Annotated in this window: 54 protein-coding genes and 1 tRNA gene (2 of these 55 running past the window's edge); 43 read left to right on the top strand and 12 right to left on the bottom strand. The window is 58.8% G+C overall.

Translation table 11 applies throughout. The features are described 5' to 3' along the window. Positions 1–110: the 3' end of a nucleotidyltransferase family protein gene (locus tag J0F90_RS20570; RefSeq protein ID WP_033639398.1), read on the top strand. The gene continues 475 nt to the left of window position 1, outside the view; only the last 110 of its 585 coding nucleotides appear in the window; its start codon lies beyond the left edge, outside the window; the stop codon is at positions 108–110. A gap of 8 nt (positions 111–118) precedes the next feature. Continuing rightward, on the top strand, positions 119–1,171 hold the full coding sequence (locus J0F90_RS20575; protein ID WP_033639397.1) for an XdhC family protein: 1,053 nt from the start codon (positions 119–121) through the stop codon (positions 1,169–1,171). Here the strand turns inward: J0F90_RS20575 and J0F90_RS20580 are convergent. Together J0F90_RS20580 and fumA are read right to left on the bottom strand one after the other, a co-directional pair. Further along, a complete protein-coding gene (locus J0F90_RS20580) occupies positions 1,095–1,961 on the bottom strand; it encodes a helix-turn-helix domain-containing protein (protein WP_033639396.1) in 867 nt (288 codons plus the stop codon). The genes J0F90_RS20575 and J0F90_RS20580 overlap by 77 nt on opposite strands. A gap of 150 nt (positions 1,962–2,111) precedes the next feature. Further along, a complete protein-coding gene (gene fumA / locus J0F90_RS20585; RefSeq protein WP_033639395.1) occupies positions 2,112–3,758 on the bottom strand; it encodes a class I fumarate hydratase FumA in 1,647 nt (548 codons plus the stop codon). Positions 3,759–4,107: 349 nt separating this feature from the next. Here fumA and J0F90_RS20590 point away from each other — a divergent pair, with 349 nt between their 5' ends. From J0F90_RS20590 to ruvX, 6 genes are all read left to right on the top strand, one after another. Continuing rightward, positions 4,108–4,620 carry a SprT family zinc-dependent metalloprotease gene (locus tag J0F90_RS20590; RefSeq protein ID WP_033639394.1) on the top strand — a complete coding sequence of 171 codons (513 nt, stop codon included), beginning with the start codon at positions 4,108–4,110 and terminating at the stop codon, positions 4,618–4,620. 101 nt (positions 4,621–4,721) lie between these two features. Then, positions 4,722–5,417, top strand: a complete 696-nt coding sequence (endA, locus tag J0F90_RS20595; RefSeq protein WP_015379043.1) for a deoxyribonuclease I — start codon at positions 4,722–4,724, stop codon at positions 5,415–5,417. A 69-nt stretch (positions 5,418–5,486) separates the two neighbouring features. Next, a complete protein-coding gene (gene rsmE / locus J0F90_RS20600) occupies positions 5,487–6,218 on the top strand; it encodes a 16S rRNA (uracil(1498)-N(3))-methyltransferase (RefSeq protein ID WP_004937458.1) in 732 nt (243 codons plus the stop codon). Between the two features lie 10 nt (positions 6,219–6,228). Then, positions 6,229–7,179, top strand: a complete 951-nt coding sequence (gene gshB, locus J0F90_RS20605) for a glutathione synthase (RefSeq protein WP_016930084.1) — start codon at positions 6,229–6,231, stop codon at positions 7,177–7,179. Between the two features lie 145 nt (positions 7,180–7,324). Further along, the gene (locus J0F90_RS20610; protein WP_033635940.1) at positions 7,325–7,888 is read left to right on the top strand and encodes a YqgE/AlgH family protein; all 564 of its coding nucleotides are present in this window, start codon (positions 7,325–7,327) and stop codon (positions 7,886–7,888) included. Further along, entirely contained in the window at positions 7,888–8,310 is a 423-nt protein-coding gene (ruvX, locus tag J0F90_RS20615; RefSeq protein WP_015379046.1) for a Holliday junction resolvase RuvX, read from the top strand. The genes J0F90_RS20610 and ruvX overlap by 1 nt, the downstream gene beginning before the upstream one ends. Here ruvX and J0F90_RS20620 read toward each other — a convergent pair. Further along, positions 8,307–9,329 (bottom strand): type IV pilus twitching motility protein PilT, encoded by a 1,023-nt coding sequence (locus J0F90_RS20620; protein ID WP_033639393.1) that lies wholly within the window; start codon positions 9,327–9,329, stop codon positions 8,307–8,309. The two genes, ruvX and J0F90_RS20620, sit on opposite strands and share 4 nt — an antisense overlap. Before the next feature lie 20 nt (positions 9,330–9,349). Here J0F90_RS20620 and J0F90_RS20625 point away from each other — a divergent pair, with 20 nt between their 5' ends. The 6 genes from J0F90_RS20625 to hemW are packed head-to-tail and all read left to right on the top strand — an operon-like array spanning position 9,350 to position 13,518. Beyond that, positions 9,350–10,057: a YggS family pyridoxal phosphate-dependent enzyme gene (locus J0F90_RS20625; RefSeq protein WP_033639392.1), complete on the top strand. Its 708-nt coding sequence runs from the start codon at positions 9,350–9,352 to the stop codon at positions 10,055–10,057. Positions 10,058–10,076: 19 nt separating this feature from the next. After that, the gene (gene proC / locus J0F90_RS20630) at positions 10,077–10,898 is read left to right on the top strand and encodes a pyrroline-5-carboxylate reductase (protein ID WP_033639391.1); all 822 of its coding nucleotides are present in this window, start codon (positions 10,077–10,079) and stop codon (positions 10,896–10,898) included. 31 nt (positions 10,899–10,929) lie between these two features. Further along, on the top strand, positions 10,930–11,484 hold the full coding sequence (locus J0F90_RS20635) for a YggT family protein (protein WP_004937436.1): 555 nt from the start codon (positions 10,930–10,932) through the stop codon (positions 11,482–11,484). Beyond that, entirely contained in the window at positions 11,481–11,771 is a 291-nt protein-coding gene (yggU, locus tag J0F90_RS20640; protein WP_004948014.1) for a DUF167 family protein YggU, read from the top strand. The genes J0F90_RS20635 and yggU overlap by 4 nt, the downstream gene beginning before the upstream one ends. Positions 11,772–11,789: 18 nt before the next feature. Beyond that, positions 11,790–12,383, top strand: a complete 594-nt coding sequence (locus J0F90_RS20645; protein ID WP_004937429.1) for an XTP/dITP diphosphatase — start codon at positions 11,790–11,792, stop codon at positions 12,381–12,383. Then, a complete protein-coding gene (gene hemW, locus J0F90_RS20650; protein ID WP_033639390.1) occupies positions 12,376–13,518 on the top strand; it encodes a radical SAM family heme chaperone HemW in 1,143 nt (380 codons plus the stop codon). Before J0F90_RS20645 ends, hemW begins: the two co-directional genes overlap by 8 nt. Before the next feature lie 36 nt (positions 13,519–13,554). On the opposite strand, the gene J0F90_RS20655 is transcribed toward hemW, so the two are convergent. The 5 genes from J0F90_RS20655 to trmB all read right to left on the bottom strand — a co-directional run bounded on the left by J0F90_RS20655 (position 13,555) and on the right by trmB (position 16,907). Further along, on the bottom strand, positions 13,555–13,989 hold the full coding sequence (locus J0F90_RS20655; protein ID WP_016930094.1) for a DUF29 domain-containing protein: 435 nt from the start codon (positions 13,987–13,989) through the stop codon (positions 13,555–13,557). 100 nt (positions 13,990–14,089) lie between these two features. Then, entirely contained in the window at positions 14,090–14,812 is a 723-nt protein-coding gene (locus J0F90_RS20660; RefSeq protein WP_033639389.1) for a YggN family protein, read from the bottom strand. A 30-nt stretch (positions 14,813–14,842) separates the two neighbouring features. Then, complete coding sequence (glsB, locus tag J0F90_RS20665; protein WP_004937414.1) at positions 14,843–15,766, bottom strand: glutaminase B; 924 nt, start codon at positions 15,764–15,766, stop codon at positions 14,843–14,845. Positions 15,767–15,861: 95 nt separating this feature from the next. Next, the gene (locus J0F90_RS20670) at positions 15,862–16,188 is read right to left on the bottom strand and encodes a YggL family protein (protein WP_004937412.1); all 327 of its coding nucleotides are present in this window, start codon (positions 16,186–16,188) and stop codon (positions 15,862–15,864) included. Beyond that, positions 16,188–16,907 carry a tRNA (guanosine(46)-N7)-methyltransferase TrmB gene (trmB, locus tag J0F90_RS20675; RefSeq protein ID WP_016930097.1) on the bottom strand — a complete coding sequence of 240 codons (720 nt, stop codon included), beginning with the start codon at positions 16,905–16,907 and terminating at the stop codon, positions 16,188–16,190. Before trmB ends, J0F90_RS20670 begins: the two co-directional genes overlap by 1 nt. A gap of 177 nt (positions 16,908–17,084) precedes the next feature. On the opposite strand from trmB, the gene mutY reads away from it, so the two are divergent. From mutY to mltC, 3 genes are all read left to right on the top strand, one after another. After that, entirely contained in the window at positions 17,085–18,185 is a 1,101-nt protein-coding gene (gene mutY / locus J0F90_RS20680; protein ID WP_227944618.1) for an A/G-specific adenine glycosylase, read from the top strand. Next, on the top strand, positions 18,182–18,454 hold the full coding sequence (locus tag J0F90_RS20685; protein ID WP_004937404.1) for an oxidative damage protection protein: 273 nt from the start codon (positions 18,182–18,184) through the stop codon (positions 18,452–18,454). The genes mutY and J0F90_RS20685 overlap by 4 nt, the downstream gene beginning before the upstream one ends. 63 nt (positions 18,455–18,517) lie before the next feature. After that, on the top strand, positions 18,518–19,594 hold the full coding sequence (mltC, locus tag J0F90_RS20690) for a membrane-bound lytic murein transglycosylase MltC (RefSeq protein ID WP_004937402.1): 1,077 nt from the start codon (positions 18,518–18,520) through the stop codon (positions 19,592–19,594). Between the two features lie 48 nt (positions 19,595–19,642). Here mltC and speF read toward each other — a convergent pair whose 3' ends face one another. After that, complete coding sequence (gene speF, locus J0F90_RS20695; RefSeq protein ID WP_033641355.1) at positions 19,643–21,808, bottom strand: ornithine decarboxylase SpeF; 2,166 nt, start codon at positions 21,806–21,808, stop codon at positions 19,643–19,645. 705 nt (positions 21,809–22,513) lie between these two features. Between speF and J0F90_RS20700 the strand changes: the two genes are divergently transcribed. The 16 genes from J0F90_RS20700 to J0F90_RS20775 all read left to right on the top strand — a co-directional run bounded on the left by J0F90_RS20700 (position 22,514) and on the right by J0F90_RS20775 (position 41,506). Next, a tRNA-Phe gene (locus tag J0F90_RS20700) sits at positions 22,514–22,589 on the top strand. A gap of 779 nt (positions 22,590–23,368) precedes the next feature. Beyond that, positions 23,369–23,851, top strand: coding sequence for an Hcp family type VI secretion system effector (locus J0F90_RS20705; RefSeq protein ID WP_004937362.1), 483 nt, complete (start codon positions 23,369–23,371; stop codon positions 23,849–23,851). A 47-nt stretch (positions 23,852–23,898) separates the two neighbouring features. After that, entirely contained in the window at positions 23,899–24,381 is a 483-nt protein-coding gene (locus tag J0F90_RS20710; protein WP_025304261.1) for an Hcp family type VI secretion system effector, read from the top strand. Between the two features lie 36 nt (positions 24,382–24,417). Next, positions 24,418–25,563, top strand: a complete 1,146-nt coding sequence (locus J0F90_RS24755; RefSeq protein ID WP_227944619.1) for a hypothetical protein — start codon at positions 24,418–24,420, stop codon at positions 25,561–25,563. A 643-nt stretch (positions 25,564–26,206) separates the two neighbouring features. Continuing rightward, positions 26,207–27,502, top strand: coding sequence for a lysine N(6)-hydroxylase/L-ornithine N(5)-oxygenase family protein (locus J0F90_RS20720; protein WP_033639387.1), 1,296 nt, complete (start codon positions 26,207–26,209; stop codon positions 27,500–27,502). 50 nt (positions 27,503–27,552) lie between these two features. Continuing rightward, the gene (locus J0F90_RS20725; protein ID WP_016930105.1) at positions 27,553–28,437 is read left to right on the top strand and encodes an ATP-grasp fold amidoligase family protein; all 885 of its coding nucleotides are present in this window, start codon (positions 27,553–27,555) and stop codon (positions 28,435–28,437) included. 640 nt (positions 28,438–29,077) lie between these two features. Further along, a complete protein-coding gene (locus J0F90_RS20730) occupies positions 29,078–29,992 on the top strand; it encodes an alpha/beta hydrolase (protein WP_033639386.1) in 915 nt (304 codons plus the stop codon). Positions 29,993–30,419: 427 nt separating this feature from the next. Next, positions 30,420–30,830, top strand: coding sequence for a GNAT family N-acetyltransferase (locus J0F90_RS20735; RefSeq protein ID WP_016930107.1), 411 nt, complete (start codon positions 30,420–30,422; stop codon positions 30,828–30,830). Between the two features lie 27 nt (positions 30,831–30,857). Continuing rightward, on the top strand, positions 30,858–31,547 hold the full coding sequence (locus J0F90_RS20740; RefSeq protein ID WP_004937346.1) for a helix-turn-helix transcriptional regulator: 690 nt from the start codon (positions 30,858–30,860) through the stop codon (positions 31,545–31,547). Between the two features lie 20 nt (positions 31,548–31,567). Beyond that, positions 31,568–32,869 (top strand): cytosine permease, encoded by a 1,302-nt coding sequence (locus tag J0F90_RS20745; protein WP_028127599.1) that lies wholly within the window; start codon positions 31,568–31,570, stop codon positions 32,867–32,869. Positions 32,870–33,400: 531 nt separating this feature from the next. Continuing rightward, positions 33,401–34,015 carry a helix-turn-helix domain-containing protein gene (locus J0F90_RS20750; protein WP_004937341.1) on the top strand — a complete coding sequence of 205 codons (615 nt, stop codon included), beginning with the start codon at positions 33,401–33,403 and terminating at the stop codon, positions 34,013–34,015. Beyond that, complete coding sequence (locus tag J0F90_RS20755; protein WP_004937338.1) at positions 34,016–34,912, top strand: queuosine precursor transporter; 897 nt, start codon at positions 34,016–34,018, stop codon at positions 34,910–34,912. Then, positions 34,890–35,729, top strand: a complete 840-nt coding sequence (gene queF, locus J0F90_RS20760; RefSeq protein ID WP_028127598.1) for an NADPH-dependent 7-cyano-7-deazaguanine reductase QueF — start codon at positions 34,890–34,892, stop codon at positions 35,727–35,729. The genes J0F90_RS20755 and queF overlap by 23 nt, the downstream gene beginning before the upstream one ends. Positions 35,730–35,852: 123 nt before the next feature. Then, positions 35,853–38,000: a phosphocholine-specific phospholipase C gene (locus J0F90_RS20765; protein WP_033639385.1), complete on the top strand. Its 2,148-nt coding sequence runs from the start codon at positions 35,853–35,855 to the stop codon at positions 37,998–38,000. 85 nt (positions 38,001–38,085) lie between these two features. Further along, positions 38,086–39,222 carry an ABC transporter substrate-binding protein gene (locus J0F90_RS20770; RefSeq protein WP_033639384.1) on the top strand — a complete coding sequence of 379 codons (1,137 nt, stop codon included), beginning with the start codon at positions 38,086–38,088 and terminating at the stop codon, positions 39,220–39,222. 160 nt (positions 39,223–39,382) lie between these two features. Then, positions 39,383–41,506 carry a TonB-dependent receptor family protein gene (locus J0F90_RS20775; RefSeq protein WP_033639383.1) on the top strand — a complete coding sequence of 708 codons (2,124 nt, stop codon included), beginning with the start codon at positions 39,383–39,385 and terminating at the stop codon, positions 41,504–41,506. A gap of 27 nt (positions 41,507–41,533) precedes the next feature. Here the strand turns inward: J0F90_RS20775 and J0F90_RS20780 are convergent, their stop codons facing one another. After that, positions 41,534–42,430: a LysR family transcriptional regulator gene (locus tag J0F90_RS20780; RefSeq protein WP_015379061.1), complete on the bottom strand. Its 897-nt coding sequence runs from the start codon at positions 42,428–42,430 to the stop codon at positions 41,534–41,536. Positions 42,431–42,702: 272 nt separating this feature from the next. On the opposite strand from J0F90_RS20780, the gene J0F90_RS20785 reads away from it, so the two are divergent. The 8 genes from J0F90_RS20785 to J0F90_RS20820 all read left to right on the top strand — a co-directional run bounded on the left by J0F90_RS20785 (position 42,703) and on the right by J0F90_RS20820 (position 53,711). Next, the gene (locus tag J0F90_RS20785; protein ID WP_016930115.1) at positions 42,703–44,019 is read left to right on the top strand and encodes a M20 family metallo-hydrolase; all 1,317 of its coding nucleotides are present in this window, start codon (positions 42,703–42,705) and stop codon (positions 44,017–44,019) included. After that, entirely contained in the window at positions 44,016–45,467 is a 1,452-nt protein-coding gene (locus tag J0F90_RS20790; protein WP_033639381.1) for a M20 family metallopeptidase, read from the top strand. The genes J0F90_RS20785 and J0F90_RS20790 overlap by 4 nt, the downstream gene beginning before the upstream one ends. Before the next feature lie 100 nt (positions 45,468–45,567). Further along, positions 45,568–47,094, top strand: coding sequence for a p-aminobenzoyl-glutamate transporter (abgT, locus tag J0F90_RS20795; RefSeq protein WP_028127596.1), 1,527 nt, complete (start codon positions 45,568–45,570; stop codon positions 47,092–47,094). A gap of 178 nt (positions 47,095–47,272) precedes the next feature. Then, complete coding sequence (locus J0F90_RS20800) at positions 47,273–48,199, top strand: aminoimidazole riboside kinase (RefSeq protein WP_033639380.1); 927 nt, start codon at positions 47,273–47,275, stop codon at positions 48,197–48,199. A gap of 194 nt (positions 48,200–48,393) precedes the next feature. Next, positions 48,394–49,803 carry a carbohydrate porin gene (locus J0F90_RS20805; RefSeq protein ID WP_033641354.1) on the top strand — a complete coding sequence of 470 codons (1,410 nt, stop codon included), beginning with the start codon at positions 48,394–48,396 and terminating at the stop codon, positions 49,801–49,803. Between the two features lie 63 nt (positions 49,804–49,866). Beyond that, complete coding sequence (locus tag J0F90_RS20810; protein WP_033639379.1) at positions 49,867–51,237, top strand: sucrose-specific PTS transporter subunit IIBC; 1,371 nt, start codon at positions 49,867–49,869, stop codon at positions 51,235–51,237. After that, on the top strand, positions 51,237–52,646 hold the full coding sequence (locus tag J0F90_RS20815; protein ID WP_033641353.1) for a sucrose-6-phosphate hydrolase: 1,410 nt from the start codon (positions 51,237–51,239) through the stop codon (positions 52,644–52,646). Before J0F90_RS20810 ends, J0F90_RS20815 begins: the two co-directional genes overlap by 1 nt. A 21-nt stretch (positions 52,647–52,667) precedes the next feature. Continuing rightward, entirely contained in the window at positions 52,668–53,711 is a 1,044-nt protein-coding gene (locus J0F90_RS20820) for a LacI family DNA-binding transcriptional regulator (protein ID WP_016930122.1), read from the top strand. A 55-nt stretch (positions 53,712–53,766) separates the two neighbouring features. Here the strand turns inward: J0F90_RS20820 and exbD are convergent, their stop codons facing one another. Next, on the bottom strand, positions 53,767–54,189 hold the full coding sequence (exbD, locus tag J0F90_RS20825) for a TonB system transport protein ExbD (protein WP_004937307.1): 423 nt from the start codon (positions 54,187–54,189) through the stop codon (positions 53,767–53,769). Positions 54,190–54,192: 3 nt separating this feature from the next. Beyond that, the gene (gene exbB / locus J0F90_RS20830; RefSeq protein WP_072270933.1) at positions 54,193–55,173 is read right to left on the bottom strand and encodes a tol-pal system-associated acyl-CoA thioesterase; all 981 of its coding nucleotides are present in this window, start codon (positions 55,171–55,173) and stop codon (positions 54,193–54,195) included. Between the two features lie 431 nt (positions 55,174–55,604). Between exbB and metC the strand changes: the two genes are divergently transcribed. Further along, on the top strand, positions 55,605–56,801 hold the full coding sequence (gene metC, locus J0F90_RS20835) for a cystathionine beta-lyase (RefSeq protein ID WP_033639378.1): 1,197 nt from the start codon (positions 55,605–55,607) through the stop codon (positions 56,799–56,801). A 145-nt stretch (positions 56,802–56,946) separates the two neighbouring features. Continuing rightward, on the top strand, positions 56,947–57,127 hold the 5' portion of the coding sequence (locus J0F90_RS20840) for a DedA family protein (protein WP_004937300.1). The gene runs 482 nt beyond the window's last position; only the first 181 of its 663 coding nucleotides appear in the window; its start codon is at positions 56,947–56,949; its stop codon lies off the right edge, out of view.

Here is a 57,127-nt window from a genome sequence, read left to right on the forward strand (position 1 = left end):
ATGGCGCGCGTGAACTGCTGCAAGGCGCAGCGGTGCACCTGCTGCCGCTTGAACACCCCGGCGTCGTGCGGGATATTGATCTTCCATCGCAACTCCCGGCCAGCGAGTAAATTCACCTATGCAACATCTTGATGTCACCGTGGTCAGCCAGGCGATAAGCTGGCTGCAACAACAGCCGGTCTGGTTATGCACCGTGCTCAGCACCTATGGCTCTTCGCCGCGGTCGCCGGGCGCGTTGATGGCCGCGACCCGCGACGGCCGCTACAGCGGCTCATTGTCGGGCGGGTGCGTGGAGGAAGACTTTCTGCGGCGCGTGGCCGCCGGGGAGTATCAGGCGGCCAGCCAGGTGATCCGCTACGGCGAAGGCGGCATGACGCCCAATGTGGCGCTGCCGTGCGGCGGCGTGCTGGACGTGCTGATCGAGTATCTGCCGGCGGGAGAAGCCAGCGTCGCTTACCTGCAGCGCATCGCCGGCGCGCTGGAAGGGCATCATGCGTTGCTCAAACGCCTGACGTTGCCCAACGCCTGCCATAGCCTTGAGCAGAGCCATTTCACCAGCGCCACTCAGGTTGAACGCCGGCTCGAACAGATTACCCTGCATATCGCGGCCGCGCCGCGCCTGCTGATCGCCGGGCTGTCCAGCGTGGCGCTGTACTGCGCCGATTTCGCCGTAGCGCTGGGGTTTGAGGTGCTGGTGTGCGAGAACCGCCCGGAGGCGCTGGATAACTTCGCCGCCGAGTTAAAACCGGGCGTGACGCTGCTGCGCCAGTTTCCGGCCAAGTTCATTGAGGACGGCGGTTGCCACGCCAATACCGCCGTCGTGGCGCTGACCCACGATCCGCGTATGGACGATCTGACGCTGATGGAAGCGATCCACACCCCGGCGTTTTACATCGGCGCCATGGGCTCGCTCAGAAACAGCGCGCGGCGGCGCCAGCGGTTGCAGCAGATCGCCGAATTCACGCCGCAGGAGTTGGAACGCATTCACGCGCCGATCGGCCTGCCGCTCGGCAGCAAAACCCCGGCGGAGATCGCCCTGGCGGTGATGGCGGCGATCGTGCAGCAAAAAAACCGGCGGCCGGCCGCCGACGGGATCAGTGCAGCGGCACCACCGGCACCAGATGTTGCAGCTCCAGATGCAGCTCCTCTTTCCCGCTCAGCGAATAGCTGAACACCGTCATGTCCGGCCCGTCGCCGCGGGCCAGCCCCATTTCGGGCAGCACCTGCGTGTAGATTTGAATGATGTGGTCATTGAGCGCCACCGGCTTGCCGGAATAGCGAAAACGGCAAAACTCGCCGTGGACCTCCGGCAGCGGCTCCAGCGCCACGCCTTCACGCAGCGGATAGTCCGCCGTCACGCCCAGGGTATAGTCGACCCTGACCCGCTCGCCGTCCGGCACCAGTTGGGTAAACGAATAGGTCTGCGCCGGACGCTCGCCCAACAAGGCGTAGAACTGCGCCCGCAGCGCGCTGCGCTGCGGCAAATGCGACTTGTCCAACTTTTCGATATCCAGGTGATAAGCGTACTGTTTGCCCTGAAAGGCGTATTGCCCTCTGGCGATGCTGACGCGTTCGACCTGAATATCGCCGGGCTGGCTGGCCGCCAGCGAACGCACCAGATTGCTGAAGTCCTGTTTGCGGGCATGACGATAAACGCTAGGCGATTCGGCGAAATGTTTCTTGAAACAGCGCGAGAATGTCTGCTGATTATCGAATTGATATTCAACCGAAATATCGAGGATGCTCTTCTGCGTGAAACGCAAGGCGAAGGCGGCGATGTAGAGGCGGCGAGCGCGGATATACGAGGCTAACGATAATCCGGTCTGCTTCTTGAACATGCGCTGCAGGTACCATTTCGTATAGCCTGACTTGGCGGAAACGATATCCAACGACAGCGGATTGGTCAGGTTATCTTCAATCCAGACCAGTAACTCCCTGATGTGACTTTCCTGCGTGCCCATGTGCTTGCCGAACCTTATGTTGCCGATATTCCATTAGTCGAATTTTAGTGCTATTCGCGTAGGGTATACAGGTTAAAACTCGACGTCCAGCAAGCTACAGGACTTTACACAATCCCCTCCACCGCCCGCGGGCGGTGGAGGGGGCAGCGATTATTTCAGACAGCTGGAGCACTGCCCGGCCTGGATCTTCTGGAAGAAGTCATTGCCTTTGTCATCCACCAGGATAAACGCCGGGAAATCTTCCACTTCAATTTTCCAGATCGCTTCCATGCCCAGCTCAGGGTACTCCACGCACTCCAGGCTCTTGATGCTCTGCTGCGCCAGCACCGCCGCCGGGCCGCCGATGCTGCCGAGGTAGAAGCCGCCGTGCTTGTGGCAGGCATCCGTCACCTGCTGGCTGCGGTTGCCTTTCGCCAGCATGATCATGCTGCCGCCGTGAGATTGCAGCAGATCGACGTAGGAATCCATACGTCCGGCGGTGGTCGGCCCCAAGGAACCGGACGCGTAGCCTTCCGGCGTTTTGGCCGGGCCGGCGTAGTAAATCGGGTGATCCTTGACGTACTGCGGCAGGCCTTCACCGCGATCCAGACGCTCTTTCAGCTTGGCGTGCGCGATATCGCGGCCGACGATGATGGTGCCGCTCAGCGACAGGCGGGTGGAAACCGGATACTGCGACAACTGTTTGAGGATCTCGGCCATCGGGCGGTTGAGATCGACCTTGATCGCTTCGCCCTCCCCGGCCTGGCGCAGCTCCTGAGGAATGAATTTACCCGGATTGTGCTCCAGTTTTTCCAGCCAGATGCCGTCGCGGTTGATCTTGCCTTTGATGTTGCGGTCCGCCGAGCAGGAGACGCCCATGCCGACCGGGCAGGAGGCGCCGTGGCGCGGCAGGCGCACCACGCGGATATCGTGCGCGAAGTATTTGCCGCCGAACTGCGCGCCCAGCCCCAGGTTTTGCGCTTCTTGCAGCAATTCCGCTTCAAGTTCCAGATCGCGGAACGCCTGGCCATGCTCGTTGCCTTCGGTCGGCAGGCCATCGTAATACTTGGTCGAGGCCAGCTTGACAGTTTTCAGCGTCGCTTCCGCCGAAGTGCCGCCGATGACGAACGCCACGTGGTACGGCGGGCAAGCCGCGGTGCCCAACGTGCGCATCTTTTCGACCAGGTAGTTTTTCAGTTTGCCCGGCGACAGCAGCGCCTTGGTTTCCTGGTACAGATAGGTTTTGTTGGCGGAGCCGCCGCCCTTGGCGATGCACAGGAATTTGTACTCTTCGCCGTCCACGCTGTAGAGATCGATCTGCGCCGGCAGGTTGCTGCCGGTATTGACCTCTTTATACATATCCAGCGCGGCGTTTTGCGAATAGCGCAGGTTCTCTTCGATGTAGGTGTTGTAGACCCCGCGCGACAGCGCTTCTTCATCGCCGCCGCCGGTCCAGACGCGCTGGCCCTTTTTGCCGACGATGATCGCCGTGCCGGTGTCCTGGCAGGTCGGTAAAATACCCTTGGCGGCGATTTCTGAGTTACGCAGAAATTGCAGCGCAACGTACTTGTCGTTTTCGCTGGCGTCCGGATCGTCGAGGATATCGGCCACCTGCTGTTGGTGCGCCGGGCGCAGCATGAACGAGGCGTCGTGGAACGCATGCTGGGCAAGCAGGGTTAACGCTTCAGGGGCAACTTTCAGAATTTCCTGGCCTTCAAATTCGCTCACGGAAACGTGGTCGCGGCTCAGCAGATAATATTCGGTATCGTCTTTCTTCAGCGGGAACGGATCTTGATAGTGGAACGGTTTATTCGACATTGATCTCTCACTTGCAACATCAGCTGCGTTAAATTCACACTTGCGGCGCACGGCTCGGCGCCTTGTCAAAAAACTGCCTCCACCTTACGTATTTTTAATCAGTCAGTTATTGCGCCAAATCGCAAAATAACCTCTCTTTGCGTAAGGGATTACCACAGGCGGCGTTTCAACCTTGCTCGGTGAGAACTGCGGGTACAGGCTCATCATGCACGCTTTATTATCCCGCAGTTAACACATTGATTACAATCCATCGGCGGCGATCGTCTTATCAATGTGGCGAAAAAGCGCCGGATGCGATTTGCGCCGGGGCGTATTGTCAGCCGCCGCGCCATTGCTTAAGCTAGCCGCAATGAACAAACCGAGAATCCCTATCGCGCTGCAACAAGCGGTGATGCGCTGCCTGCGAGAAAAGCTGCAGTTGGCTCGCCGGCATTTTGCCGTCGAGTTCCCCGAACCCAGCATCGTCTATCAGCAACGCGGCACCAGCGCGGGCACCGCTTGGCTGCAAAGCTGGGAAATCCGTCTGAACCCGGTGCTGCTGCTGGAAAACCAACAGCCGTTTATCGATGAAGTGGTGCCGCACGAGCTGGCGCATCTGCTGGTGTTTCGCCAATTCGGCCGGGTAGCGCCGCACGGCCGCGAATGGCGCTGGGTGATGGAAAGCGTGCTGCTGACGCCCGCCAGCCGCACTCATCGTTTCGAAACCGCCTCGGTGCAAAGCAAAACCTTCCCCTACCGCTGCGGCTGCGGGCAGCACCAGCTCACCATTCGCCGCCATAACCGCGTGCTGCGCGGCGAAAGCGAATACCGCTGCCGCCGGTGCGGTGAAAAACTGAAATTTCTTGCTAGCGAGAACCTTTAGTTAAACGATTTATACGTTAAAACAAGTAAATATCGCCATTTGCCACTGCCGGCAAGTTCCGTTACCCTGCCTGCTTTTCCAATTTTGAGCTGTTTTGGAATATGCTTCGCAGAATTTTGTTTATGGCGGTTTTCGCCGCAGGCGCCGCACAGGCGCACGGCATCAATAACTTCTCTCAAGCCAAGACGGCGGCGGCCAAGATTAACCAGGATGCGCCGGGCAGTTTTTACTGCGGCTGCCGCATCGAGTGGCAAGGCAAGAAGGGCATTCCCGATCTCGCCGGCTGCGGCTATCAGGTGCGTAAAAACGCCCAGCGCGCGCAACGCATCGAGTGGGAACACGTGGTGCCTGCCTGGCAATTCGGCCACCAGCTGCAGTGCTGGCAGGACGGCGGGCGCAAAAACTGCAACAAGGACGCCACCTACCGCCAGATAGAAACCGATCTGCACAACCTGCAGCCGGCGATCGGCGAAGTGAACGGCGACCGCAACAACTTCATGTACAGCCAATGGAACGGCGGCGCGGGCCAGTACGGGCAATGCCCAATGAAGGTGGACTTCAAGAATAAACAGGCGGAGCCGCCCGCCCGCGCCCGCGGCGCCATTGCCCGCACCTACTTCTACATGCGCGATCGCTACCAGCTGCGGCTGTCACGCCAGCAAACCCAGCTGTTCGAGGTGTGGAACCGGCAATATCCGGTGAGCCAATGGGAATGTCAGCGCGAAGCACGTATCGCCAAGGTGCAGGGCAACCACAACCCCTATATTCAACAGGCTTGTCAGCAGCGGAAAAGCTAACCTACTATAGCCTTTATCTTTCATGGCGCCGCTAACCCGCGGCGCCGTTTCGTCAGGATCAGACTACCCATGCGCATACCCCGCATTTACCATCCGCAGCCGTTGACCGACCGGGCGGAGATCGCCCTCAGCGAGGACGCCGCCAACCACGTCGGGCGCGTGCTGCGCATGAGCGCCGGCCAGGCGCTGCAGCTGTTCGACGGCAGCAACCAGGTGTTCGACGCCGAAATAATCCGGGTGGACAAAAAGAGCGTGCTGGTGCGCCTCGGCGACGGCCGCGTGGATGACATCGAATCGCCGCTCAACCTGCATCTGGGCCAGGTGATCTCGCGCGGCGAGAAGATGGAGTTCACCATCCAGAAATCCATCGAGCTGGGCGTCAACGTCATCACCCCGCTGTTTTCCGAGCGCTGCGGCGTGAAATTGGACGGCGAGCGTCTGGCGAAGAAAATCCAGCAATGGCAAAAGATCGCCATCGCCGCCTGCGAACAGTGCGGCCGCAACCGCATTCCCGAAATCCGCGAGGCGATGTCGCTGGAAGCCTGGTGCGCCGAGCAGGACGGCAGCCTGAAACTCAACCTGCACCCGCGCGCCAGCCACAGCATCAACACGCTGCCGCAGCCGGTGGATCATGTTCGCCTGCTGATCGGCCCGGAAGGCGGTTTGTCCGCCGACGAAATCGCCATGACCACCGACCACGGATTTACTGATATTCTGCTGGGACCACGCGTTCTGCGTACCGAAACCACAGCGCTCACCGCCATTACCGCTCTGCAGGTCCGCTTCGGCGACTTGGGTTAAAGGAGAAAAGATGATTAAGCTCGGCATCGTGATGGATCCTATCGATTCCATCAACATCAAGAAAGACACCAGCTTCGCCATGCTGCTCGAAGCGCAGCGCCGCGGTTACGAATTGCACTACATGGAGATGAACGATCTCTATCTGCACGCCGGTGACGGGCGCGCGCGCACCCGCCTGCTGAGCGTGAAGGAAGACAAGGAGAGCTGGTTCAGCTTCGGCGCCGAGCAGGATCTGGCGCTGCACGAACTGGACGTGATCCTGATGCGCAAGGATCCGCCGTTCGATACCGAATACATCTATGCGACCTACATTCTGGAACGCGCCGAAGTTAAAGGCACGCTGGTGGTCAACAAGCCGCAAAGTCTGCGCGACTGCAACGAGAAGCTGTTCACCGCCTGGTTCTCGGAACTGACGCCGGATACGCTGGTCAGCCGCAGCGCCGCGCACATCCGCAAATTCCACCAGCAGCACGGCGATATCATCCTGAAACCGCTGGACGGCATGGGCGGCGCGTCTATCTTCCGCGTGAAGCAGGACGATCCTAACCTGTCGGTGATCATCGAAACCCTGACCGAACACGGCAGCCGTTTCTGCATGGCGCAGAACTTCCTGCCGGCGATCAAGGACGGCGACAAACGCATCCTGGTGGTGGACGGCGAGCCGGTGCCTTACTGCCTGGCGCGCATTCCGGCGCAGGGCGAGACCCGCGGCAACCTCGCGGCCGGCGGCCGCGGCGAAGCGCGCCCGCTGAGCGAAAGCGACTGGAAAATCGCCCGCGCCGTCGCCCCGACGCTGAAAGAGAAAGGGCTGATCTTCGTCGGCCTGGACGTGATCGGCGATCGCCTGACCGAAATCAACGTCACCAGCCCAACCTGCGCGCGCGAGATTGAGGCGGCATTCCCGATTTCGATTACCGGCATGCTGATGGACGCGATTGAAAAACGCCTGGCGGCGAAGTAATGCGTCATGCGGGCGGCATGCCGCCCGCTATCCCGTATCGCGCCCGCCAAAGCTCGCCTTTGCGCGCGGCTTGAAAGGCGGCGGGTATAGCCGCATACTGGCGGCTGTTTATTTTCTCACCCATTGATTACCTTATACTAACGCCATGAATTTACAGCACCATTTTCTGATCGCCATGCCAACGCTGCAGGATCCTCGCTTCAAGCGCTCGGTGATTTACGTCTGCGAGCATAACGAAGAAGGCGCCATGGGTTTGGTGATCAATAAACCGGTGGAGCAGTTCACGGTAGCCACGGTGCTGAGCAAGCTGAAGATCATGCCGCCTGCGCGCGATCCGGCCATCAGCCTGGACAAACCGGTGTTCGCCGGCGGCCCCCTGGCGGACGATCGCGGGTTTATCCTGCATACGCCGCGCCACGGCTTCGGCGCCAGCATTCAAATTTCGCCCAACACCATGATCACCACCTCGAAAGACGTGCTGGAAACGCTCGGCACGCCAGAGCAACCGGACGACGTGCTGGTGGCGCTGGGTTATGCGGGCTGGGAAAAGGGCCAGTTGGAGCAGGAAGTATTGGAAAACGCCTGGCTGACCATCGAAGCCAACACCGACATTTTGTTCCGCACGCCGATCGCCAGCCGCTGGCGCGAGGCGGGGAACCTTTTGGGTATCGACATTCGCAGCATCGCCAACCACGCAGGACACGCCTGATGAGCAACCGCACCATTATCGCCTTCGACTTCGGCACCAAAAGCATCGGCGCGGCCGTCGGCCAGGAGTTGACCGGCAGCGCCCGCGCCTTGCCGGCTTTCAAAGCGCAGGACGGCTCGCCGGACTGGCTGAAAATCGAAAAGCTGCTGAAGGAGTGGCAACCGGATTTGGTGGTGGTCGGCCTGCCGCTGAACATGGATGGCACCGAACAACCCGTTACCGCCCAGGCGCGCAAGTTCGCCAACCGCCTGCACGGCCGTTTCGGCATCCAGATCGATCTGCATGACGAGCGCCTGAGCACCGTGGAAGCGCGCGCCAACCTGTTCGATCGCGGCGGCTTCCGCGCGCTTGATAAAGGCAGCGTGGATTCCGCCTCCGCGGTGGTGATCCTCGAAAGCTGGTTCGAACGGCAACTGGGCTAAACGCCCGCCCTTTCCCCCGCGCACTCTCCCAACACGCCGGCGTCGATCCGCTGCTGCAAACCTTGCTCAAAGGTTTGCATGCCGGACTGCGCGCCGGTTTGCAACACGCTCGCCAACTGATGCGTTTTCCCTTCGCGGATCAGGTTGCTGACCGCCGCCGTCGCCGTCAGCACTTCAAAGATCGCCACGCGTCCGCCGCCGGGCCGCCTCATCAGCTTTTGCGCGATCACCGCCTGCAGACTGCCGGCCAGCTGGGCGCGCACATAGGGCTTCTCTTCCGCCGGAAACACGTCCACCAGCCGTTCCACCGCCTGCGGCGCGCTGCGGGTATGCAGCGTCGCCAGCACCAGGTGGCCGGTCTCCGCCGCAGTGAGCGCCAGCCGGATGGTGGCGGTATCGCGCAGCTCGCCCAGCAGGATCACATCCGGATCTTCGCGCAGCGCGGCGCGCAACGCCGCATCGAAGCTGTGGCTGTCGCGGCCGATCTCCCGCTGCTGGATCAGCGATCGCCGGCTGCGGTGCAGGAACTCGATCGGATCCTCCAGCGTCAAAACGTGCCGCTGCTGGTGCCGGTTGATCTCGTCGATCATCGCCGCCAACGTGGTGGACTTGCCGCTGCCGGTGGCGCCGGTGACCAAGATAAGCCCGTCGTCGCGCCGCAGCAACGCCGGGACAATGGCCGGCGCCGCCAGCTCGGCAAGCGAAGGCGATTGCCCGGCGATACGCCGCAACGCGAGAGAAATCCCCGCGTTTTGTTGAAAAACGTTGGCGCGCAACCGCTCCCCGCCCGGCCTGTGCAACGCCAGATCGACCTGCCCCAGCCGCCGCAGGCTCTCGCGCTGCTGCGCATTCAGCAATCCGTCGCAGAGGGCCTGCACGCCTTGCGCCGTCAGCGTTGGCGCCGCCGCCAGCGGCTGCAGTTCACCGTCGATGCGCAACATCGGCGGATGACCGGCACAAAGGTGCAGATCGGAAGCATTATGCTTTACACTAAGGGCCACGAATTCATCGATATCCATATCACTCTCCCGGGTCAATAATGAGCACTATCCAACAGAACCTGCAGGATGTCAGAAACCGCATCGCGGCCGCCGCGCGAAATTGCGCGCGGGCGCCGGAAGAAGTTGCTCTGCTTGCAGTCAGCAAAACCAAACCTGTGGCGGCGATCGAAGAAGCCATCGCCGCCGGCCAGCGCGCCTTCGGCGAGAACTACGTGCAGGAAGGGGTAGACAAGATCCGGCATTTCGCCGAGTCGCCGCAGGGCGGCGAGTTGGTGTGGCACTTTATCGGCCCGCTGCAATCCAATAAGAGTCGGCTGGTGGCGGAACATTTCGCCTGGTGTCATACCGTGGATCGGCTGCGCATCGCCCAGCGCCTGAGCGATCAGCGCCCGGCCGACCTGCCGCCGCTCAACGTGCTGATTCAAATCAACATCAGCGACGAGCAAAGCAAATCCGGCATCGCGTTAAGCGAGCTGCCGGCGCTGGCCGACGCGATAGCCGCGCTGCCGAACCTGACGCTGCGCGGCCTGATGGCCATCCCGGCGCCGGAAGCGGATTATCAGCGGCAGTTGGCGGTATTCAGCCGGATGAACGACGCCTTTCTCGCCCTGCGCCAGCGTTATCCGCAGGCCGATACGCTGTCGATGGGCATGACGGACGATATGGCGGCGGCGATCGCCGCAGGCAGCACCCTGGTGCGCATCGGCACCGCAATTTTTGGCGCCCGCGACTACTCGCAGGCCTGACACACAGACGAGGGATTTGATGCAACATCGCAAGATTACCTTTATCGGCGCCGGCAACATGGCGCGTGCAATCATCGCCGGCCTGGTGGCGGGCGGCTATCCAGCCAAATCCATCAGCGTCTGCGCCCCCTCGGCGAAAAACCGTGACGCACTGGCGGCGGACTACGGCATCGTCAGCAGCGGCGACAACGTCGCCTGCGCGCGCGAGGCCGAGGTGGTGGTGCTGGCGGTCAAACCGCAGCTGATGGCCGACGTTTGCCAGCCGCTGCGCGAGCAGGTCGATTTCAGCGGCAAGCTGGTGCTGTCGATCGCCGCCGGCATTCAGGTCAGCCGTTTCTATCAGCTGCTCGGCGACAAGCTGGACATCGTGCGCATCATGCCCAACACTCCGTCGCTGGTCGGCAAGGGCATGAGCGGGCTGTACGCGCCGGCGCAGGTCAGCCAGCGGGATCGCGATTACACCGGCGATTTAATGGCGTCGGTCGGTAAAGTTTGCTGGGTCGATGACGAAAATGGCATCAACGGCGTGATCGCCGCCGCGGGCAGCGCTCCGGCCTATTTCTTCCTGTTTATGGAGGCGATGCAAAAAGAGGCCGAGCGCATGGGCTTCGACAGCCAGACCGCGCGCGATCTGGTGCAACAGGCCGCTTCCGGCGCCGCCGCATTGGTGGAAGCCAACCCGGATACGCCGCTGGGCACGCTGCGCGAACAGGTGACCTCCAAAGGCGGCACCACCGCCGAAGCGCTGCGGGTGTTCAACGAACGCCAACTGCCGGAAACCGTGGGGCAAGCGATGCAGGCCGCCGTTTCCCGCGCCCAAGAGATGGAAAAATTATTTTAAATAACCGCGAGTTAAGGAGAAGGACCACTTCATGCTAACGCTGACTTTCCTGGTCAAGACCGTTATTGATCTGTACGTGATGGTGCTGTTGCTGCGCATTTGGATGCAGTGGGCGCGCACCGATTTTTACAACCCGTTCTCACAGTTTGTGGTGAAGATCACCCAGCCGGTGGTCGGCCCACTGCGCCGCATCATCCCGTCACTGGGGCCCATCGACAGCGCTTCGCTGCTGCTGGCGTTCCTGCTGATGACCATCAAGTACCCGCTGCTGCTGCTGATTCAGGGCGGCGCGATGTCGCTCAGCCCGTATAACCTGCTGTTCGGTCTGATCTCGCTGGTGAAGTCCGCCGGCTACCTGATCTTCTGGGTGATGATCATTCGTGCGCTGATGAGCTGGGTAAGCCAGGGCCGCAGCCCGATCGACTACGTGATGTACCAACTGACCGAACCCTTGATGGCGCCGATCCGTCGCATCATCCCGGCGATGGGCGGCATCGACTTTTCCGCCATGGTAGTGATCCTGATCCTCTATCTGATCAACTACCTGGGCATGGATCTGTTCGGCGAGATCTGGTTCCTGCTGTGAGTGCGGTCACTCCGGTGCTGGACGGGCTGGCGATCAGGCTATATATTCAGCCGAAAGCCAGCCGCGACCAAATTATCGGCTTGCATGGCGACGAACTAAAAGTCGCCATCACCGCTCCGCCGGTCGACGGCCAAGCCAACGCCCATCTGATCAAGTTTATCGCCAAGCAGTTCAAAGTGGCGAAAAGCAACGTCACCATCGAGAAAGGCGAACTGGGGCGGCATAAACAGTTACGCATCGTGAATCCGCAACAGATCCCCGCCGTGGTCGCGGCGCTCATCGAATAATTTTCAAGGTAGTCACTTATGCAAAAAGTCGTTCTTGCCACCGGTAACCCGGGCAAAGTGCGCGAACTTGCCGACCTGTTGGCCGATTTCGGCCTGGACGTGGTCGCGCAAACCGATCTGGGCGTGGAATCCGCCGAAGAAACTGGCCTGACATTTATCGAAAACGCCATCCTGAAAGCGCGCCATGCGGCACAGGTCACCGGCCTGCCGGCGATCGCCGACGACTCCGGTCTGGCGGTAGATGCGCTGGGCGGCGCGCCGGGCATCTACTCCGCGCGCTACGCCGGCGAAGATGCCGACGATCGGCAGAACCTCGACAAGCTGCTGGCGGCGATGAAAGACGTGGCGCCGGGCCGGCGCGGCGCGCAATTCCACTGCGTGCTGGTCTATCTGCGCCATGCGGCAGACCCGACGCCGCTGGTGTTCCACGGCAGCTGGGCCGGCGAAATCACCGAACAGGCCGCCGGTGAAGGCGGTTTCGGTTACGATCCGGTCTTCTACGTGCCGGAGCTGGGCCGCACCGCCGCCGAGCTGAGCCGCGACGAGAAGCGGGCGATTTCGCACCGCGGCAAGGCGCTGAAGCTGATGTTGGAAGCCATGCGCAATGCTTAAGCTGCCCCCGCTGAGTCTCTACATCCATATCCCGTGGTGCGTGCAGAAATGCCCGTACTGCGACTTCAACTCCCATGCGCTGAAGGGTGACGTGCCGCATCAGGAGTATGTCGATCATCTGTTGGCGGATCTGGATGCCGACCTGCCGCTGGCCGGCGGCCGGGAAATCAGCACTATCTTTATCGGCGGCGGCACCCCCAGCCTGCTGAGCGCCGAGGCGATGCAGGCCTTGCTGGACGGCGTGCGAGCGCGCATTCGCGTCGCCGACGACGCCGAAATCACCATGGAAGCCAATCCCGGCACCGTGGAGGCCGATCGCTTCAGCGGCTACCAGCGCGCCGGCGTCAACCGCATCTCCATCGGGGTGCAAAGCTTCAGCGCCGAGAAGCTGAACCGTCTGGGGCGCATCCACGGCCCGGAAGAAGCCAAACGCGCGGCGACGCTGGCGACCGGCCTCGGCCTGCACAGCTTCAACCTCGATCTGATGCACGGCCTGCCGGACCAGTCGCTGGAAGAGGCGCTGGACGATCTGCGCCAGGCGATCGCCCTCAATCCACCGCACCTGTCGTGGTATCAGCTGACCATCGAGCCGAACACCCTGTTCAGCTCACGCCCGCCGGTCTTGCCGGACGACGACGCGCTGTGGGACATCTTCGAGCGCGGCCACCAGCTGCTGAGCGCCGCCGGATACCAGCAGTATGAAACCTCGGCCTACGCCAAGCCGGGCTACCAATGCCAGCACAATCTCAACTACTGGCGCTTCGGCGACTACCTGGGGATCGGCTGCGGCGCGCACGGCAAGGTGACCTTCAGCGACGGACGCATCCTGCGCACCGCCAAGACCAAGCACCCGCGCGGCTTTATGCGCGGCGACTACATGGACAAGCAGCATGAGGTGGCGGCGGCGGATCGGCCGTTCGAATTCTTCATGAACCGCTTCCGCCTGCTGGAAGCCGCGCCGCGCGCCGACTTTGTCAACTACACCGGGCTGGCGGAAAGCGTCATTCGCCCGCAGTTGGACGAGGCGCTGGCCAAAGGCTATCTGGAAGAAACCGCGGAGCACTGGCAGATCACCGAGAAGGGCAAGCTGTTCCTCAACTCGCTGCTGGAACTGTTTCTGGCGGACGACGAGTAAAAAAAGCGCTGAATAATCAGCGCTTTTTTATTGGTGTTAATCCGGGTAAAACGTCTGAGACAGAATCTGCTGAGTTTCCCAGATGCCGTTTTCCGGATACACATCCAGCCCGGTTTCGGCCGTGGCGAGCGCAACGGCCTTCGACCAGACGACATCCAGCCAATCGGCATCGCTCAGTTTACCTTTTAGGCTGGGCGACTCTTTCAAGCTGTAAAGCACCTCTTTGCGCTGCGCTTTAATCGTTCTTTCCCAGCTGGTTCCGCGCCTGGCCGGCTGATATTTCCATTTAAGCAAATGTGCAATCAGCACCGTCATCCGGCTAGCAAGTTCCCTTTGCTCGCTCTTCCCCACGTCCTCAATCTCCTCGGCGATCTTTTCAATATCGATCTCAGACAATTTTCCGGAGCGCAAAAGAGCGGCCTGTTCATTTGCCCAGGCAACAACATCGGTTTCGTAACGTGTATGGCTCATAGCGTCCTCCGTAAACATCCATAAATCTGTACGTAGTTTGATCAGTCTGTCAGATAAGCTTCAGAAGGTCAAAAAACGGCCTACAAAGAAGATTCTTATTTCACTTCAACGCTTTAAGCAGATCCTTGCGCTGGGTTTCCAGTGCGGTGACGCGGTTGCACACGTCATGACCGAAGTTCTGGAAGTCCTGCTCCTGATTGTTCCATTCGTTCTGGATCGCCTTCTGCAAGCCGCCTAGGTTGCCCATGATCGCCTGCAGCGGGTTGCCGCCGCTATTGGCGGCCTGTTTGACGCCCATCTCGTTCAGGCTGTCCTGCAGCACCCCGCCCATGCTCTGCTGCACGATGTTGCGGCCATCCTGTTCCACCTGGTCAATCGCCTGGTGGTGGAAGGTCAGACCGTCGCTGCGGTGCTCGATGATGCGGTTCATCTGCTGTTTCAGTTGGCCGTTCAGGGTGGTCAGCCGGTTGCGCACGTTGCTGTTGCTGCCCAGCTCTTTAACGATCACTTTATCCAGCGCTGCGCGGGCTTTCTCCAGGTGTTTCTGCGCGCCGTCGTCGATCCACGGCAGCTGCTTGCGCAAGGCGCTCTGGTAACTGAAGGCTTTCTGCCGCTGGCTGTCGTTCAGGCTCAGCGCCTGGCCGTTGCGGATCACGTCGCCATCCGGCGATATTTGCAGGTCGCCGCTGGCGCCTTTCACCTGCACGCTCTGCGGGCTGATGATCACATCGTCTTGGGGTTTAACGCTGCATTGGTACTCGGCGTGGGCCTGCGCGGCAGTCGCCGCCAGCAGCAGTAAGGCTAACCCGGTTTTCTTCAACATAGCTTCTCCTGACTCCCATCCAGACTGGGATTAAAAAATCGAACGACCGATACGTTGAGACAACAGTTCCAGCGCCGCAGTTCCCGCCAGCGAGTTGCCGGAAGCATCCAGCTCCGGCGACCAAACGACGATCGACAGCTCGTCCGGCACGATGGCCACGATGCCGCCGCCCACGCCAGACTTGCCCGGCATCCCCACCCGATAGGCGAATTCGCCGGCGCCGTCGTACATGCCGCTGGTCATCATCAGGGCGTTGATCTGCCGGGCCTGCAGCGGGCTGATCACCGCCTCGCCGCTGAGATCGCGGCCGTGATTGGCCAGATAGACGAAGCTGCGCGCCAGTTCCACGCAGCTCATGCGCAGCGCGCAGTAGTGGAAATAGGTTTGCAGCACGGTGATGACGTCGTTTTCGAAGTTGCCGAACGATTTCATCAGATAGGCGATGGCCGCATTGCGATCGGAGTGTTCGAACTCGGAGCGCGCCACCCGCAGGTCATAGGCCAGGTCGTCTTCGCCGGCCAACTGACGCACCACCTCCAGCATGCGCTGTTTGGGGGCGCTGAGCCGGGTTTGCAGCATGTCGCACACCACCAGCGCGCCGGGGTTGATAAACGGATTGCGCGGTTTGCCCTGTTCCATCTCCAGCTGCAGCAGCGAATTGAACGGCAGGCCGGAAGGCTCTTTGCCGACGCGCCGCCAGATCTCAGGCTCCTGATAGCGCGTCAGCGCCAGCGTCAGGCTCAGCACTTTGGAGATCGACTGGATGGAGAAGCGCTCCGCGGCGTCGCCGGCCTGGAACAGTTCACCATCCACCGTACACACGGCGATCGCCAGCCGATCGGCGGGCACTTCCGCCAACGCCGGGATGTAGTCGGCCACTTTTCCCTGGCCAATCAGCGGGCGCACCTGTTGCAGGATCTCTTCCAGCAACGCGTTATCCAATGTTGTTACCACCTCGGTCACACTCCGGGCAAAACAAAGGCGCCGTTAAGGCACCTTAGATCAATAAAACGGCGCGGCGCGAAGCCGCGCTCATCGGGCAGCCGCGATCAATCCCACCAGATATCGAACAGATCGCTGACCTTAACGTCGGTCAGTTTGCGCGCTTCCAGCCAGTTTTTCACCAGTTCGCGATGCTCGTCGGTGCAGTGGCCGATCTTCTGCAGGCAGATCAGACCTTCCCACTGCAGGTAGCCGCTGCCGTCAAACGCCAGGCCGTTCGGCTCGATCACTTCATCGATGAAGGTATCCAGCGTGCTGTCGATGTCTTCCACCGACGTGCCTTCGGCGAAGCGCCAGGCTACGGAGAAACCCAGCTCCTGAAATTCTTCAATGTGCAACTTTTTACGTAAACGACGACTGCGGTTCTTAGCCATTATTCTTTCCTCTCAAACATCAAGTCCCAAACGCCATGTCCCAGGCGCTGGCCGCGTAATTCAAATTTCGTCAGTGGGCGCGAATCCGGACGCGGCACATAATCATTATCGCTGGAAAGATTACGGTAGCCTGCGACCCCGTTCATAACCTCTAACATATGTTCCGCATAAGGTTGCCAATCGGTGGCCATGTGGAAGACCCCGCCGGTCTTCAGCTTGCGCAGCACCAGTTCGACAAACGGCGTTTGCACGATGCGGCGCTTATTGTGGCGCGCCTTGTGCCACGGATCGGGGAAGAACAGCTGCACCATGTCCAGCGAGCCGTCCGGGATCATGTTTTCCAGCACTTCAACCGCATCGTGGCACATCACGCGCAGGTTGCTCAGCTTCGCCTCGTGGGCGTCGGCCAGGCAGGCGCCCACGCCCGGTGAGTGCACTTCGATCCCTAAAAAGTTCTGCTGCGGATTATTGCCCGCCATGGTCACCAGCGAGGCGCCCATGCCAAAACCGATCTCCAGCACCGTCGGCGCTTCGCGGCCGAACAGCGCGGCGAGATCGACAGCCTCAGCCTGATACTCCACGCCCATCACCGGCCAATAGTTCTCCAGCGCGTGCTGCTGGCCTTTGGTCAGCCGCCCCTGGCGGCGGACAAAACTGCGGATACGGCGCATCGCGCGGCCGTTCTCATCAAATTCCGGGGAGATGACGTCATTAATCATAGTGCTTTCTGTCTGTTTGGCTGCCAATTAGGGAAACGCGCATTATGCAAAGATACATTGGTTTAGCAAGTGTTCATCTTCTGTACCCGCCGTGCGGCGTCGGAAAGTTCCGGTTTACAGCACCATGACTCTATGCTGCAATCTCGCTTCATTTTCTGCCGGATAACGACGCTGCTCATGATGCAAGCACAACAATTCGCACAGGTGGTGCTTGACTGGTATCAGCGCTACGGCCGCAAAACCCTGCCGTGGCAGCTGGAAAAAACCGCCTATCAAGTATGGCTCTCCGAGGTGATGTTGCAACAGACCCAGGTTGCCACCGTCATTCCTTATTTTCAGCGCTTTATGGCCCGTTTTCCCAACGTGCGCGCGCTGGCGGAAGCCCCGCTGGACGAAGTGCTGCATCTGTGGACCGGCCTCGGCTATTACGCCCGCGCCCGCAACCTGCACAAAGCGGCGCAGACCATTGTCGCACAGCACGGCGGCGAGTTCCCGACAACCTTCGCAGAAATCGCCGATTTACCGGGCGTCGGCCGTTCCACCGCCGGCGCGGTGCTGTCGTTGGCGCTGGGCCAACACTATCCGATCCTCGACGGCAACGTGAAGCGCGTGCTGGCCCGCTGCTACGCGGTGGAAGGCTGGCCGGGCAAAAAAGAGGTCGAAAACCGGCTGTGGAAAATCAGCGAAGAGGTCACCCCGGCGCAGGGCGTCGGCCAGTTCAACCAGGCGATGATGGATCTGGGCGCCATGGTCTGCACTCGTTCCAAGCCCAAGTGTGAACTCTGCCCGCTCAACGTCGGCTGTCTGTCTTACGCCAATCACAGCTGGGCCAACTACCCCGGCAAGAAACCCAAACAGACCCTGCCGGAAAAAACCGCCTACTTCTTATTGCTGCAGCACGGCGACCGCGTGTGGCTGGAACAGCGCCCGGCGGTGGGCCTGTGGGGCGGCCTGTTCTGCTTCCCGCAGTTCAGCGCGCGCGTGGATTTGGAACTCTGGCTGCAGCAGCGCGGTCTGAAAGGCAAGCGCCTGGAACAGCTGACCGCGTTTCGCCACACGTTCAGCCATTTCCATCTCGATATCGTGCCGATGTGGCTGTCGCTCGATGTGGCGGGCAGCGGCATGGATGAGGGCGCGGGTCTCTGGTATAACTTAGCGCAGCCGCCGTCGGTCGGGCTGGCAGCGCCGGTGGATCGCCTGTTGCAACAGCTGGCGAAGCAGCCCCCGATCCAACAAAACTTATATGGCGATAGCGCCATCGACGAGGAATTAGCATGAGCCGCACCATTTTTTGTACTTTCCTGCAGCGCGACGCCGAAGGCCAGGACTTTCAGCTTTATCCCGGCGACGTCGGCAAGCGCATCTACAACGAGATCTCCAAGGAAGCCTGGGGCGAGTGGATGAAGAAGCAGACCATGCTGATCAACGAGAAGAAGCTGAACATGATGAACGTGGATGACCGCAAACTGCTGGAAGAGGAAATGATCAAGTTCCTGTTCGAAGGGCACGACGTGCACATCGAAGGCTATACGCCGCCAAGCGAATAACGTTGTTGGGGCCAGGCGCTGGCCCGCTTCAATCCTCTTATACTTCTTCCAAACGGCTTTAAGATGAAGAAAATTTTAGCTTTGCTCGTAATAGCGCCTTTGCTGATCTCCTGTTCCGGCAAAAAAAGTGAAGAAATCAACGAAGCCTGGATCAAAGACACCAACGGCTTCGACATTCTGATGGGGCAATTCGCTCACAACATCGAGAACATCTGGGGTCTGAACGAAGTTCTGATCGCCGGGCCGAAAGACTACGTCAAATATACCGACCAATACCAAACCCGCAGCCACATCAACTTCGACACCGGCGCCATCACCATCGAGACCATCGCCACCACCGATCCGGCCGCGCACCTGCGCCAGGCGATCATCAGCACGCTGCTGATGGGTGACGATCCGGGCTCCATCGATCTCTATTCCGACGCCAACGATATCCAGATCAGCAAAGAGCCGTTCCTGTACGGCCAGGTGCTGGATAACAAAGGCGCGCCGATCCGCTGGGAATGGCGCGCGGCGCACTTCGCCGATTACCTGCTGCAGACCAAGCTGCAAAAACGCACCTCCGGTCTGCACGTCATCTACTCGGTCACCATCCAGCTGGTGCCGAACCACCTGGACAAACGTGCGCACAAATATCTGCCGATGGTGCGCAAGGCGTCGGAAAAATACGGCGTGGACGAATCGCTGATCCTGGCAATCATGCAGACCGAATCGAGCTTCAACCCCTATGCGGTGAGCGGTTCGGATGCGCTGGGCCTGATGCAGGTGGTGCAGCACACCGCCGGTAAGGATGTGTTCCAGATGCGCGGCAAATGGGGCACCCCGAGCCGCAGCTACCTGTTCGATCCGGAGAACAACATCGACACCGGCACCGCCTACCTGGCGATCCTGCAAAACAACTACCTGGGCGGCATTCAGAACCCGACCTCGCGCCGCTATGCGGTGATCACCGCCTACAACGGCGGCGCCGGCAGCGTGCTGCGGGTGTTCTCCAGCGACAGGACGCGCGCGGTGGGCATCATCAACGGCATGCAGCCGGGCGACGTGTACCAAACGCTGACCACCAAGCACCCGGCCGCCGAATCGCGCCGCTATCTGGTGAAAGTGAATACCGCGCAGAAGAGCTACCGCAGGAAGTAGCGCTTCCCGCGTGGATGGAAGAAGGGCCGGTGCGAACCGGCCCTTTTTTCATGGCTTGATCATATAGCCGAAGATGCGCTTCCAGCCGTGATCTTTTTTCTCGATGTAGACCCCCTGCAGCTCCGGCGAGAAGCCCGGCAGACGGTTGATGCCCTCCTCCAGCGCCAGGAAGTAGCGCTGCACCGCGCCGCCCCACACTTCGCCCGGCACCACGCACAGCACGCCCGGCGGGTACGGCAGGGCCCCCTCCGCCGCAATGCGCCCTTCCGCCTGGCCGATCGGCACCAGCTCGACGTTGTCGCGGATAAACTCCACGTTGGCGTCCTGCGGGTTCATCACCACCGGCGGGAAATGATCCTGACGGAACATCTCCTTTTGCAGCTGCTTGACGTCAAAGCTGACGTACAGATCGTGCATCTCCTGACACAGCCGGCGAATGCTGTAGCCGCGGTAACGCTGCTCGTTCTTGCGGTACACCGTCGGCAGCACCACGCTCAGCGGCGCATCCTCTTCGACATAACGTTCGAACTGCGCCAGCATCTCCACCAGTTGTTCCATCTTGGCCGGGTTCTCCGCCGGGGTCAGCAGGAACAGGATCGAGTTGAGATCGCACTTCTCCGGCACGATGCCGTTCTCGCGCAGGAAGTTGGCCAGAATGGTGGCCGGCACGCCGAACTCGGTGTATTGGCCGGTCGAAGCGTCGATGCCCGGCGTGGTCAGCAGCAGCTTGCACGGATCCACCAGATACTGGTCCTGGGCATAGCCTTCAAAGCCGTGCCACGTCTCCCCCGGCACGAAGGTGAAGAAGCGCGCGTCGTTGGCGATCAGATCGGTATCGTAATCCTGCCAGTCTTTGCCCGCCACCTGCAGCGGAATAAACGGCTTCAGCTGCGAGCAGCGCGTGAGCAGCTGTTTGCGCGTCTCGATGCCCAGCTTGACGCAGTCCATCCACATGCGGCGCCCGGCGGGGCCGGCGTGCATCTTGGCGTTGACGTCCAGCGCGGCGAACAGCGGATAGAACGGGCTGGTCGACGCATGCAGCATGAATGCGTTGTTCAGGTGCTTGTGGTTGCAGTGGCGCTTTTGCCCTTTGATGTGGTCGTCTTTCTTGTGGATCTGCGAGGTCTGCGAGAACCCCGCCTGCTGTTTATGCACCGACTGGGTGACGAAGATGCCCGGATCGTGCTCGTCCAGCTCCAGCAGCAGCGGCGAGCACTCTTTCAGCATCGGAATAAAGCCTTCGTAGCCCACCCAGGCGGAGTCGAACAGGATGTAGTCGCACAGGTGGCCGATGGTGTCGATCACCTGGCGAGCGTTGTAAATCGTGCCGTCGTAAGTGCCGAGCTGAATGATCGCCAGCCGGAACGGCCGCGCCGCCGCGGCTTTCTCCGGCGCCACCTCGCGGATCTGCTCGCGCAGATAGCGTTCGTCGAAGCAGTGCGCATCGATGCCGCCGATAAAGCCGAACGGGTTGCGGGCGGTTTCCAGATAGATCGGCGTGGCGCCGGCCTGGATCAGCGCCCCGTGGTGGTTGGATTTGTGGTTGTTGCGATCGAACAGTACCAGATCGCCGCGGGTCAGCAGCGCGTTGGTCACCACCTTGTTGGCCGCCGAGGTGCCGTTGAGCACGAAGTAGGTTTTATCGGCGTTGAACACCCGCGCCGCGTGCTTTTGCGCATCCTTGGCCGAGCCTTCGTGGATCAGCAGATCGCCCAACTTGACGTCGGCGTTGCACATATCGGAACGGAACAGGGTCTCGCCGTAGAAATCAAAAAACTGCCGGCCGGCCGGGTGTTTGCGGAAGAACTCGCCGCCCTGATGCCCTGGGCAGGCGAAGGTCGAGTTTTCCATCTCGACGTAGGTCTTCAGCGTTTTGAAGAACGGCGGCAGCAGCGCCTGCTCATAGGCGTCGGCGGCGGCCTCCAACTGCGCCATGTAGAACGGCTTGCTGGCGCCGGCCAGCAGCGCGAAAACCCCACTGACAAACGGCAGATAGTCCGGCGAGAGATGCTCGTCCCCTTCCACCGCCACGAAGGTCGGAATGTCGAACCCCGTCGCCTGCAAACACGCCAGAATGCCGGCGTTCACGTCGGCGACCGACACCACCACCGCCGCCACGTCGGTGTAGTCCGTCTGCTCTACGCGCACGATCTGGCGCAGCGTCTCAATGGTGGCGACCAGGCTGGCGCTGGTCGCGATTTTCAATTCTTTCATCATGCTGACTCTCAAACGGTGAAGGATGAGGGTGTGCCACCGGCACGGTAATGAGATAACGCGGTTATCCCGGTAAAAGCGATACCCGGGCACGGCAGCATAAGCGGCGTGCGTGACCGGCTCATGATCGGGGATCATCAGGCGGCTATCGGGGGAACTGGTCTTGGCAGCGTCCGACAGGCATCAGTAAAATCAGGGCCGCAGCGCTGGCTTTACGCATGCCTAACAGCGAGCGTCAGGCGGCCTTACCGCATGGCCGGCAGGCGTATTCGGGCGGATGACGTGCGGAGGAAACAACGGCGGAACGGTGGCGGCGTCAGATGTCTGGTGCGCAGCAGCGCTTGAGCAACAAAACCAGTCATGCCAATAACCCTCTGGCTTATAAGAAGCGGGAACACCGTTAGCGAACGGAGAGTGCTAAAATTTGCGCAATGATTGCATGATTCGTTGCGGGGTTCAAGCGAGAATCGTCTTGATTGAACGCCCGTTGACCAAGACATAATCCATTGTTATTTAATTGAAAAATAATAAATAGCGCGTTTTTGAGTGGTATAAATACACGTTTTATATGCATATTTATTGAATGAGGACATCCCCCCGTCCCCCGCCCCTCCGGGCTCGCTGCCTGAAAATAGAGCAACCGATCGGCTTTGTGACAGAAAGCGATTGACGCCATCCGGCCAATACGGTTTAATGCGCCCCGTTGCCCGGATAGCTCAGTCGGTAGAGCAGGGGATTGAAAATCCCCGTGTCCTTGGTTCGATTCCGAGTCCGGGCACCATATTTAGAGAACCCAGCCTATGGCTGGGTTTTTGCTTTTCAGGGACTGGACTCTCCATCGAACTACGTTCGATTATTCGGTCTGAAGACCTCACCCTGCGGGCCAGCGCTAAAGCGCTGTTCAACACGGCGCCAGCGCCGGTTGTCCGAGTCCGGGCACCCTATTTAGAGAACCCAGCCTATGGCTGGGTTTTTGCTTTTCAGGGACTGGACTCTCCATCGAACTGCGTTCGATTATTCGGTCTGAAGACCTCACCCTGCGGGCCAGCGCTAAGGCGCTGTTCAACACGGCGCCAGCGCCGGTTGTCCGAGCCCGGGCACCCTATTTAAAAGAACCCGCCTATGGCGGGTTTTTCGCTTTCTGGGGTACGGACTCTCCATCGAACTGCGTTCGATTATTCGGTCTGAAGACCTCACCCTGCGGGCCAGCGCTGAAGCGCCACCGCATCATCCGATGGATGTGCAATTTCGCATTACAGGTGCACTTTCTCGAAAGGCCCGCCCCCCAATCCCCGACCACCCAAGCGTCAAACGAGCGCACGCCTATTCTCCGTTTATCGAGTGTTTTTTATTGCCATTCGGTGATGGAATATAGCCACGAACCTATAACGGTATCACTTTGTTAAATCACAACATATTGGATTAAAACTAGGAACATTCCGAATAAAAACAACATTGCTGTTAATTCATTCATATAAGGCTATGCTGAATTTTACCCATTGATAAGACATTTTTAACCTATTCCGCCACCAACGCGAAATAATGGAGAATACGACGACAATGGCAATTGATATGTATATGAAAGTTGAAGGAATGACGGGCGAGTCCCAAGACAGCAATCATAAAGGATGGACCGACGTACTTTCGTTTAACTGGGGTGCTTCACAGCCAGGAAATATGGCTGTCGGCGGTGGGGGCGGTTCCGGGAAAGTGAATTACCAAGACCTCCGTATTCAAGCGCTTATCGACAAATCTACGCCCGCCATTCTTAAATATTGTTCCAGTGGAAAACATGTCGCGAAAATCGAGCTTTCCGTCTGCAAAGCGGGCGGCAACCAGGTGGAATATTCCAAAATCGTTCTCGAAGACGTGCTGGTGACGCAAACCGATTTTAACGGTGTCGGTCAAAATGATGCGATCCTGGTTGATTACGCCTTCCAGGCGTCAAAAGTCACCATGAGTTACTGGGAACAAGGCAGCAGCGGCACTAAAGGCGCGGAAAGCAAATCTGGTTGGGATATCAAGCAGAATAAAGAGAGCTAAGCGCATTCGGGCACCTAACAATACGTTAATGATCGGGTGATAAAATCATGGCAATGGATATGTTTTTAAAAGTTGAAGGCATTAATGGCGAATCGAAAAATGCGAATCACAAGCAATGGATCGATGTCTTTTCCTTTAACTGGGGCGCGCGGCAGCCTGGCAATATGGCCGTTGGCGGCGGCGGCGGTGCGGGTAAAGTGAATTTTCGCGATCTGACCGTACAGGCTCTGATAGATAAAGCGACACCTGCCTTATTGAAATACTGTTCGGCCGGTAAACACCTCGCCAAAGTGCAGTTGTCGCTTTGCAAAGCCGGTGGGCAGGAAGTGGAATATACTCGTATTACCCTGGAAGATGTATTAGTGACTCATACTGACTTCATCGGTGTCGAGCACGGTTCCACGCTAGGCATTGAATACTCTTTTCAGGCCGGTAAAGTATCGATGGAATATTGGGAGCAAGCGAAGCAAGGCAATAAAGGAGCTTCGGTGCAGATGGGCTGGGATATTAAGCAAAATAAAGAAAGCTAATCACATTACGGTGCATATCGTAATGGCGGGGGGATTATGGCATTTCCTAAGTCACATGAAATTTTAGCTCTGACATCGCAACACGAATCGAATAATCGGGTGTCAGCCAACTTTTTGACCCGTGAGATTTTAAATGAGGCCCTGATCCTCGTCAGGTCTCTGTCACCAGAAGAAGTCTTTCGATTAACAAAAACGGAGACCGGACAGATCGCGTTTACGCTGGGTGAACTCAAAGATGAAAACAACCGCCGGCTGACAGCCAATAATATTGAGTCAGGACAACGACCAGGCGGAAGAATTAATCACCTGGATAACCGCATTAATGTCTCTTTTCCCGGAACCTCATGGCAAATGGGGGCACGTGTTCAGCATTTTGAGAATATCGCATCGAGCACCGTCGGCGGAGCCGGACTGGTTTTGATCGCGGGATTATGGACGGGGGCCGGTTCTGGCGTTGGCAGCATCTTAGGCAGAAATGCCGCCCAACTCGCGGTAGTGACTGGCACTTATTTGGGTAAACGCTTCGTGACCAATAAAACCATGGTCGTGAATCAGATGGCGGCGCATATCAAAAACCTTGCCGATATGTTTAACTCCACCCACAACGCCTTTAATGATTTCAAGTTCGAAAGCGCAGCCAAACGCGCACAATACAGTCCCGATCCTCAGGCAGAGCACCCTATTACTTTTGAACAGAAAGTCACGGATAACAATGCAGTTCCTGCTAATCATACCGCTGCCATTCAGGCTATCGTGCGCCGTTTTGTGACGGGAACCTACCAACGTGTCGATATCGTCGGCCAGGGCGATATGTTTATAAAAGTCTTTTTCAGCGATGGGGAACTGGACATTTCGCAAGCCCAGTATGACTACCTCAGCAATTTGAAGCTCCCGAGATTGATCAACCTGGCAGGTCTTCACGGTTTTGGCGCAACGGTTGTCATTCTGTCCAGCGCGCAAAAATGCCCCGAGCTGACCAAAAGATTTTTATTGTCGGTAAGAATGGTCAATGATGATGACAAGGCAGATTGCCGGATCGGACGCGATCGTTGCGCCAGCGTGGCCAGGTTTTTTCACACTCGGCTCGAGCAAGCGTCCTCTCCGGCCAGCCTTTGTCCGGCATTAATTAAACGAATCCTGACCCCGGTAGTTAACGCGAACCATCCGCGCCCATTAGGGTGATGCAACTCGGGGTAAAATATTGCCGTTCGGGGGGCAACAAGAGGAGATAAAGGTACAGAAGCGTGCGTATCACCTCAGTGAAAGAGTGTGATACTCTGCCGAAAAAAACAAAATAACACGTTGAATTAAATGACAAAAACCACCTCACAACGCACAAATTTCATAATTTCACTTCCGATTTCATCTTTGCAAAAAGCATCCTGCTTCTAATATCACGTTATTTCACCTTCCCCGCGCCTATTTTAAGGCTATTCTAAGCAACGAATACACCGATCCCGGCAATGCAATGGCATATACACCAGAAAAGCAGATAAGAACTCATACGGTGGACATCCTCCCTGGTAGCCGTTTTCATGGCTTGATGAATCAGGCGGCATCGGATTTTTACTTAGGAATATTCATTAAATACACGCGCAAACCTTCATAGGGATTTTCATGGAAAGAAATAAGCCTGTAGCCTTTACCTGATGCGCTACCGAATTCTCAACGGGCATTTAAAAATGCGGCATTTTGGCCCGTACACCTTTTAATTACATTTAATTCGTGAAGCTTACTTATAAGAAAAAGGCAGCCTGGTTGCTATAAGCCACCCTATCTGCAGCCGTATTTCTGGGTATTATTCTCATTATACTGGAGCTTATTAATGAATCAGCGTTTGGATATCATCGGTATTGGCCTTGGCCCATCGAATCTTAGCCTGGCAGCCTTAGGAAGTGAAATAGAGGGATTTACGGGACAATTCCTTGAACGCAAGCCTCACTTCTCCTGGCACCCAGGGATGATCCTGGCGGATTGCAGTATGCAGACCAACTTCTTAAAAGATTTAGTGAGTGCGGTTGCCCCAACCAATCGCTACAGCTTTCTCAACTATCTGGTGAAAAACAGAAAATTTTATCGTTTCCTGACGACGGAGCAGCGCACCGCATCGCGCGAAGAGTTCGCCGATTACCTTACCTGGGCCGCCGCCGGGATGGGATCATTGGCATTCAATCAAGACGTTCAGCGGGTCGAATTTGACGATCGGCAGCGCCAGTTCGTGGTGACCACCTCGAATAAGGTCTTCCACGCCAAACACGTCAGCATAGGTATAGGCAAGAAAATAAAGTTGCCGGATTGCGTGACGACGCAAAGCGATCGCTGTTTCCACGCCAGCGAAATGATGCTGCGCAACCCCGATCTGACCGGGAAACGCGTGGCGATCGTCGGCGGCGGCCAGAGCGGCGCAGATCTGTTCCTGAACATTTTTAAAGGGGAATGGGGGCAGCCGGAGCAGCTCGACTGGATATCGCGCCGCAACAACTACAATGCGCTCGATGAGGCTGCTTTTGCCAACGAATACTTCACGCCCGATTACGTCGAGAGCTTTTACTCACTGGACAGCGCGGCCAAGCGGCATATGTTGGCCGAACAGAAGATGACCTCAGATGGCATCACCAGTGAGTCGCTGCTGGCGATTTATCGCGCCATGTACCACCGCTTCGACGTCCTGCGCGAGAAATTATGGGTGCGCCTGCTGCCCAGCCGTTCGCTGACGGCCGTGAAACACACGCTGGACAACGCCTACCAGCTCGAAACGCGTCATCATCTCGATCACGGCCAGGAAACCTTCAAGGCGGACGTGGTGATCTTTGCCACCGGTTATCAATCGGCGACGCCTGAGTTCCTTGAGCCTTTGGCCCACCGGTTGTTGAAGACTGCGGACGGCGAATACCGCATAGCCCCTGACTTTACCTTTGAGTGGGAAGGCCCAGCGGAGAACTGCTTATTTGCGATGAACGCCAGTATGCATAATCACGGCATTGCCGATCCTCAGCTGAGCCTGATGGCCTGGCGATCGGCCCGCATTCTTAATCGGGCGTTAGACCACAAGCCATTTGATCTGGGAACAACGCCGACAGCCATTCAATGGCGCAGTGAAAGCGTGCCGCCCGCGTTTTAAATACAAGAACGTCTTAATCATTGTCATTATGCTTTGATGGAATTACGTATATGAAGAGACAATTCAAGAAGTTTATTCTGAATCAGCTGGCCGTATTAGCCCCCGAATTCAAGGCCAGATTGATATACAAAAGGGCATTTGGCAAACCGCTGAATTTACAGTCCCCCTCAACCTGGAATGAAAAAATAAATCATCTTAAGTTGAATGACTACAGTAATAACGCATTAGTGACTCAATGTGCAGATAAATATGCGGTGAGAGAGTACATCAAAGAAAAGGGATGTGAAGAGATTCTTAATGAGTTGTATTTTTCCTGTGATTCAGTGCAGGAAATACCGTGGGAAACGCTGCCTGATAAATTTGTCATCAAGGGAAACCACGGTTCAGGGTATAATTTAATTTGCCAAAATAAGCAATCATTGAACATTAAAAGCGCCTCTCATCTGATTGATGGGTGGATGAAAGACGATTACTGGAAAACCTATGTAGAACTCAACTACAAAGGGATACAAAAAAAGATCATTGGGGAAAAATATATCGAATCGGCCAATGGTCACGGGCCTGAAGACTATAAAATCTATTGTTTCCGCGGTGTGCCTTACTGCACCTTACTGTGCGTCGGCAGGGATACCGGGACGCCAAAATATTACTTCTTCGACAAAGAGTTCAAGTTCCTTTGCTATAGCGAGGACTGCCTGGCATTGAGCCAGGAGGAGATAAACGCTTTCGTGAAACCTGAGGGATACGATGAACTGTTTGAGTACGCCACTCGCTTGTCGGCGCCCTTTGAGTTTGTTCGCGTTGATTTCTACATCTCGCAAGGCCAAATCATTTTTGGCGAGCTGACTTTTACCCCCTCCGCCGGGTTGGATACGGATATTTTGCCGCCGACCGATATTTTGCTTGGCAAGATGCTGACGCTGCAACAGCACTGATTTTCACCGGACGCCCGCAGAGAAGATCGTGCGGCGCAGTATCCAGCGCGAGGAGGAATACCGGCCGGCATGTTCGCAGCCTGCCGGCCGGTATTGCCCTGAGGGTTATCGGGCCAATGACCTCGCTTGTTCATGCCGCCGTTACAGAAAAGCCCCGCCACCCATCCCTGATAGCCCGCAGCCGACCCAAGAGCAATGCCTCAGCCGGACCACATAACCATTTGAAAAATAATGGCATTAAATAATCAATAAGAATCACTTACATATTTATAATAAAATGTTCTATATGTATAGGAAGCTATAATATAAGATACCGGAAAGTTTCCCTGGTGTTGTTGTGTGTCTTTGCCCTATTTTATAGGGCTTTTTTTGCTAAAAATCGTTGATAACCGTGTATTTCCCCCTCCCTTCGCCATTCCTCTCACCATAAAAATCATAACCATTTCTAATTAATTGCAATCTCTCTTATTCCTGACTTACCAATAATAACAATGAGTTGCTATTAACCCGGCAAAGCAACTGGCGACCCTCTTCCGGGTTTTGGCCGCCATTCGCGGCCGGAATGTCCGCCCTAAAGCTAGGTTTTTGCCGGGCGCGAACGGATGCTACTATCGGCCTTTTTCCGAAGGTGTTAACCCGCATGTTTTTGTCCAACCGGCATTTTATCTCTGCGCTTCTGGCGCTCGCCATCGGCCTTTGGCTGCCGGGCTCCGTGCTGGCCAGGCCCGATTTGGAACGCAAGATCGGCGCTACCGTAGCCGATAGCGATTCTGCGGATTACCGTTTCAGCGACCTGCGCTTCACCTCCGCCGATGGCCGACGGCATTATCGCGTTCGCATCGCCCAACCGCATCGGGCGCCTGAGCCGGACGGCTATCCAACGATGTATTTCCTTGACGGCAACGCGGTGCTGATGGAGTTAAACGCCGCCTTACTGGCCAAATTGGCAGCGGCGAAGCGGCCGCCGGTGCTGGTCATGATCGGCTATGACAACGATCTGCGCATCGATGCCGCCGGCCGCGCCTACGACTATACGCTCCCTCTGCCGGCAGGCATGAAGACACCGCCGCGGTCCGGCGGGGGCGCGGATGCGTTCCTGCAATTGATTGAAACTCGGATCAAACCGGCGATCGCCGCCAGACTGGCGGTCGATCCGCAGCGGCAGACGCTGTGGGGGCACTCTTACGGCGGGCTCTTCGTTCTGCACACGTTGTTTACCCATCCCGCCGCCTTTCAGCGCTATATCGCCGTGGAACCCTCGCTGTGGTGGGGCAATGGCATGATCCTGCAAGAAGCGCAGCAGATGACGGAACGGCGCGCGGCGCCGGCGGTAAGGCTGCAACTGTGGATTGGCCTGGCGGAACGCGATCGCGCGGCCCCGCCCGGCGTGAAGAGCCCCGCTCTGCCGGCGGACGCAACGCATTTGCTGGCCGAACAGCTGGCGCAGCTCGACGGTTTCACCGTCGGCTATCGGGAATGGCCCACCTTAGGGCACGGCGCCATGCTGGGCGCGACCATCGAGCCGGCGCTGGACAGCGTCATCGCAGAAGACTGAATCCGCGGCTCAGAAGGTATCGGCCACATTTTCATCTGCGGCGCATATCTTCTGATAAGAAGAGTGTTTAATATCTGAGACAGAGAACGGTGGCCGCGGGCGAGCGCGTCAAAAAACAAAGTGGCTCCCCCGTCGGCAAGTGAGCTTGCTCTATCCGGTGGAGCCATACAGTACTGCAGTTTTCCCGGTGGGGCCCTGGTGAGGCGCAAGTAGGAAAAGATGGTGTAAGCAGGGCATTTCAGCGTTTTAATACCGCCTGTTTCACTATTTTCTTCTCCCTGTGGCGCCTATCATAAGCGCCCGCTCACCAGGTGGAAAAGGGTGAAAACCACCCTTGAAATACATTAACGAAAGTGATATTAGAAGCGGTTGGGGCGAAAGCGCCTAGTTCAGTTTTGAATAATTAAATCAGGGAATTATATTAAAAATGAATATTAATATCACCGACAAACCCAACCCGCAGGATGAAGAGTTCGTTATCGACAGCCTTTGGGCGCACAATCATAAAACCCAGCCCGTAGACATTCACCCGCTGTTCCTGACCGTTACCGACGACAGCCAGCAGATCGTTGGCGGCCTGGTCGCGCGCACCTGGTGGGGCGGCCTGGAAGTGCAGTATCTGTGGGTTGGCGATCAATGCCGCAAAAGCGGGTACGGCCGCCAATTGATGGAGTTGGCCGAAGAAGAAGCCCGCAAGCGCGGTTGCCATATGGCCTATGTCGATACCTTCGATTTCCAGGCCAGAGGCTTCTACGAAAAACTGGGCTACCGGGTCTACGGCGAACTGGGCGACTATGCGCATCGCCACACCCGCCATTATCTGGCTAAAAGCCTGTAACGCGGCCTGAGCGGCACAGAGGTGGGTATGGGTTCATCGCATAAAAATAATGAATCTTATTTTAAGGGCCTCATCACCATGATGGAGCACCTGAGCGAACCCTGGGGCATCAAAGATCACCTGTCCCGCCACCTCTATATGAACCGCGCCGCTTATCTCTATACCAATACGCCGCTGAATTTCGACGTCGCCGGCAAATATGACCACGAGTTCCCCGCCGACTGGGCCGACTCCGCCGCCGACTTTATCGAACATGACAAGATGACCGAAGCGGCGCGCGATCGGGTCACGGTCATAGAAACGCACTACTGGTACGGCAAAGACAGCCTGACGCCGTTTATCAGCGAAAAGCTGCCGGTGTACAACGATGACAAACAGGTGATTGGCGTGATCTGGAACGCCAAACCGATGAACAGCCTGTCGCCGTTGAAGTACATCAATCAGCAAAAACCCAGCGTGTTGACCACCGAAGTCAATAACGAGCTGTTCACCCGTGCCGAACTCGATGTCATTTTCCTTATGCTGCAACGATTTACGGTGAAAGAGATCGCCAAAATCTATAATGTCAGCAATAAGACCATCGAAAACCGCATTTATAACATTTACCAGAAGGCCAACGTGCATACTCAGCAGCAATTTGAGGAATACTGCAAATACGCCAATCTGGATAACTACATTCCCGATCGCCTGATAACCAAAGGCATTCAGTTTATTTGAACCGCAAGGAAGATCTCACCGTGATAAAGATCGAAGATTATCCGCTCACCCGGGTGCCGCAAGATAAACGAGTTTCGTTTTTAAGCGTGGCCATCGTGCATATGGGCATGCTGACCGCGCTGGACCAGTTCATGCTCGGCGCCGTGCTCGGCAACTCCATGACGCTGATTGACGCCTTCACCGCCATTTTCGTCGGCAGCCTGATCTTCGGCGTGGTGACCTTCGGCCTGGGGCTGGCGGGCATGCGCGAAGGCATTTCCGGCAGCCTGCTAGCGCGCTGGTGCGGTTTCGGCCGTCTGGGTTCGGTGCTGATCGGCGTGGTGGTTGCCGTCAGTCTGCTGGGTTGGTTCGGCATTCAGAACGCCATTTTCGCCAAATCGCTCGACTTCGCGCTCGGCAATAAGCTGGGCTTTGGCCTGGCCGCCGGGCTCTCGGGCACGCTGTTGACCATCCTGGTGGCATTCGGCTTCAAGGCGCTGCGCATCGCCGCCCGTATCGCGGTGCCGATGTTCATCATGCTGGTGGCCTATATTTCGGTGACCGCGCTTTCCGGCCATAACCTGCAGGAGATCATCCAGCTGGCGCCGCCGGGTGAACCGCTGACCATCAGCGCCGGCATCACCATCGTCGTCGGCGGCGCCATCGTGGCCAGCCTGATGACCCCCGATCTGACCCGTTACTCCAAAAACGGCAAGCACGTGCTCGGCGTCACGCTCTTCACCATCATCGCCGGCGAGTTCGTGGTGAACGGCCTGGCGATCCTGATCGCCAAAACCCTGGGCACCGCGGATGTGGTCACCATCATGTCGCAAGCGGCCGGCGGCGCCGGTTTGCTGGTGGTGGTGTTCTCCACCCTGCGCGTCAACGATCTCAACCTGTACTCTTCTTCGCTGGGCATCGTCAACGCGGTGGAAGGCATCACCGGCAAGAAGCTGAAGTACACCTACACTACGCTGGTGATCGGTATTCTGGGCACCACGCTGTCGGTGCTGGGCATTCTTGACCGCTTTGTCGACTTCCTGACGGTGCTTGGCGTGGTCTTCCCGCCGATTATCGGCATCATGCTGGTGGACTATTATCTGCTGCGCAGCCATCGCAAGATCCTGGATGAGAGCCGCCGTACCGGCCAGTTGCCGAACGAAACGCCAACTATCGGCTGGGCGGCGATCGTCGCCAGCATCGCCGGCGGCGCCGTCGGCCTGGCGACCGAATGGGGCGTACCGACCATCAATTCCCTGGTCGCTGCCAGCCTGCTGTATTGGGTGCTTAAACTGGTCTTCAGCCGGGCGCAAAAACCGCTGGCATCACAGAAATCGCTCTGATTTTCGTGAACGCGATAATGCACTCCTCCAGGTCTCGGGGGAGTGTTTGACGCTCGAAAAGGGGATTCAATGCAAAAGAAGGGGCCGATCGCGCAGACAAGCGGCCGTGGTGGTTAGGGTCCCTGGTGTCGGTAGCAAGCTATCCATTTATGCTCAGAGTGTGGCAATGCCCCCTCTGAGCTTTTTATTATAAAAACTGTCGGCTTCCGTATTTTGATCGTAAAGAAAAGCTTCAGCTTGCATGAACAGTAGCCCATGAAATCGGCTTTGGTCAACATAAAAGTAAACATAAAACCGGCTTTTGTGTTCACTTTTCCATAAGTAAAACCTAATCAATTGATTTGCACGGCTTTATCTTTCTCGCAGAGGAAGCAGGCTACCCCCGCTGACATCACTGCGCTAAACGACTGACGATAAACAATAATTACCACTAATAATCAGTTCGTTACCCGCTCGTCCGCGCCTTTTTATCTGGACAACGCCAATGCGTAAGATATAGTGAAGCCTGCGTAATGTTTGTAAGGACAGCCAATGAAAACCACCAACGCACAGCGCAAAATCAACATCATTAAAAATATTGAATATCTGATGCGTACCCGCGGTGAAACCAAGGCTTCCTTTTCCAATCGCAGCGGCCTGACGCGCACTACCCTCTACAAAATTCTTGACGGAAGAGTGAACAACGTTCAGCAATCCACCGTGAATCGGATCTCCGATTTCTTCGGTGTCTCCTGTGAAGAGATCGAAGATTACGATCTGGAAAAGCTGGAGCTGCTTAACGAAACGCTGTCCACCGAAGGCAACAAGAACCCTTCCGCCATTCCGGTGATCCCGCAGTCGCGCTATCTGGCCGTCTCGCAGCGCAAGATCGGGCAACTGGTCACTGAGTTCCCTTTGACTTATTTCTTCGGCGATGAGTCGAACATGTTGGCAATGAAAATAGAGACCGAAATTAAAGGGTCATTTATTCCCGGCGAGGTCATCATCATCAAACGCCCGCCGGTACTGATTTGCGATTCGCCTTTGCTGTATCACTCGGGAAAAAGCGGCTTCTTTGTGGTTGACGACAAAGACAGCGAAAGCATGGACAAACGCCCTCAGGACACCGTGCAATTCCTGGGTTACATCGTTGGAGAAAGGTTATAAATGGAACCGAATCAGAAGTTCAAGTTGTTGGGCTTCACCCGGCATGGCACCATCGCGGCCAATGTCATGGTATTGGCCACCGGCAAAACCATTACCATGGGGCTGAATGAGCTGGCCGACAGCGAAATATCAGAAGATCTGAGCCGGCACGAGCTGCAGGCGCTGTACCGCAAACTCTATGGCGATAACCAACAAAAAACCGCCTACGAGCTCAGCGATCGCCACGAACGCTCCTGGTACGCCTATCTGATTATTACCGTGGCGCTCAGCGTGATTTATATTTTCTCAACGCTGTGCGGCGTCAAGCCGATCCAAATCCCGGTGCTGAATCTCATCACGCCGCCGGCGATCTTCATTTACCCGCTCACGTTCATTCTGGTGGACATCCTTAACGAATTCTATGGGTTGCGGTTGGCTCGGCGCACCATCATCATCTCGTTTATCGCCAACCTGACCTTCGTTCTGGGAGTCTGGGTGACAACGCTGGTGCCGAGCATTCCGCAGTGGGAGTACAGCGAGACCTACAACGGCATCGTGCACAGCATCATGGCGGTGCTGGTGGCCTCGTCGGCGGCCTATCTGATTTCCGAGAACGTCAATTCCTATCTGCTTTGCAAAATCAAAGAGTTGACCAACTCCCGTTACCTGTTTGTGCGCGTGATCACCAGTACCGTAGTGGCGTCGGCCATCGACAGCGTGGTGTTCTGTACGCTGGCGTTTTACAACGTGCTGAGCTGGGACATCATCAAGACCATGATCCTGTCGCAGTTCCTGATCAAGGTGGTTTACGCCCTGCTGGGCGTCGGGCCGATCTACGCCACCCGCAGTCTGTTTAACCGCTACATCAATACCGAACAAGCAAAGGGCAATGAATATGCATATCCAAAAGCAAGATAAGATCACCCATCTTGGCGCGAACTCCGATTATCCGGATCAATATGCTCCCGCATTGCTCGAAGCCTTGCCGCGCGCGCGCGGCCGCGATTTGATCGGCGTGGACGAGCGGCAACTGCCGTTCAGCGGCTTTGATCTCTGGACCGCCTTCGAGCTGTCCTGGCTCAACGCCAAGGGCAAGCCGGTGGTGGGCATCGGCGAATTTACCTTCCCGCATTCCTCGTCGAACCTGATCGAATCTAAGTCGTTCAAGCTGTATCTCAACAGTTTCAACCAAACGCGCTTCGACAGCGTGGAACAGGTGAGCGCCGCCATGCAAAAAGATCTGTCGCAGGCGGCCAACGGCCAGGTCACCGTCAAACTCTATCCGGGGCTGGAAGGTTACCCGGCGCAAATCGATCGCCTGCCGGGCATCAACATCGACGATCTGGATATCGCGATCGACGACTTCGCCTTCAAGCCGGAATACCTGAGCGGCGCGGCCGATCAAGGGGAACGCGTGGCGGAGACGCTGTCTTCCAATCTGCTGAAATCCAACTGCCTGGTCACTAACCAGCCGGACTGGGGCAGCGTGGTTATCCGCTATGAAGGCCGCCAAATCGATCGCGAAAGCCTGCTGCGCTACCTGATCTCCTTCCGCCAGCACAACGAATTCCACGAGCAGTGCGTCGAGCGCATTTTCAACGACATCAAGCAGAGCTGCCGCCCGGAAAAACTCAGCGTGTTCGCGCGTTACACCCGCCGCGGCGGCCTGGACATCAACCCCTTCCGCAGCGATTTCGAGACGGCGCCGGCGCTCGGCCGCCTGATCAGGCAGTAAGCGTTACCCCCCAATGCTCCCGCCAGGGAGCATTGTTTCCCTCGCTTTCATCTCCCTGTTATTTTTCGCCATTATCGTCGTCAGCGGCTATCTTCAAAGCACACTGACGGAGATTAACGACGCATGCCTGACCTTTCACGCAGAGATATCCTGCGGGCTGCCGCCATCGGATCGGCATTCTCGCTGTTGCCCGCCTCGATTCGCAAAGCGCTGGCCATTCCCGCCAACAACCGCACCGGCACCCTGCGCGACGTCGAACACGTGGTGATCCTGATGCAGGAAAACCGCTCTTTCGATCACTACTTCGGCACCCTGCCGGGCGTGCGCGGCTTCAGCGATCGCTTTACCATCCCACTGCCCGGCGATCGCCTCGTCTGGCAGCAACAGGGCGCCGAACGGCTGGTGCTGCCCTACCATCTGGACAGCAAACGCGGCAACGCCCAGCGCGTCACCGGCACGCCGCACTCGTGGGTGGATGAGCAAGCCGCCTGGGATCACGGCCGCATGAGCGCCTGGCCCACCTACAAAACGCCGGCCTCGATGAGCTACTACCGTCAGCAAGAGCTGCCGTTCCAGTTCGCGCTGGCCAACGCTTTCACCCTGTGCGATGCCTATCACTGCTCCATCCACGCCGGCACCAACACCAACCGGCTGTTCCACTGGACCGGCACCAACGGCCCGTCCGCCGCCGACGTGGCGGTAGTGGTCAACGAATGGGACAGCCCCGGCCCGGCGGACATCGGCTACCAGTGGACAACCTATCCGGAACGGCTGGAGGCGAGCGGCGTCAGCTGGAAGGTGTATCAATTCCTGCCGGACAACTTTACCGACAACCCGCTGGCGGGTTTTCGCCAATACCGCGCCGCCAGCATTCAGGTGGGCAACCCGGCGCGGCCGTCGAAAGACTTCAACGCTTTCGTGCCTTATAGCGATGCGCTCAACGAGGCCGCACCGCTCTACAAAGGCAACGGCAACACCCTGCCGGCCGCCGACGGCAACGACCTGGACGCCATGCTGGCCGGATTCCGCGCCGACGTGCAGCAGGGCAAACTGCCGCAGGTCAGTTGGATCATCGCGCCGGCGGCCTATTCGGAACATCCCGATCCCTCCAGCCCGGTGCAGGGCGGCTGGTTCACCCAAGAGATCCTCAACGCGCTGACCGACAACCCGGAGGTGTGGAGTAAAACCGTCCTGCTGGTCAACTACGACGAAAACGACGGCTTTTTTGACCATATGCCTTCGCCTTCCGCGCCGTCGCTGCGCGAAGACGGCAGCTTCGCCGGTAAATCGACCGTACCGTTCGACACCGAGATCTTCCAGCACGTGGCGCCGCCCGGCTCGCAGGATCAACCGCCGCCGGACGGCCGCATCTACGGCCCCGGCCCGCGGGTGCCGATGCTGGTGCTGTCGCCCTGGAGCCGCGGCGGCTGGGTCAATTCACAGGTTTTCGATCACACCTCGGTGCTGCAATTTTTGGAAAAGCGCTTTCAGGTGCATGAACCCAACATCAGCGCCTGGCGCCGCGCGGTGTGCGGCGATCTCACTTCGGCGTTCAACTTTGTCGATCCTAACGGCGAAGCATTGCCGAGCCTGCCCGCCACCAGCCGCCACGCCGCCGACGGCCTGCGCCAGCGTCAGGAACAGCTGCCGCAGGTGCCGCTGCCGCCGCCCGCCCACCAGCGTTTACCCCACCAACGCCGCCTGGCGCGCCCTTCCCGCGCTCTGCCCTACCAGCTGCACGTCGAGGCCAGCGTCGCAACCGAGCAGCGCCGCGTGACGCTGAACCTGTTCAATACCGGCGAGCAGGGAGCGGTGTTTCACGTCTACGATCGGCGAGACCTGACGCAAATCCCGCGCCGCTATACCGTCGAGGCCGGCAAGGCGGTCAGCGACGACTGGCGGGCGGACAATGAGTACCATCTGTGGCTGCTCGGCCCCAACGGTTTTCATCGTGAACTGCGCGGCGCCCTGAGCCGGCCGCAGCCTGAGGTGCGTCTGCGCCCGACGGGCCGCAACCTGCTGCTGCAGTTGAATAACCCGGGCACCGAAGCGATAGCGATCACCCTCGAACGCTGCCCTTACACGCAGCAAGGCCCGTGGCCTGTCACGCTGCCTGCGGGCGGCAGCCACCAGCAAGCGTTTGACGCCCGCGCCAGCGGCGGTTGGTACGATATTACGCTGCAAAGCGCCGGGGGCTGGCTGCGTCGCCTGGCGGGGCGGCTGGAAGATGGCGAACACAGCGTCAGCGACCCGCTGATGGGCCATGAGTAACTATCGGCACTGTGGGAGTTCAAAAATCGAAAGGATATCGCTTATCATTGCGTTCTCGTTCTTCGCCGATTACCCAAGGATCTTCATGCCCGCTGTTCTTATCGCCAAAGCCGGCCGCTGGTTGGCCGCCTGCGTTTTACTGTTGGCCGGCGCCGCTCAAGCCGCGCCGATCGTCGTCACCGATGTCGCCGGCCGCCAGGTCACCCTGCCGCAACCGGCAAAACGCGTTATCCTGGCCGATGCCCGCGCGTTGCTGGCGCTGAATATTCTGCATCCGCAGGAGCCGCTGAAAAACATCATCGCCTGGGACAACTCGCTGAAGGTCAAAGCGCCGGATCTGGTTGAAGCCTACGCGAAAAAATTCCCGCAGGTCATGCAGATCCCCACCTTCGACAACCCCTACACCAGTGATTTCAGCGTGGAAAGCGCGGTGGTGCGTCAACCGGATCTGATCATTTTCGACATTGGCCTGCTGAGCAAATTGAAAGACAGCGGCGTGCTGACCCAGCTGGAAAAAGTCGGCATCCCGGTGCTGATCATCGATTTTCGCCAACAGCCGCTGACCAACACCATCGCCAGCATGGCGCTGTTGGGTAAAGTATTTGACGAGCAGCCCAATGCCGACGCCTTCATCCGTCTCTATCAGCAGCGCCTCGAGCTGGTGCGGCAGCGGGTCGCCACGCTGAAACCGGAACAGCGCCCCAGCGTCTTCATCGAGCGCAGCGCCGGCATCAAAGGCGAACAGTGCTGCAACACCTTCGGCAAAGGCAGTTTCGGGCAGTTCATCGATACCGCCGGCGGCAACAATATCGGCAGCACGCTGTTTTCAGACATGGGCGGTGAAGTGAACGTCGAACAGGTGATCAGCAGCAGCCCGGATTTCTATCTGCTGACCGGCGCCGACTGGAGCCGCGGCCATCGCGGCACGCTGGCGGTGCCGCTGGGTTACGCCACCGATATGGCCACCAGCCAAAAGAAACTGGCGCACCTGCTGGATCGCACCGGCATTAACGTGCTGAAAGCGGTGAAAGAAAAACGCGTGATGGCGATTTATCATCAATTTTACGACACGCCGCTCAACTTTATCGCGGTTGAGGCGATCGCCAAATTCCTGCACCCGGCGCTGTTTAAAGATATTGATCCGCAAGCGGATATCGAAATGGTGCACCAGAAATTCACCGCGCTGGATTACAGCGGCGTCTTCTGGCTTACGCCACAATAACCCCCGCCAGGGCCCGCCAGCCGGGCCTTGTTTCCCGCAGTCATTATTTAGTTGCCTACTTAACTATCCCGTAACAATTTTATTTACTTGCCAATAATTATCATTAAGATTGTCTTTTCTAAAAAAATACATCCGGGTCTGAAACTCTTAAGGCATTATTATGTCACCTCTTTTTCGGCTTTCTCTGCTAACGGCTTCCATCGCCGTCGCATTCCCTGTCCTTGCTACTGATAACTCATCTCAGAACGATACCGACACCGTGACCGTCGTCGGCAACTGGCTGGACAACCCTGATACCAGTTCGGTGCTGCTCAACCATCCGGGCGCGCGTTCCATCGTCACCCAGCAGCAAATGCACGAACAGGGCGACCAAACCATCGCCGATAGCCTGCGCGGCGTACCCGGCGTGCAAGTGCGCGACAGCAACGGCACCGGCGGCAGCGACATCTCGCTCAACGTCGGCGTGCGCGGCCTGACTTCGCGCCTTTCTCCACGCTCCACCATTCTGATGGACGGCGTCCCGCTGGCGGTCGCGCCTTACGGCCAGCCGCAGCTGTCGATGGCTCCGCTGTCTATCGGTAATCTGCAATCGGTGGACGTGGTGCGCGGCGGCGGCGCGGTGCGCTACGGGCCGCAGAACGTCGGCGGCGTGATCAACTTCGTTACCCGAGACATTCCCAAAACGTTTGGCGGCACCGCCAGCGTACAAACCCAGGGTGCCAGCCACGGCGGCCTGAAGACCCTGACCAGCGCCTCCGTGGGCGGCACCGCAGACAACGGCCTCGGCGCCGAACTGCTCTATTCCGGCCTGCACGGCCAGGGCTACCGCGACAACAACGACAACACCGACATCGACGATTTCATGCTGAAAACGCGTTATGCGTTTACCGATCGCGACGAACTGTTGGCCAATTTCCACTACTACGACGCCAAAGCCGGCATGCCGGGCGGGCTGAGCAGCGCGCAATACGCGCAGAACCCGTTCCAGTCCACGCGGCCGTGGGACCAGTTCGAAGGCCGCCGCAAGGATATGTCGTTCAAGTACAAACATCAGGAAGACGACAAACAGTTCGAAGTGTTGACCTACTTCACCGACAGCTACCGCGGCAGCAACATCGAATCGGAAGGCACCGGCAAAAACGCGGGCCAGCGGCGCATGGTCTCCTATCCGCGCCACTATTCAACCTGGGCGATCGAACCAAGTTACTCGCAGGTCTTCCGTTTCTGGGATATGGCGCACGAGATCACCCTCGGTTACCGCTACCTGAATGAAACCATGGATGAAAAGGCGTCTCGTTCGGCCTGGTATAACCCGGCGAATATCGGCTCGACGCCGGAGACCCCGGACTATTACCAGCACACCTCTGGCGGCACCGCAGCCAACGCGTTCTATATCGACGACACCATTAACGTCGGCAACTGGACGGTCACGCCGGGCCTGCGTTATGAAAGCATTCGCACCCACGTGGACGATTCGTTCAACAACATCAGCCGCGAGAAAAGCTACAGCGAGCCGCTGCCGTCATTGAACGTGATGTACCACCTGTCTGACGCCTGGAAACTGTTCGCCAACGCCAACACCTCGTTCGGCAGCATGCAGTATTTCCAACTGACCAAAGGCGGCAACGGCAACCAGCCGGCGCCGGGGCTGACGGCGGAAAAAGCGCGCACCTATGAGTTCGGCACCCGCTACGACGACACCGTGGTTAAGGCCGAGGCCACGCTGTTCTACATCGACTTCGATAATCAGCTGCAGTACATCAGCAACGACGTGGGCTGGACCAACATGGGCGCCACCAAGCACAAAGGCATCGAGCTGGCGCTCAGCTACGATCTCAGCGAGCTGAATCGGGCGCTCGACGGCGCCAGCGTCTACACCAGCTATACCTACACCAAGGCCAGCACCGACAAGGGCGACTTCGCCGGTAAAGATCTGCCGTTCTACTCGCGCCAGGTCTATACCGTCGGTACGCGTTACGCCACCGGCAGCTGGGTATGGAATCTGGACGGTTATGCGCAGTCGAAACAGCATTCGCCGGGCACCGGGCCGGAGTACATCACGCAGGAAAGCGCCGATGGCCAGTTCGGCAACATCGCCGGTTACATGGTGTGGAATATGCGCGGGGAATATAACTTCGGGCCGCAGCTGTCTAACCTGACGCTGGGCGCCGGGGTGAAAAACCTGTTCGATCAGCGCTACTTCACCCGCTCCAACGACAATAACTTCGGCAAGTACGTCGGCGAACCGCGCACCTTCTTCGTGCAGGGGTCGATCGCTTTCTGATACCCAGGCCCCGATGGGGCTTCGGTATCACCGACAATAAAGACGAAACAGGCGCGCCAGGTGCGCGCCCATCGGCGTCAAGGTGGTGTCCTTGCGTTGGATAAGATAAAACGTCGCTTTCGGCAGACGCTCTTCCAGCTCAAGCGGCACCAAATGCTTGCCCAGAATCGGATCCGAAATCACGTCCACCGACAGAATGCTGACAAAATCGCTCTGCGCCACCAGGCTGGTACAGGCCATAAAGGTCTCACAGGTCACGCTGATCGACGGCGCCATGCCCAAGTCCCCGAACAGATCGTGCAATAGCCGGTAATAACTGCCTTTCGGCGTCGGCATGGTCCAGTCGCAGTGCTGCAGCTGTTTCAGCGAGGTCGCCCCCTCCATCGGATGCCCTTTGCGCACCACCACCCGATACTCTTTTTCCATCAGCCGTTCATACTGCAGCTCGTTGTCGAGGCTGCTGGGGTAATAGGTATTGACGGTAAAATCCAGCTCGCCCTGGCGCAGTTCTGGGATCATCGACACCAGTTGCCCCTCGACGATGCGCACCTTCACGTTCGGATACTCACGGTGAAACTGGGTGACCACCTGCGGCATCACGGTGCGCGCAATGCTGCCGCCAACGCCGATATTCACCGTGCCGCCCGCCAACCCCAGCCGCTGCTGAATGTCTTCCTGCGCCACCCGCAGCTCTTCGAGGATCAAGCTGGCATGCTGGAAAAAGTTATCGCCGCAGTCGGTCAATACCACCCCCTGACTGCGGCGAATAAACAGCTTGGCGCCCAGCACCTCTTCCAGCTCCTGAATGGCTTTGGTCAGTGCAGGCTGGGAAAGGCGAGAGGTGCGGCTGGCGGCGCGGATGCTGCCCTGGCGGCTAACGTCCACAAATGCACGCAATTGGTGCAATTTTATCGAGGCTGGCATAGGCGAAAGGCGATAACCGTTATTTATCAATAGCAAGATATTGGCATCTTATTTAGCCAGATTCCATTGTGTACATTCGGAAAAAACATAATAAATAACCAAATTCTTATTTCGCTTAATTAAGCGCATTTTCTGCGCCAATAAGCGCCATTCACGGCAGTTAGTAACCAAATACACCTTTTTACTTGCAAGAGCATCACCGTCTGATTTCAGTTCAGAGCATAACTGCTGCCTGGAGCGATCCAGCGCGCGATAACTTATGAGATATCACTATGACTAATTCGCTTTCGATGTTGGTGGCCGATCTGTACCCGCAATTGCAGGCCTGGCGCCGCGACTTCCACCGCTATGCCGAATCCGGCTGGTTTGAGTTCCGCACCGCCACCCTGGTGGCGGAAGAACTCGATCGGCTGGGTTATCGTTTGCAGCTGGGCCGCGAGGTCATCAAGGCAGAGGCGCGCATGGGACTGCCCTCGTCCGATGAGCTGGAGGCGCAGGAACTGCGCGCCCGCAATCAGGGCGCGTTGGAAAAATGGTTGCCGCACTTTTCCGGCGGCTTCGCCGGCATCGTCGCAACGCTCGATACCGGCCGCCCCGGCCCGACTATCGCCTACCGCGTGGATATGGACGCCCTCGATCTCAACGAATTGCTGGAACCCGAGCACCTGCCGTTCCGTGAAGGGTTCGCCTCTTGCAACAGCGGCATGATGCATGCATGCGGTCATGACGGCCATACCACCATCGGCCTGGGGCTGGCGCACGTGTTCAAAAGCCTGGAGTCCCAGCTTAGCGGCACCGTCAAACTGATCTTCCAGCCGGCGGAAGAAGGCACGCGCGGCGCAAAATCGATGGTGGAGGCCGGCGTGGTGGACGACGTCGATTTCTTCACCGCGGTGCATATCGGCACCGGCGTGCCGGCCGGCGAGCTGGTGTGCGGCAGCGACAGCTTTATGGCCACCAGCAAGCTGGACGTTACCTTTCGCGGCGTCGCCTCCCACGCCGGCGCCAAGCCGGAAGACGGTCGCAACGCGCTGCTGGCAGCGGCGCAGGCTGCGCTGGGGCTTTACGCCATCCCGCGCCACAGCGAAGGCAGCTCGCGCATCAATGTCGGCGTGCTGCAGGCCGGCACCGGCCGCAACGTGATCGCCGATCGGGCGTTTATGAAGGTGGAGACGCGCGGCGCCACCAATGAGATCAACGCGTTCGTCTATCAACAGGCGCTGAACGCCATCGAAGGCGCAGCCAAAATGCACGGCGTCGCCTGCGACATCGCGCTGATGGGCGCGGCGCAGAGCAGCAAACCGACCCAACCGTGGGTGGATTACATCCGTCGTCAAGCGCAGCAGATAACCGAGCTGACCTCGGTGGTCGATCGCCGCGAACAGGCTGCGGGTTCGGAAGACGCCACCTACATGATGGAACGGGTGAAATCCCGCGGCGGCCAGGCCTCATATGTCATTTTCGGCACCGAGCTGAGCGCCGGACACCATAACGAGAAATTCGACTTCAACGAACAGGTGATGGCGGTGGCGGTGAAAACGCTGGCGTCGCTGGCGCTGAACCTGCCGACATTCGGGAGCGGAGCATGAGCAACTCAGAACTGCAGGCTTTTATCGACGACTACATTGACCAACGCCAGTCCCACTTCAGCGCGCTGAGCGACGCGATTTGGGACCATCCGGAAACGCGCTTTAACGAGACCTATTCCGCCACGTTGCTGGCCGATGCGCTGGAACAGGAAGGCTTCTCGGTCGAGCGCGGCGTGGGCGACATCGAGACGGCGTTTATCGCCAGCTACGGCAGCGGTCACCCGGTTATCGCGCTGCTGGGCGAGTACGACGCGCTGGCCGGGCTGAGCCAGCGGTCCGGTTGCGCCACGCCGCAGCCGCTGGTGGAAAACGGCAACGGCCATGGCTGCGGCCACAATCTGCTGGGCACCGCGGCGCTGGCGGGCGCCTTCGCCGCCAAGGTGTGGATGCAGCAGAACCGGCTGACCGGCACCCTGCGCTTCTACGGCTGCCCGGGTGAAGAGGGCGGCTCCGGCAAAACCTTTATGGTGCGCGAAGGCCTGTTCGACGACGTCGACGCCGCCCTCACCTGGCACCCGGAAGGCTTCAGCGGCATGTTCAACACCAGTACGCTGGCCAACATTCAGGCGGCGTTTCACTTCAAGGGCGTCGCCGCCCATGCCGCCAACTCGCCGCACCTGGGGCGCAGCGCGCTGGACGCGGTGACGCTGATGAATACCGGCGCCAACTTCCTGCGCGAACATATCGTGCAAGAAGCGCGGCTGCACTATGCGGTCACCCACACCGGCGGCAGCTCCCCCAACGTGGTGCAGGCCGACGCCGAGGTGTTGTACCTGATCCGCGCACCGCAGCTCGACCAGGCGCAGGACATTTACCAACGGGTGATTAACATCGCCAAGGGCGCAGCGCTGATGACTGACACCCAGATGGAAGTGCGCTTCGACAAGGCCTGCTCCAACTATGTGCCAAACCGCAGTCTTGAACGCGCGATGTATCAAAACCTGTGTGATTTCGGTCTGCCCGAGTACAGCGACGCCGAACGCCGCTTCGCCGAGGAAATCCGCCAGACGCTGAGCCGCGACGATCTGCGCAACGCCAAACTCAACATTGCCCGCACCGGCGGTGCAGCCGGGCGCGAGTGGGTGCAACTGCTGGGAGATAAGGTGCTGATGGACGAGGTCGCTCCTTATGTGGAATCCGACGATCTGCTGTACGGCTCTACCGACGTTGGCGACGTGAGCTGGGTGGCGCCGACCGCCCAATGCTTTAGCCCCTGTTTCGCACTCGGCACTCCGCTGCACACCTGGCAACTGGTGGCGCAGGGCCGCACCGCTATCGCCCATAAGGGCATGTGCCTGGCCGGCAAGGTGATGGCGGCGACCGCCGTCGATCTGCTGAGCGACAGCGCCCTGCTGGCGCGCTGCCGCAGCGAGTTTGAGCGCCGGCGCGCCGAACAGCCGTACCGCTGCCCCATCCCGCAGGGGGTGAAGCCATCTCCATTGAAATAGCATGAACAGACAGGGCCCAGACAACCGGACCACCAAGAATAATTATAAATAAATCAAATAATAACAATCACACAACAGAGCAAACACAGAGGGTAAAATCATGAGTGAGGCCACAACGCCAATCAATAAAAGCCCCGGACGCGTTTTTTACTGGGTGGAACGCATCGGCAATAAGATCCCCAATCCGTTTTTATTGTTCGTCTATTTGATCCTGGTGCTTATGCTGGCCACCGCGCTGTTTTCCTGGCTCGATGTGGCGGTGAAAAATCCGGCCACCGGCGAGCTCATCAAGGTGAATAACCTGATGAGCGTGGCGGGCATGCAGTGGATATTTCCCAATATCATCCATAATTTCAGCAGCTTTGCGCCACTGGGGGCTATTTTGGCGCTGGTGATAGGCGCCGGCCTGGCGGAAAAGGTCGGCCTGCTGCAGGCGCTGATGTATAAAATGGCCTCGCGCGTCAGCGCCCGCTACGCCAGCTATATGGTGCTGTTTATCGCCTTCTTCAGTCATATATCGTCGGACGCCGCGCTGGTGGTGATGCCGCCGCTCGGCGCGCTGATGTTTGTAGCGGTGGGTCGCCACCCGATAGCCGGACTGCTGGCGGCGATCGCCGGCGTCGCCTCCGGTTTTACCGCCAATCTGTTGATCGTCACCACCGACGTATTGCTTTCCGGCATCAGCACCGAAGCCACCAAAGCGGTGGATGGCGCGGTTCACGTCAGCGTGATAGACAACTGGTACTTTATGGCCACCTCCGTGATCGTGCTGACCATCGCCGGCGCGCTGCTCACCGACAAGTTTATCGAGCCCCGTCTGCCGAAGTGGCAAGGCGGCGCCGAAGACAAAATCGCAGCGCTGACCCCGCTGCAGAACCGGGGGCTGATGATGAGCGGCATCGCCGCGCTGGTGTTTATCGCCATCATCGCCGCTCTGGTGGTGCCGGAGGCCGCGCCGCTGCGTGACCCGAACACCGGTTCGGTGATCCCTTCCCCGTTCATCAAGGGTATTGTGCCGATCATCATCCTGTTCTTCTTCACCGTCGCCATTACCTATGGCGTAGTCACCAAACAGATCCGGCGGCCGGACGATATTCCCCACCACTTGCTCGATCCGATGAAAAGCATGGCGGGTTTTATCGTGATGGTGTTTCCGCTGTCGCAGTTCGTGGCGTTCTTTAACTGGAGCAACATGGGCAAGTTTATGGCCGTCGGTCTGACCGATATGCTGGAAGCCGCCGGCATGAGCGGCGCACCGGCATTTCTCGGCCTGATGTTCCTCTCCGCCTTCCTGTGCATGTTCATCGCCAGCGGCTCGGCGATCTGGTCAATTTTGGCGCCGATCTTCGTGCCGATGTTTATGCTGCTCGGTTTCCACCCGGCGTTCGCCCAGATGATCTTTCGCATCGCCGACTCTGCGGTGCTGCCGCTGGCGCCGATGTCGCCGTTCCTGCCGCTGTTCCTCGGCTTCCTGCAGCGCTACCGCAAAGACGCGCAGCTCGGCACCTATTACGTGTTGATCCTGCCCTATCCCGTGGTGTTCTTCAGCGTGTGGATTTTGCTGCTGCTGGTCTGGTATGCGCTAGGCTTGCCAATCGGTCCCGGCGTCTATCCGAAGCTGGGCTAAACGCCCCGCTATCTCGCCCCGCGCTGGTTCGCGGGGCAGATCCCCTCTTCCCCAAGCCCAGCAGAAAGATTGATCTTCCTCACTGACCAAGCGGCTCTGAGGATTATTTCATTGCCTTGCTAAACCGGTTCTTCTATTTTAGCTCACCATCTGACAACGACAAAAACAGGGATTAAGCATGATGAATCGCGTATGGGTACTGGGCGACGCCGTGATCGACCTGGTGCCGGAAAATGCCAACGGTTATCTCAAATGCCCCGGCGGCGCGCCGGCGAACGTGGCGGTGGGTATCGCCCGCTTGGGCGGCGACAGCGCCTTTATCGGCCGGGTGGGGCAAGACAGCTTCGGCGCCTTTCTGCAGCAGGTGCTGAGCGATGAAGGGGTGGATATTGACCATATGCTTTCGGATCCCGAACACCACACCTCCACGGTGGTGGTGGATCTCGATCAGCACGGTGAGCGCTCATTCACGTTTATGGTGCAGCCCAGCGCCGATCTGTTTTTGCAGCCCGACGATCTGCCGGTTTTCCAACGGGGCGAATGGCTGCACCTCTGCTCCATCGCGCTGTCGCAGGAGCCCAGCCGCAGCACGGCCTTTACGGCGATGGAACGCATGCGGGCAGTCGGCGGCCGGGTCAGTTTCGATCCCAACATCCGCGAAGAGGTCTGGCGTCAGCCGGAAGCGCTGCGCCCCTGCCTGCAAAAGGCGCTGCTGCTGGCGGATGTGGTGAAACTGTCGCGCGAAGAGCTGGCTTTCATCAGCCACCTTGACGATGTGGAGAACGGCATCCGCTGGATGATGCAAACCTATCCGCTGCGCCTGCTGCTGGTGACGCTGGGCGGCGACGGCGTCTGCGTACACGATGGGCATCGCCTGCGCCATTTCCGCGCGCCGTCGGTCGTGCCGGTCGATACCACCGGCGCCGGCGACGCGTTTGTCGCCGGGCTGTTAGCGGCGCTGGCGCGCCTTCACGCATTGCCGCAGGACGCGCAATGGCCGGCGGTTATCGCCCAGGCTCAGGCCTGCGGCGCGCTGGCCACCACCGCCAAGGGCGCCATGACCGCCCTGCCTCACGCCGAAGAGCTGGCCGCTTTTCTGCGTTGATCCCCTGCATCCACGGCGATCCCCTGAGCGCCGTGGTCTTTTAACCCGCGATTTGCGCGCTCGATCACAATAGCTGAATCGGGTTAGCAAACTTGATTGCCAGTCCGCTCCTCGATCGTTATCTTTCGCCATGAAAAACCGGTTTAGCAATTTAGCAAAAAATAATAACAACCCTTCCCGGATGATAGACGATGATGAAAAAACGCAGCTATTTGGCGATAACAACAGGGCTTTTCCTCTCCACGTCTGCCGCTGCAGCCTCCGGCGGCGGCGGCATCGAGGCGCGCCTCAACGCGCTGGAACAACGCCTGGCGCAGGCGGAACAGCGCGCCGCTCAGGCTGAAACTCGCGCCACCGCGGCGGAACGCCGGGCGCAACAGCTGGAACAGCGCACCGCCAGCACCGAAAGGCAAACCGCGCAGGTCGTGCAGCGCGCCGCCGCGCTTGAAACGCAATCCTCTCCGACCAGCGCGCTGAAACTGAACGGTTTCAACGATCTGAAACTGTACGGCGACGTGGAGTTCAATCTGGACGGCGCCAGCCGCAGCGGCCAGCTGACGTCGCTGAAAGGCAGCGACCACAAGGACTGGAAACCCGGCAACAAAGAGCGCTGGGACATCAATGGCCGCATTCTGGTCGGGCTGGACGGCTACCGCCGCAATCCGGACGGCAACTTCTCCGGCTTCAGCGTCCAGCCGCTGGCGGACATGAGCGGCAAAATGAACCTGGACGACGCCGCTTTCTTCTTCGGCAATGAAAAGAACTGGCAAACCAAAATCGGCCGCTTCGAAGCCTACGACATGTTCCCGCTGAATCAGGACACCTTCATTCAATACTCCGGCAATACCGCCAACGACCTGTACGCCGACGGCTTCGGCTATATCTACATGATGAAAGAAGGCCGCGGCCGCAGCAGCAGCGGCGGCAACCTGATGCTGAGCAAATACGCCGGGGATGTCTATTTCGAACTGAACACGCTGGTGGAAGACGGCACCTCGCTGTTCCAGGACAACAGCTACCACGGCAATGCGCTGGAAAATAAGAAAAACGTCGCCTATTTGCGCCCGGTGATCGCCTGGAAGAAAGACGCCTTCAGCATCGCGGCGGCGATGGAAAGCAACGTGGTGAATAACGCTTACGGCTATCAGGACAGCCAGGGCCGCTTCGTCGACCAATCCAAGCGCAACGGCTACGGCATGACGATGAGTTGGAACAACAGCGCCGCCAACCCGGATAACGGCGTGGTGGCCAACCTGAGCACCGCCTATCTGGATGCCTCAGGCGAGCAAGACTTCACCGCCGGCGTCAACGTGCTGTGGCGACGCTTCGAACTGGGTTATATCTATGCCCATAACAATATCAAAGAGTTCAATACCGCCGGGATCGCCGCCGATATCCACAACCCGCTCAGCGAACCGGGCAACTACGACATCCACACCGTTCACGCGTCGTATCAGATACCTAACATTATGAATATGAAGAATTTCAACCTGTATTTAGGCGCCTATGTGTCGCTGCTGGAAGCCAACGCCGGCAACAAGATCGCCAACGGCGACAACGACCAGCGTTACGGCATGCGCGCCAGATTCAAGTATTTCTTCTGACATCGATTCACGGCGCTGCGCCGCAAACTGCGCGGCGGCATTTTTATTTAGCAAGGGGACAACATGGACATTACCGCAACCGCCAACGCGCTGTTGCCGCTGCTCGGCGGTAAAGAGAACATCGCCAGCGCCGCCCACTGCGCCACGCGCCTGCGCCTGGTGCTGGTGGACGACAGCAAGGTGGACAAAGAGGCCATCGGCAAACTGGACGGCGTTAAAGGCTGCTTCAGCAACGCCGGTCAGATCCAGGTGATCTTCGGCACCGGACTGGTCAACAAGGTGCATGCGGAATTCATCAAGGCGGCGGGCGTCAGCGAATCCAGCAAGGCCGAAGCCGCCGATATCGCGGCGAAAAAGCTCAACCCGCTGCAGCGCATCGCGCGCCTGCTGTCGAACATCTTCGTGCCAATCATCCCGGCGATCGTCGCTTCCGGCCTGTTGATGGGGCTGCTCGGCATGGTGAAAACCTACGGCTGGGCCGATGCCAACAGCGCGCTGTTCATCATGCTGGATATGTTCAGCTCGGCGGCGTTCATTATCCTGCCGATTCTGATCGGTTTCACCGCCGCACGCGAATTCGGCGGCAATCCCTATCTGGGCGCCACGCTCGGCGGCATTTTGACGCATCCGGCGTTGACCAATGCCTGGGGCGTCGCCGGCGGGTTCCACACCATGAATTTCTTCGGTCTGGACATCGCCATGATCGGCTACCAGGGCACGGTATTTCCGGTGCTGCTGACGGTGTGGTTCATGAGCCTGTTGGAAAAACGTCTGCGTAAGGTGATCCCCAACGCGCTCGATCTGATCCTGACGCCGTTCCTGACGGTGGTGATCTCAGGCTTTGTCGCCCTGCTGTTTATCGGCCCCGCCGGCCGTGCGCTGGGCGACGGCATCTCCTTCGTGCTCAGCACGCTGATCGCTCATGCGGGGTGGTTCGCCGGGCTGCTGTTCGGCGGCCTCTATTCCGCTATCGTCATTACCGGCATCCACCACAGTTTTCACGCGGTAGAGGCCGGGCTGCTCGGCAACCCCACTATCGGCGTCAACTTCCTGCTGCCGATTTGGTCGATGGCCAACATCGCTCAGGGCGGCGCCTGCCTGGCGGTCTATTTCAAAACTCGCGACGCCAAAATCAAAGCCATTGCGGTGCCTTCGGCCTTTTCCGCCATGCTCGGCATCACCGAGGCGGCGCTGTTCGGCATCAATCTGCGCTTCGTGAAACCGTTTCTGGCGGCGCTGGCGGGCGGCGCGCTCGGCGGGGCCTGGGTGGTGGCCAACCATGTCGGCATGAACGCGGTCGGGCTGACGGCGATCCCCGGCATGGCGATCGTGCAGGCCAGTTCTCTGGTCAGCTATATCATCGGTCTGGCGATCGCGTTTGGCAGCGCCTTTGTCCTCTCCCTGCTGCTGAAATACAAAACGGACGCGCAATGATGGAAGAACTCAGCTTAATCAAACAGGCAATGCGGGCGGTCATGAACGGCCAGCCGCTCGCGCTGCGCGATCCGCACCGCCCGGCCTGGCATCTGGCGCCCAGCGTTGGCCTGCTGAACGATCCCAACGGCTTTATCCAGCACAACGGCATTTATCATCTGTTTTATCAGTGGAATCCGCTGGGTTGCGATCATCGCAACAAATGCTGGGGACACTGGCAGTCGGCCGATTTGCTGCGTTGGGAGCACCAGCCAATCGCCCTGGCGCCCAGCGCCTGTTACGACAGCCACGGCTGTTACTCCGGCTCGGCAGTGGCGGCGGAAGGCAAAATCACGCTGATCTACACCGGCAACGTGAAATTCCCAGACGGCTCACGCACCGCTTACCAATGCCTGGCTCAGGAAAGCGAACGGGGCGAATACCGCAAGCTCGGGCCGGTGCTGCCGCTGCCGGAGGGCTACAGCGGTCACGTACGCGATCCGAAAGTGTGGCGTCATCAAAATGACTGGTACATGGTGCTCGGCGCGCGTGACCTGCAGGATCGCGGTAAGGTGCTGCTGTTTCGTTCCAGCAATCTGCGTGACTGGCAATCGCTGGGCGAGATCGCCGGTTCCGGTCTGAACGGCTTAGAGGAATTCGGCTACATGTGGGAGTGCCCGGATCTGTTCACGCTGGACGGCGCCGATGTGTTGATCTGCTGCCCGCAGGGGCTGGCGCCGCAGCCGGAACGCTATCTCAACCGTTATCAGGCCGGCTATCTGCTCGGCAAGCTGGATTACCGGCAGGCGGCCTTCAGCCACGGCGAATTCCGCGAGCTGGACGCCGGCTTCGAGTTCTACGCGCCGCAGACGACGCTGGCGGAAGATGGCCGCCGCCTGCTGTTCGGCTGGATGGGCGTGCCCGAGCAAGATGAAGAAGCCCATCCGACGCGCCGTTACGGCTGGATCCACACCATGACCTGCCCGCGCGAGCTGTCGCTGCGGCATGGCCGCCTCCACCAGCGCCCGGCGCGCGAGCTGCAACAGCTGCGCGGTGAGCGAGCAGGCTGGCAAGGCCGCGCCGATGACGCCCCCGCCTATGCGCTGGGGGCCGCAGAGTTGCAGATGACGCCGCAGGGCGCGTTCAGCGCAACCTTTGGCGACGCGATGACGCTGAACTGGGACGGCGAAAGGCTGCAGCTGACGCGCACTTCCCTGACCGACGGCCGGCCGGAGCACCGTTACTGGCGCGGCTCGGTCACGCATCTGCAACTGCTGTTCGATCGTTCCAGCGTGGAAATTTTCATCAACCGCGGCGAGGCGGTGATGAGCGCGCGCTACTTCCCGGCTGGTGAGCCGCAACTGCGGCTGTGCGGGAGCGCGCCGCTGGCGTTGGAATACTGGCCGCTGACGCCATGCATGCTAGAATGACGCATCCTCCGATGACTTCAGATGGCGTCAGTGAAAAAAAATAAACGCATTACCATCAGTGACATCGCCACGCTGGCCGGGGTGTCGAAATCGACCGCCAGCCTGGTGCTGAACGGCCGCAGCAAGGAATATCGGGTGTCCGACGACACCCGCGATCGCGTTCTGGCGCTGGCGCATGAACACCATTATCAGCCCAGCATCCATGCCCGCTCTTTGCGCTCCAACCGCAGCCACACGCTGGGGCTGGTGGTGCCGGAGATGACCAACTACGGCTTTGCGGTGATTTCGCGCGAGCTGGAAACGCTGTGCCGCGAAGCCGGTCTGCAGCTGCTGATCGCCTGCACCGATGAAAACCCGGCGCAGGAGATGATGGCGGTGAACAGTCTGGTGCAGCGGCAGGTGGATGGCTTGATCGTCGCCTCCAGCCAGTTGAACGACGCGGAATACCAGAAGATCAACGCCGGGCTGCCGGTGGTGCAGATGGACCGTCTGATCGCCGGCTCCGAACTGCCGCTGGTGATCACCGATTCGGTCAATTCGACTGCCGACCTGGTGGAAAAGGTCGCGCGCCAACATCCGGATGAGATCTATTTTCTCGGCGGGCAGCCGCGCATTTCGCCGACCCGCGATCGCCTCGCCGGCTTCCAGCTTGGCCTGGAGCGCGCCGGCATCACATGCAAACCGGAATGGATCATCAACGGCAACTATCACCCCAGCTCAGGTTACGAGATGTTTGCCCAGCTGTGCGCACAGCTGGGGCGTCCGCCTAAAGCGCTGTTTACCGCCGCCTGCGGCCTGCTGGAAGGCGTATTGCGTTATCTGACTCAGCATCAGCTGATGGAGAGCGACATTCACCTGTGCAGCTTCGACGATCACTACCTGTTCGACTGCATGACGCTGAAGATAGACACGGTCGCGCAAGACTGCCTGGCACTGGCGCAACATAGCTTCGACCAAGTCACCGCGCTTATCGACGAACGGCCGCTGGAACAGAGCGCGCTTTATCTGCCGGGCCGTATCCACTGGCGTCATGCCGGTTCCCGGGCTTTGTTAGCCGGGGAGTGATATCTCAGAATCAATAAAAAAGGGCGCCTGAGCGCCCTTTATCGTTTTGCTGCCGCTACTTGGCGGCGCCCTCCATGCCCACCAGCCCCACTTTCAGGTAGCCGGCTTTACGCAGGGTGTCCATCACGCTCATCAGCGTTTCATAGTCCACGCTCTTGTCCGCCTGGAAGAAGATGGTGGTTTCTTTGTTAGCCTGGGTGCGTTGATCCAGCACAGAAGTCAGCTGATCGGCATTCACCGGCTGATCGCCGACGTAGAGCTGCTTGTCGGCCTTCACCGACAGGAACACCGGTTTTTCCGGCCGCGGCTGCGGCTTGGCGGAAGAAGCCGGCAGATCGACGCGGATATCTACCGTTGCCAGCGGCGCGGCCACCATAAAGATGATCAACAGCACCAACATGACGTCGATAAACGGCGTCACGTTGATTTCATGCAGTTCGCCGCTGTCGTCCAGATCTTCATTTAAGCGCATCGCCATGACTCACCCCGCCCGCAGTTGGTGCGCGTGCTGTGAGCGCTTGGCTTCCGCCGTCGCGGCCAGATCCAGATCGCGGCCCTGCAGCAGCATGACCTGCGCCGCCACGTCGCCCACCTGCGCACGGTGGCCGCTGATGACGCGGGCGAAGATGTTGTAGATAACGACGGCAGGGATCGCCGCCACCAGGCCCAGCGCGGTCGCCAGCAGCGCTTCCGCGATGCCCGGCGCCACAACCGCCAGGTTGGTGGTCTGCGAATGGGCGATGCCGATGAAGCTGTTCATGATGCCCCACACGGTGCCGAACAGGCCGACAAACGGCGAGATGGCGCCGATGGTGGCGAGGAAGCCGTTGCCGCGGCCCATGTTGCGGCTGTAGGCCGCCACGCGGCGCTCGAGACGGAAGCCGGTGCGCTCTTTGATGCCGTTGTTGTCGTTGGATTCCGCAGACAGCTCCAGCTCGTTTTGCGCATCGTTCAGCAATACCGCGCTGACGCTCTCCGGGGCGAAGTTTTGCGCCAGCTCGGAGGCTTCATCCAGCGAGCGCGCTTCGGCCAGCGCCAACTGCTCGCGGCGCAGACGGCGCTTGGCGCGCAGCAGTTCGCTGCCTTTGGAGAACAGAATGGTCCAGGTCACGATCGAGGCCAGCACCAGGCCGATCATTACCGCTTTCACCACCGCGTCGGCGTGCTGGTACATGCCCCAAACGGACAGGTCCATGCCGCGGGTTTCCGGTGGCTGGATCGTTGGCGCCGGGTTCACCGGCGTGATGCTCTCCGGCGCGGCGGCTGCCGCAGGTGCAGGCGCGGTGGTCGGCGCAACGCTTTCGGCAACGGCCGGATTGCTCGCCGGCGCGGCCTGCGCGCTGCCGGCCAGCCCCACGACCAGCACCATAGAAGCCATCAGGCTGCGGCCGAAGGCCTTGCCCCACTGCGCCCGGCCCTGGCCGAACGATCCTTGATTTAAATTCTTGCCAGCCGTTTTCACGCTGTGCCTCCACCCATTACCGATCAAAATTAAGGAATAATTCAGCGTGCGATCATATCAAACCAACCGGGGATTGATAGTAGTTCTCATTATTATTTACCAAATAAACGAGAAAATTTTAGCCATCCCCGCCACAAAGCGCCAATCTGCGTCCGTTCACCGCCAAATACCCCTTTTATAGGGTTATTTCGTTACTTTTCTCCCACAACGACGCAACAACGCCGCGCTGCCGAACGGCGTCTTGACCGATGAATGGGCTTCTCTCTCGCACCACGGCAGAAGGATGAGGCGAGAAATGCGCGCCCGACAGACAATTATAGCCGTTTCTATATCTGGAAGTTAAAACGTCTGGATGGCTATATTAACTCATGTTAACGTAAGGGCTATCGCAAACGGGCACGTGCAGAGCAACCAGAGGTGAGCCAGGTACCATGACGTCAAAACATATCGAAACCACGCTGATCGGCGCCGGCCGCAGCCAGCGTTACACCCAGGGCTCCGTCAATCCCGTCACGCAACGCGCCTCTTCTTTGGTCTTCGACTCCGTCGCTGCCAAAAAACACGCCACCGCGCAACGCGCCCACGGCGAGCTGTTTTACGGCCGACGCGGCACCCTGACCCACTTCGCCCTGCAGGATGCAATGGTGGAGCTGGAGGGCGGCGCCGGCTGCGTGCTGTACCCCTGCGGCGCGGCGGCGGTGGCCAATGCGATTCTGTCGTTCGTCGGCGCCGGCGATCACCTGCTGGTCACTGGTTCGGCGTACGAACCGACCCAGGATTTCTGCACCCATATCCTCGGCCGCATGAACGTCAGCACCACCTATTTCGATCCGCTGATCGGCGCCGATATCGCCACGTTGATCCAACCCAACACCCGCGTGGTGTTCCTGGAATCCCCCGGCTCCATCACCCTGGAAGTGCAGGACATTCCGGCGATGGTGCAGGCCATTCGCGCCGTGGCGCCGGAGGTGGTGATCATGATCGACAATACCTGGGCGGCGGGCGTGCTGTTCAAGGCGTTGGATTTCGACATCGATATCTCCATTCAGGCCGGCACCAAATACCTGATCGGCCATTCCGATTACATGCTCGGCACCGCCGTCGCCAACGCGCGCTGTTGGGAGCAACTGCGCGAGTACTCCTATCTGATGGGGCAGATGGTGGATGCCGACACCGCCTACATGGCGAGCCGCGGCCTGCGTACCCTGAGCGTGCGCCTGAAGCAGCACGAACGCAGCAGCATTGAGGTCGCCAACTGGCTGGCCGAACGGCCGGAGGTGGCGACGGTCAATCACCCGGCCCTGCCCAGTTGCAAAGGCCACGAGTTCTACCGCCGCGACTTCAGCGGCTGCAACGGGCTGTTCTCCTTCGTGCTGAAAGAGCGGCTGGATGAGGCGCAGTTGGCCGCCTACCTGGACAACTTCAGCCACTTCAGCATGGCCTACTCCTGGGGCGGCTTCGAGTCGCTGATCCTGGCCAACCAGCCGGAAGAACTGGAAGCGATCCGCCCGGCGGGCGGCGTCGATTTTTCCGGCACGCTGGTGCGGTTGCATATCGGTCTGGAGAACGTCGAAGACCTGATCGCCGATCTGGCGGCCGGCTTCGATCGCCTCAACGGCGTGCGCTAAGGCGGATTCCGATAATTTTCTTCGTCTCGTTTAATGTCGGCTTAAGCTATTAGCGGTACACTAACCGGGTAACTGTCAGATACGGTAACCGCCGCATCCTGGAGAACGTGACCCCGGGCGCAACCGGCATGCAACAGGACATAAAATGGATGTATTACGAGAGATTATTCATGCGCTTTGGCAGCAGGACTTCATCGCCCTCGCCGATCCAAGCGTAATTTGGGTGGTTTACGCCGTACTTTTCACCACTCTGTTTTTGGAAAACGGACTGCTGCCCGCCTCCTTCCTTCCCGGTGACAGCCTGCTGCTGCTGTCGGGCGCGCTGA

Origin of the sequence: Serratia marcescens subsp. marcescens ATCC 13880, assembly GCF_017299535.1 — a bacterium.
Classification (GTDB): Bacteria; Pseudomonadota; Gammaproteobacteria; order Enterobacterales; family Enterobacteriaceae; genus Serratia; species Serratia marcescens.

What these genes read in the sequence shown, in the direction of transcription:
- J0F90_RS20575 (WP_033639397.1), top strand. Translation starts at nt 119, where the DNA reads ATGCAACATCTTGATGTCACCGTGGTCAGCCAGGCGATAAGCTGGCTG.
- J0F90_RS20580 (WP_033639396.1), bottom strand. Translation starts at nt 1,961, where the DNA reads ATGGGCACGCAGGAAAGTCACATCAGGGAGTTACTGGTCTGGATTGAA.
- fumA (WP_033639395.1), bottom strand. Translation starts at nt 3,758, where the DNA reads ATGTCGAATAAACCGTTCCACTATCAAGATCCGTTCCCGCTGAAGAAA.
- J0F90_RS20590 (WP_033639394.1), top strand. Translation starts at nt 4,108, where the DNA reads ATGAACAAACCGAGAATCCCTATCGCGCTGCAACAAGCGGTGATGCGC.
- endA (WP_015379043.1), top strand. Translation starts at nt 4,722, where the DNA reads ATGCTTCGCAGAATTTTGTTTATGGCGGTTTTCGCCGCAGGCGCCGCA.
- rsmE (WP_004937458.1), top strand. Translation starts at nt 5,487, where the DNA reads ATGCGCATACCCCGCATTTACCATCCGCAGCCGTTGACCGACCGGGCG.
- gshB (WP_016930084.1), top strand. Translation starts at nt 6,229, where the DNA reads ATGATTAAGCTCGGCATCGTGATGGATCCTATCGATTCCATCAACATC.
- J0F90_RS20610 (WP_033635940.1), top strand. Translation starts at nt 7,325, where the DNA reads ATGAATTTACAGCACCATTTTCTGATCGCCATGCCAACGCTGCAGGAT.
- ruvX (WP_015379046.1), top strand. Translation starts at nt 7,888, where the DNA reads ATGAGCAACCGCACCATTATCGCCTTCGACTTCGGCACCAAAAGCATC.
- J0F90_RS20620 (WP_033639393.1), bottom strand. Translation starts at nt 9,329, where the DNA reads ATGGATATCGATGAATTCGTGGCCCTTAGTGTAAAGCATAATGCTTCC.
- J0F90_RS20625 (WP_033639392.1), top strand. Translation starts at nt 9,350, where the DNA reads ATGAGCACTATCCAACAGAACCTGCAGGATGTCAGAAACCGCATCGCG.
- proC (WP_033639391.1), top strand. Translation starts at nt 10,077, where the DNA reads ATGCAACATCGCAAGATTACCTTTATCGGCGCCGGCAACATGGCGCGT.
- J0F90_RS20635 (WP_004937436.1), top strand. Translation starts at nt 10,930, where the DNA reads ATGCTAACGCTGACTTTCCTGGTCAAGACCGTTATTGATCTGTACGTG.
- J0F90_RS20645 (WP_004937429.1), top strand. Translation starts at nt 11,790, where the DNA reads ATGCAAAAAGTCGTTCTTGCCACCGGTAACCCGGGCAAAGTGCGCGAA.
- hemW (WP_033639390.1), top strand. Translation starts at nt 12,376, where the DNA reads ATGCTTAAGCTGCCCCCGCTGAGTCTCTACATCCATATCCCGTGGTGC.
- J0F90_RS20655 (WP_016930094.1), bottom strand. Translation starts at nt 13,989, where the DNA reads ATGAGCCATACACGTTACGAAACCGATGTTGTTGCCTGGGCAAATGAA.
- J0F90_RS20660 (WP_033639389.1), bottom strand. Translation starts at nt 14,812, where the DNA reads ATGTTGAAGAAAACCGGGTTAGCCTTACTGCTGCTGGCGGCGACTGCC.
- J0F90_RS20670 (WP_004937412.1), bottom strand. Translation starts at nt 16,188, where the DNA reads ATGGCTAAGAACCGCAGTCGTCGTTTACGTAAAAAGTTGCACATTGAA.
- trmB (WP_016930097.1), bottom strand. Translation starts at nt 16,907, where the DNA reads ATGATTAATGACGTCATCTCCCCGGAATTTGATGAGAACGGCCGCGCG.
- mutY (WP_227944618.1), top strand. Translation starts at nt 17,085, where the DNA reads ATGATGCAAGCACAACAATTCGCACAGGTGGTGCTTGACTGGTATCAG.
- J0F90_RS20685 (WP_004937404.1), top strand. Translation starts at nt 18,182, where the DNA reads ATGAGCCGCACCATTTTTTGTACTTTCCTGCAGCGCGACGCCGAAGGC.
- mltC (WP_004937402.1), top strand. Translation starts at nt 18,518, where the DNA reads ATGAAGAAAATTTTAGCTTTGCTCGTAATAGCGCCTTTGCTGATCTCC.
- speF (WP_033641355.1), bottom strand. Translation starts at nt 21,808, where the DNA reads ATGAAAGAATTGAAAATCGCGACCAGCGCCAGCCTGGTCGCCACCATT.
- J0F90_RS20705 (WP_004937362.1), top strand. Translation starts at nt 23,369, where the DNA reads ATGGCAATTGATATGTATATGAAAGTTGAAGGAATGACGGGCGAGTCC.
- J0F90_RS20710 (WP_025304261.1), top strand. Translation starts at nt 23,899, where the DNA reads ATGGCAATGGATATGTTTTTAAAAGTTGAAGGCATTAATGGCGAATCG.
- J0F90_RS24755 (WP_227944619.1), top strand. Translation starts at nt 24,418, where the DNA reads ATGGCATTTCCTAAGTCACATGAAATTTTAGCTCTGACATCGCAACAC.
- J0F90_RS20720 (WP_033639387.1), top strand. Translation starts at nt 26,207, where the DNA reads ATGAATCAGCGTTTGGATATCATCGGTATTGGCCTTGGCCCATCGAAT.
- J0F90_RS20725 (WP_016930105.1), top strand. Translation starts at nt 27,553, where the DNA reads ATGAAGAGACAATTCAAGAAGTTTATTCTGAATCAGCTGGCCGTATTA.
- J0F90_RS20730 (WP_033639386.1), top strand. Translation starts at nt 29,078, where the DNA reads ATGTTTTTGTCCAACCGGCATTTTATCTCTGCGCTTCTGGCGCTCGCC.
- J0F90_RS20735 (WP_016930107.1), top strand. Translation starts at nt 30,420, where the DNA reads ATGAATATTAATATCACCGACAAACCCAACCCGCAGGATGAAGAGTTC.
- J0F90_RS20740 (WP_004937346.1), top strand. Translation starts at nt 30,858, where the DNA reads ATGGGTTCATCGCATAAAAATAATGAATCTTATTTTAAGGGCCTCATC.
- J0F90_RS20750 (WP_004937341.1), top strand. Translation starts at nt 33,401, where the DNA reads ATGAAAACCACCAACGCACAGCGCAAAATCAACATCATTAAAAATATT.
- J0F90_RS20755 (WP_004937338.1), top strand. Translation starts at nt 34,016, where the DNA reads ATGGAACCGAATCAGAAGTTCAAGTTGTTGGGCTTCACCCGGCATGGC.
- queF (WP_028127598.1), top strand. Translation starts at nt 34,890, where the DNA reads ATGCATATCCAAAAGCAAGATAAGATCACCCATCTTGGCGCGAACTCC.
- J0F90_RS20765 (WP_033639385.1), top strand. Translation starts at nt 35,853, where the DNA reads ATGCCTGACCTTTCACGCAGAGATATCCTGCGGGCTGCCGCCATCGGA.
- J0F90_RS20770 (WP_033639384.1), top strand. Translation starts at nt 38,086, where the DNA reads ATGCCCGCTGTTCTTATCGCCAAAGCCGGCCGCTGGTTGGCCGCCTGC.
- J0F90_RS20775 (WP_033639383.1), top strand. Translation starts at nt 39,383, where the DNA reads ATGTCACCTCTTTTTCGGCTTTCTCTGCTAACGGCTTCCATCGCCGTC.
- J0F90_RS20780 (WP_015379061.1), bottom strand. Translation starts at nt 42,430, where the DNA reads ATGCCAGCCTCGATAAAATTGCACCAATTGCGTGCATTTGTGGACGTT.
- J0F90_RS20785 (WP_016930115.1), top strand. Translation starts at nt 42,703, where the DNA reads ATGACTAATTCGCTTTCGATGTTGGTGGCCGATCTGTACCCGCAATTG.
- J0F90_RS20790 (WP_033639381.1), top strand. Translation starts at nt 44,016, where the DNA reads ATGAGCAACTCAGAACTGCAGGCTTTTATCGACGACTACATTGACCAA.
- abgT (WP_028127596.1), top strand. Translation starts at nt 45,568, where the DNA reads ATGAGTGAGGCCACAACGCCAATCAATAAAAGCCCCGGACGCGTTTTT.
- J0F90_RS20800 (WP_033639380.1), top strand. Translation starts at nt 47,273, where the DNA reads ATGATGAATCGCGTATGGGTACTGGGCGACGCCGTGATCGACCTGGTG.
- J0F90_RS20805 (WP_033641354.1), top strand. Translation starts at nt 48,394, where the DNA reads ATGAAAAAACGCAGCTATTTGGCGATAACAACAGGGCTTTTCCTCTCC.
- J0F90_RS20810 (WP_033639379.1), top strand. Translation starts at nt 49,867, where the DNA reads ATGGACATTACCGCAACCGCCAACGCGCTGTTGCCGCTGCTCGGCGGT.
- J0F90_RS20815 (WP_033641353.1), top strand. Translation starts at nt 51,237, where the DNA reads ATGGAAGAACTCAGCTTAATCAAACAGGCAATGCGGGCGGTCATGAAC.
- J0F90_RS20820 (WP_016930122.1), top strand. Translation starts at nt 52,668, where the DNA reads ATGGCGTCAGTGAAAAAAAATAAACGCATTACCATCAGTGACATCGCC.
- exbD (WP_004937307.1), bottom strand. Translation starts at nt 54,189, where the DNA reads ATGGCGATGCGCTTAAATGAAGATCTGGACGACAGCGGCGAACTGCAT.
- metC (WP_033639378.1), top strand. Translation starts at nt 55,605, where the DNA reads ATGACGTCAAAACATATCGAAACCACGCTGATCGGCGCCGGCCGCAGC.